Source organism: Helicobacter sp. TUL (assembly GCF_002287135.1).
Lineage (GTDB): Bacteria > Campylobacterota > Campylobacteria > Campylobacterales > Helicobacteraceae > Helicobacter_F.
In genome coordinates this window covers 1-57,671 of sequence record NZ_NESU01000011.1, presented here as the reverse complement: position 1 = coordinate 57,671, position 57,671 = coordinate 1, and the positions used below count along the sequence as shown (strand labels likewise).

Genomic DNA, 57,671 nt, shown 5'->3' with positions numbered 1-57,671 from the left:
ATCTAGCATTTCACACACAGATTGGAATCTCTCTGGGTGCCTTGGAGCAAGAATACATTGCGCGTCTGGATACTGCCTCTTAAAGTCCAAAAAACTTCGTATAATAATCTCTTCTTCGCCCTTATGTGTGCTAGCCCCAAGTATGATAAGCGGTGCGATTTTGTGATAAGCCTTGCTTACTTTTGGGAGATTAAGCATTTTTAGATTCCCAAACACGCTGACATTACGCGCACCGATAGCTTGCAAGCGTTTTTTATCTTTGTGACTTTGGGCAAGCACCACATCAATATTTTCAAAAATACCCTTATAAAATCCCTTGAGGCGTTCATAATTTTTGTGCGATTTATCCGAGATTCTGGCATTTAGCAAAAAAGTCTTAGCACGCCTAGATTTTGCGATAAAAAAAAGCATTTTCCATAATTCTGCTTCCATGACAACAAGGCTTTTTAGCTGTTTGAGCTTCCCGCGCCAAAGTGGCAAAAAAATCTCAAATGGTAAAAATTTCACGCACACTTGTGTAGGAAATTTAGACTTAAAAAGCTTGTTTGCTTCCGCATAGCCTGTGTGTGTAATGGTAGTAATCAATACAAGCGGTTGCTTAGAATCTTTCAATAAAGCCGTGATGATAGGTTCTAGCGATTTCACTTCTCCAAAAGAGCATGCATGAAACCAATATTGGGGTTTAAAAGGCAGCTTAAAATGCACACCAAAAAACCGCTGGGGTAATGAATCTTTGTGTTTTTTGCGCAACACACTAGCTACCAAAAGTGGCAAACACACAATATACACGATAATACAAAGCACCATATATACATATGGAAAATGAGCATAATATAGCGATTTTTTCACATTTTTCCTTGATAGTTATTTGCTAATGCGTCCAAAAACGCATTGTTTTCCGCCAAAAAGCACAGAAATGGCACTATTTTCACACACTATGCTTTGTGGTATCTCCCAAGATTGCGCACAAAGCTTGATGACCTTGTGCGTATCGCCCAAGACAGAATCTAGCCCATAATTTTTATATGCGTTATCACTCACAAACGCCTGAAGATTCTCTAATTTATCGTGATATGCAAACACACTTGCCAACATACTAAGCGCAATTGGCGCAGAAAAAATCCCACCCGGAGCCGATGCAGAATATTTCTTGCTTTGTAAATGTGGTGCAGAATCTGAACCAAAACTCACCTTTGGGTGAGCGCTTAAAGCACATGCAAGTAGCGAATCTCTATCTTTTGGTGTTTTTATCATGGGTTTGCAAAACAAATCTGGGTGCATAAGGTTCCCTAATACATCATCAAGGCTTAATAGCATATGGTGCAAGGTTATTGTGGCATATAGATTCTCATATCGCTCCAAACTCTCTAGCGATCGCCTATCGCTCATATGCTCGATGATGATTTTCAAACGCGGAAATGTGCGAGCAAGGAATTCATACACTTCCAAAAACTCAAATTCACGATCCATACAATATCCATTACTTTCACCATGAATAGATAACATAAAGCCCAAATCTTGCGCAATATGCAAAATCTCAAGTATCCGCTCACTGACAACCTCACGCACACCATTTTCACTGCCTGTAGTCGCTCCCCTTGGATAGAGCTTGAGGATTCTTATGCCTTGTGCGTAGGCGTGTGTCAATTCCTCTTTGTCTAGATTCTCATGCAAATACAATGTCATAAAAGGCACAAAATCTAAGTCCTTACTTAGTCGCATAATCTCATCGCGATATTGTAGCGCCAAAGCAGTAGTCATAATAGGAGGGTTTAGGTTTGGCATTACCACACCAAGGGCAAAATCCCTAGCGCTAAAAGGTAGCACAGATTCAAGCATTGCACCCTGTCGTAAATGCAAATGCATATCAAGGGGATTACTAAGTGTGATCTCTTGATATTCCCTAGATTGCAAAAAATCCCCAAAAAATCGTTCAAAAAATGCACTCATCACTCACTCCAACAGATTATTATTGGCATTGCGCAAGAAGTTCAAGCATTTTTTGTTTATACAACATCGCATACTCTTGTGAATCTGCCTCAAAGCGACTCACAAGCACTGGTGTTGTATTGCTTGCTCGCAAAAGTCCCCAACCATGTTCAAATACCACGCGCAAACCATCAATATCAATAATATCTAAAATCTTTGGAAAATCTGCTGGTGGGTGAGAAAGGCGTGTTGTTAGCTTGGCGATAAGAGAAAATTTTTGCTCTTCTGTGGTGGGAATCTTCTCTTCTGGAGTTGAAAACATCTTTGGTAAAGCCGCAATTTGAGATTCTATCTCTTGTGGTGTGGATTGTATGAACAATTCTAATGCCCTAAATGCCGAATAAATCGCATCATCATACCCAAAATAGCGCTCTTTAAAAAAGATATGTCCGCTCATTTCAGCAGCAAGATCAGCATTGAGCTCTTTAAGTTTTACTTTGAGGTTAGAGTGTCCAGTTTTATACATCACTGCCTTACCTATTTTATTGATTTCATCATACATTATGCTTGAACATTTTACCTCGCCTATGACGATAGGTTTGATACCGCGACTTGCCATTTCACGCGCAAAGAGTATGGCTAATTCATCGCCCTTATAGCTATAATTTGTGCTTAAAAGCGCCAATCTATCCGCATCGCCATCAAAGGCAATACCAATAGGGATTTGTTTTTGTGCCATAATGGCTTTAAGATCGTGCAAATTCTCTTCCTCGCTTGGATCTGGGTGATGATTAGGGAAAGTGCCATCTGGCTCAAAATACAACGCCTCATACTCAATATGCAAATTCTCTAATACTTGCTTAATCGCCACACCTGCCACGCCATTACCACAATCAATGGCAACCTTGTAAGGAAAATGCGCTAGATGAGCAAATTGCTCACTCAAAAACGTGATATAAGAATCTAGCGCTGGAAGCTTTTCACAAGATTTGGTAGAAGGTATATATGGGTGCGTATCAAGCTGTGCTATAAGTTCTTGCCCAAGCTCTTTAATCGCCTCACCATAAAATGGCGCATTTTGCAAGGTTATTTTAAAGCCATTGTATTGTAGGGGATTATGCGAACCTGTAATCATCACAGAATTTCTACACTGCACACCATTTATGGCGTTATATGTAGCAAAGTATGCCACAGGAGTAGGAATAAGCCCCAAATCATATACTGCAATATGGGCATTTTCAAAACCACTTTTTAGCCACCCAAAAAGAATAGGCGAATGTGTGCGCGCATCAATACCAATGCTCACACTGCTTTCTCCAAGCTTTTTAAGCCTCTCTCCCAAAAGCCTACCGATGTTAAAGACCACATCTTGTGTCAAATCTTTATCAAAAATACCGCGTATATCGTATTCTCTAAATATTTTCTCTCGTCCATTTGAACTCATAACTGCACTCCTTTATTGCACCAAAGAATTTTGCTAAAAATTTTACAAAAACTTTAGCAGAAATGCGATACAATTTGCAAAGTTTTGGCGTAGAATTTTTGAAACCACCTTAAAACAACTCAAATTCTAGATTTATAGTTACAAGGATGTATCATGCACTTTAATCGCGTATTGCAACATATCACCTCTTATGAAGCTGGAAAACCTATAGAATTAGTGGTGCGTGAATATGGCATAAAGCGTGAAGATATTATCAAGCTTGCAAGCAATGAAAATCCATATGGCACTTCCCCAAAAGTCCTACAATCCATACAACTTGAGGCTATGAGTCTCTACCCAGATGATTCGTATTATGAGCTAAAAGATGGCTTGGCTGCGCATTATGGCGTAGATTCTCAAAATATCGTTATCGGATCTGGGAGCGATCAAATTATTGAATTTTGTATCCACGCACTGCACAAAGAGGGATTAAAAATCTTACATGCGGGAGTAACTTTTGCAATGTATGGAATCTATGCCAAGCTTTATGGCGCAGAAGTCATCAAAACACCCGATAATGCTCACAATCTTGCACAATTTTTAGAATCCTACCAAACACATAAGCCAGATATTATCTTTTTGTGTGTGCCCAACAATCCGCTAGGAGAATGTCTAGAATCTAAGCAAATAGAGGATTTTCTCGCACAAATTAGTCCTGATACACTTGTAGTCATCGACGGAGCGTATCAAGAATATGCCGTCTACAAAGATAGCGCTAGAAGCATTAGCCCATCGCATTTTATTACCACATACCCAAATGTCATTTATCTAGGGACTTTTTCCAAAGCCTATGGATTGGGTGGTATGCGTGTAGGATATGGCATAGCACAAAAAGACATTATTACTGCATTGCACAAAGTGCGACCACCATTTAATATCACAACACTAAGTTTGCAAGCAGCAATCCAAGCCCTTAAAGATCAAGAGTTTATCCACTCTTGCATACAGAAAAATTTCGAGGAAATGGCGCGCTATGAAAAATTTGCAAAAGATCACGCCATTGAATATATCCCATCATATACGAATTTTATTACCTATCACAGCGACAAGATTCAAAGTAGCAAATGTTGCCAATGGCTTTTGGAGCGTGGAATTATCGTGCGCGATCTAGCTAGTTATGGACTTAATGCTTTTAGAATCACAATTGGCACAAAAGAACAAAATACGCGTGTGCTTACATTTATACAACAATACTTAGAGCAGTGACAAAAAATTAGGAGAATCGTTTGAATCTGCAGTTAATTTTAGAACAAGTTTCAAAAATACTTGGGCGCATTAACAAAAAGCAACGCATTATTATTCTTGCTACGATTGTCATTCTCATATCATTTGTGACCTATCTCGTGCTTTTTAGGGTAGATCCAAAAAATGAATATGAGGGCTACTCTGTGCTATTTAATGGTGTGGATCCTGCAGATAGTGCGCTTATTTTACAAAACCTCCAACAAAATAAGATTCCATATAAAATCCCCACGGATAATACAATCCTTATCCCTAGCGACAAAGTCTATGAGCAACGCATTAACCTCGCTTCTTTAGGAATCCCAAAACAAGGGAAAAAAATAGGATTTAGTGACTTTATCGAAAATCAGAATCTTGGTGATACAGACTTTAGGGAACAAACAAAATACCAACTTGCTGTAGAGGGCGAACTCACAAAAACTATCGAAAGTATTACGGCTATTGAAAGCGCGAGTGTCCTTATTGCCCCAGCGGAAAAGTCCGTATTTAGCAAACAAAATATTCCACCCACCGCATCGGTTAAAATTCAGCTAAGACAGGGTATGGATCTCACCCAAGCACAAACCATTGGTATCAAAAATCTCGTGGCTGCCGCGGTAACTAACCTCACACCAGATAGAGTAAAAATCATCAATCAAGATGGGGATTTACTCGGCGAACTCAATGAATTTAGCGAACCATCGGGCATGATAAAACTTGCCGAACAACAACGCAAATATCAAATGAATATTGAAAAAAATTACGAACACAAAATCATCGAAGCCCTTAAGGCTATTGTGGGTGATGAAAGTAGAGTCCGTGCACAAGTAAGTATGGAATTTGATTTTAGTCAAGTCAAGCAAACACAAGAACTTTTTGGCAACAATGTTGTTGCCGCACAACGAAATATCGAAGAGCACGAAAAAGGCATTCGTGAAGCTCCAATAGGTGGCGTCCCCGGTGTAGTAAGCAATATAGGACCTGTCCAAGGACTTGATGACAACAATATCTTGAATGAAAAACACAAAACCGATGAAGCCACAAACTATGTGGTAGATCGAACAGTGAGTGAAATCAAGGGACCCATTGGGACACTTAAACGCATAAGCACGGGTGTAGTCATCGATGGGACATATCGCGAAGTAACTGATGAAGATGGAAACAGGCGTTTAGAATATGTGCCACGAAGTGAGCGTGATTTAAAAGAAATAGAGGATATTGTTAAAGGTGTTATATCTTTTAATGAGGATAGAGGGGATTTTGTTAAGGTTTCAAACTTTGAACTAAATGCCGCTACAGCCAATTATCGACCCAAAGATTCTTGGGAAAGCTTCTCAGAAAATGTCGAAAAATACTTAGGTCCATTCTTACCTCTTATCAAATACTTTATTGTGGCTATTGTGCTCTTTATCTTTTACAAAAAGATCGTTACACCATTTGCCGAGCGTATGCTTGAAGTGCAAGAGGAAGAAGATGATGAGGTAGAATCTCTCTTGCGACTTGAAGATGATGATGATGAAGATCTCAATCGCTTTAGTGAGCTACGCAAACGCGTAGAAGATCAATTAGGTCTTGGTGGCGGATTTAACGAAGATGAAGTAAAATATGAAGTTATTTTAGAGCGTATGCGTAGTATCATTGCTGAAAAACCTGAGGAAGTCGCCTCACTTTTTCAAACACTCATCAAAGATGAAATAGAAATCAATAATGCTTCATAGAGTAAGGATATAATATGGCAATTAATCTCACACCGCGACAAAGAGCACAATATGATGAACTCTCTATGTCAGAAAAAATTGCAATTTTACTCATACAATTGGGTGATGAAATCACAAGCGATATATTTCGCCACCTCGATATAGATTCTATTACAGAAATTTCCAAGCAAATCGCACAGCTTGGCAATACCGACAAAAGTATAGGGGCAGCGATTTTAGAAGAGTTTTATGTTATTTTCCAATCTAACCAATACATCAATACTGGTGGTTTGGATTATGCAAGAGATTTGCTTATCAAGGCACTAGGACCAGAGGCTGCCAAGGCAATTTTAGACAAACTTGCCAAAACAATGCAATCTGCCAAAAACTTTGCATACCTTGCCAAAGTGCGTCCACAACAACTCGCAGATTTTATCATCAATGAACACCCACAAACAATCGCCCTCATTCTTGCACATATGGATCCAAGCTCTGCGGCAGAGACTTTGGGGTATTTTTCTGATGATTTACGCGCTGAAGTGGCTATTAGAATGGCAAACCTTGGAGATATTTCGCCAAATGTTGTCAAAAGGGTATCCGCAGTGCTTGAAAACAAACTAGAATCTCTCACAAGCTACAAAGTAGAAGTGGGTGGAACGCGTTCTGTGGCAGAAATGTTTAACAGGTTAGGACAAAAAGCAGCCAAAGCAACTATTGCACACATCGAACAAATTGATGAACAACTTGCCACAGAAATTAAAGAGATGATGTTTACATTTGAGGATATCAACAAACTCGATAATAACGCCATTAGAGAAATCCTAAAAATTGCCGACAAAAAAGATCTTACTCTTGCACTCAAATCAGCCAATGATGAACTCAAACAAAAATTTATGGCAAATATGAGTCAAAGGGCAAGTGAACAATTTATCGAGGAAATGCAATTCCTTGGGGCAGTTAAAGTGCGCGATGTAGAAAATGCTCAACGAAAAATTGTCGAAGTCGTGCAAACACTCTCTGAACAAGGTCTAATTCAATTAGGCGAACAGGATGATGTCATTGTTTAATCAAGAAAATATCATTGGCACACAAAGTGCGCATAACCATAAGATTAGTAAGTATGAGTTTAAATCCATCACGCAACATGATGATGTGACACCACAAGAAGTGGCACCAGCACCAGTCGTGCAAGAGGCTGCGCCCATAGAGCAACCACCAAAAATGCCAAGGTTAGAAAAAGAACTTGTGGATAGACTTTTGCAAAAAAGCGATGAATTATCTGATTCGTTAGCCAAATTACAATTGCAGTTTGAAAAAGCCCAAAGCCAAGCACAAGAACAACTCAATAACGCCAAAGATGAGGCATACAAAGAAGGCTATAATCAAGCAAAAGAAGAAATCAAAACAGAAATACAAGATGAGCTTAATGCACAAAAAAAAGTCTTGGTAGATTCTATCATCACCCTAGAAAATGCACTTAAAGATTCTCAAACTCATCTCCAAAACCTCGAGAAAGAACTAAGCGCTATAGCTGTGGATATCGCCAAAGAAGTCATTGTCAAAGAAGTAGAAGAAAATAGCCAAAAAGTCGCACTTGCCCTTGCCAAAGAACTTTTACACTCTATTATCGATGCTACGGATATTACACTCAAAGTCAATCCGCAAGATTATCTATATCTTAAAGAACAGCTAGAAAACACACAACCAGAAGGTATGCAAAAAATTACTATTCTCTCTGATGATGCACTAAAACCCGGTGGTGTCGTCATCATTAGTAATCAAGGCAATCTTGATGGAAGCATTATGACACGCTATAAAAATATGAAACAATCTATCCTAGAAAATATGAGAGAGCTATGAAGACAATCGCTATACCCTCTAAGGAAGTTGAGCAAACAGCCAAAACTTTGTTAGAACAAAAATCTATCCACACAATGAATCTTGATGAATTAGAAATCTTAACACAAGCAATCCGATCCAAAATCTTGCACACGGTGAGCAAAAATGGTGGGCATTTAAGCTCAACTTTGGGCGCAGTCGAACTTATCGTGGCAATGCATCATACCTTTGAGTGCAAAAGCAATCCTTTTATTTTTGATGTAAGCCACCAAGCCTATGCACACAAGCTTATCACGGGACGATGGGATGAGTTTGAGAGTTTGCGCACATTTGGAGGAATTAGCGGATTTTGCAATCCCACAGAATCTAGCGATGATTATTTCATAGCTGGACATAGCTCAACATCTATATCCCTTGCTGTAGGGGCTGCCAAAAGCTTTGCCCTCCAAAATACCTCTCGTATCCCAATTGCACTTATTGGTGATGGCGCACTTAGCGCAGGTCTCGCATATGAAGCACTAAATGAACTTGGCGCGCGAAAGTATCCTGTGATTATTATCCTTAATGACAATGAAATGAGTATCGCAAAACCTATAGGAGCGATTAGCAACTATCTTTCACAAGCCTTTGCGTCCCCTACCTATCGCTCCATACGAACCAAAATCAAAAAAGCACTCTCGGTAATGCCCGAATCTACCTCCTATCTCGCCAAAAGACTAGAAGAATCATTTAAACTTATCACGCCTGGCTTACTCTTTGAAGAATTAGGGCTAGATTACATAGGACCAATCGATGGGCATAATCTAGGGCTTATTATCTCTACTCTGCAAAAAGCCAAAGAGTTAGAAACGCCTGTGATTATCCATGCACAAACCACCAAGGGCAAGGGTTATGAAATTGCTGAAGGGCATTTTGAAAAATGGCATGGTGTAAGCCCTTTTGACATACAGACAGGTAAAAGCACCAAAGCCCCTAGCACTACCCCAACACCTACACAAACCTTTAGCGCTACACTTTTGCATGCTGCCAAAGACAATCCAAAAATCGTAGGAGTTACGGCAGCTATGCCCTCTGGCACTGGATTAGATGCGCTTATTGACTATGATCCAAATCGTTTTTGGGATGTGGCTATAGCCGAACAACACGCAGTTACTTCTATGGCGGCTATGGCAAAAGAGGGCTTTATTCCATTTGTTGCAATCTATTCTACTTTTTTGCAACGCGCGTTTGATCAAATCATTCATGATGTGAGCATTATGAGTATGCCTGTGCGTTTTGCGATTGATAGGGCTGGCATAGTAGGTGAAGATGGCGAAACACATCAAGGACTACTAGATATAGCATATTTGCGCGCTATCCCAAATATGATACTTTTTGCACCACGCGATAATACAAGCCTTTGCAAAGCTATAGAATTTGCCATTGCTTGTGATCATGCTCCAAGTGCATTTCGCTACCCACGCAATGCATTTATGCTTCCTGATAATGCATTTGCACAAAATGAATTTAGCTTAGGAAAAGCGGAGATTCTACAAAGCGGCAAAGAGATCTTACTTATTGGATATGGCAATGGTGTTGGTAGAGCGTGGCAATGCGCTAAGATCTTAGAAGACAATGGGCTTATGCCAACGCTCCTTGATTTACGATTTGTAAAGCCACTTGATACGCAGCTTCTTACACAGCTTCTTAGCACACACAAACATGCATTTGTGTTTAGTGATACATATTATCTAGGTGGTGTAGCAAGTGCCATTATAGAATCCCTTATACAAACCCCAACAAAAGAGCATGTGAGTAAAATTACAAGTTTTGAAGTGCGCGATATGTTTGTCTCTCATGGTAAAAGTGAAATAGTCGAACATTCTTTAGGATTAGATGCGCAAACACTTGCACAAACTATCCTAAATCACATAGCTTAGAGATTCTACTCTAAAGCTTGGGAACACATACAATTACGATTTAAAAAGCTTGAAAGATTTTGCAACAAAGAGTGTTGCGAGACTAACAACCAAGATTTTAAAAACTATCACACTTTGGGTATGCATAGATTCAAACTCTGGTGCTTGAGTATCTGTGGTATTCAAAATATAAGGCATATAATAGAGGTTAAAAAGTAAAATCATCATAATACTCACACCGGCACTCAACATAACCAAAACCCCAGAGGTTCGGAAAAGACGCGCTGCAAAAAGCTCAAAGACAAAAATGATCATGCCAACAATATAAAGCAATATTGACAGCTTTTGAAAAATAAGCCCCATCAAAATACCGCTTTGCTCCACACTAATAGGTATAGACAAAATCTCACCGGCTCGAAAGATTATGGGCGCACTCATCATACCACATGCAACCATTGCCCCCACGCACACCCCAAGCAACAACAAATATGCTGAATCTATACCGCGAAAAGCCATTTAGTCTTGCCCCTGACGCATAAAAGTCGGAATATCATAATGAACCTCTGTAATACCATCTCCTGAAACCCTACGAATTTCCCTAGATTGATGAGTAGGCGAAGCACTAGCAGAAGTCATTTTGAGATTCTCTACACTCTCTTGTGCCACAGATGCTTCTACTACCTCATCGGCAAAGCCTGTAGCAATAAATGTGATACGCACAAAATCATTTGAAAAACTTTCATTAGTATAGATTCCGCACTTATAGATTGTTTCATCGGTTTCATACTCGCCAATTCTATCAAGCACCTCTTCCATTTCTTCTCGAGGATAATCAGGGTGAATCTCCAAGCATACAAGAATCCCTTGTGCATTCGTTACATTGACATTCCCCATCATCTCTGAAGAAAGCGCGTTATTTAGAGCTTGATTGGCTGCATTAGCTCCTTGGGCTTCACCCATACCCATTACCGCGAGTCCTCTGCTTTTCATCACGGCTGATACATCAGAAAAGTCTATGTTGATATTACTCTCGCCATCACCTCCAAGAATAATATTTGCCAATCCTTTAACCGCATTAGCAAGCACACTATCAACTTTTGCCATAGCCTCTCTATTACCTATGCCGCCTTTTGAAGATATTCTATCATTGGGAATAATGATGATACAATCACTCTCTGCCTTAAGCTCTTTTTTACCTGCTTCTGCCACTTTTGCGCGCCTTTTACCCTCATATCTAAAAGGTGTAGTAGCTATGGATATAACCAAAGCCCCAGTTTCGCGCATAATCTTAGCAATCACAGGCGCTGCTCCCGTTCCTGTTCCACCACCCAAACCAGTAGCGATAAAGATAATATCATAATTTTTGAGTAATTCGCGTATCTCTTCTTCGCTTTCTACAGCTGCTTTTTTTCCTTGTTCGGGGTTTGTCCCAGCTCCCAAACCATTGGTAGTTTTTTTACCTAATTGAAGCTTAATGCGTGCCTTATTGTGTTTAAGATGTTGGGCATCTGTATTGGCGGCTATGAGTGTTACCTCTTGCTGTATGCCATGAGAAATGAGATAATTGATAGTGTTACAGCCTCCACCACCTACGCCAATGACAGCGATACTTCCTATCTGTCCATTTGTTATCACATCACTCCCAAGCTCTTGTATATCTAAAATATTACTCTCCATCACCATATCCTCATATTAAAATAACTGGCTTAACCATCTCCAAGCGCGCTGCAAGAGATTATCACCCCCAACTTTGACACCACTTCCCTCTACATCGGTATTTTGTGTTTTTTGTTTAGGTTGCATAGGCAAAACTTGTTTTTTAATCTGTAAGTCTTGCACATTCCCCTCTTGAAATCCACTTGATAAGCCTTGCATAGTAGGTTGCATACCATGACTTTTACGCATTTTTATTGTATTTTGCATTGTCAATTCGTAATTTGTAAAATACCCTGATGCATACAACACAAGTCCAACTGCTGTCGCCATTTCGGGATCTTTTAGAATCTCAAATCCCCCACTTACTCCAGTTGGAGTAGCTATTCTTACTGGTAGTGGGTGCATAACACATGCTTGGTGCAAATATTGCTCAAGGTTTTTGAGTTTTGTCATGCCACCAGTAAGCACCACACCACCACCAATCTGATCTCGCATACCACTATTTTCAATAATACCTGCTAATACATCAAGTGTTTCGCGCACTCTAGCTTCTGTGATCTTGTGTAATGTCGTAACAGGAATAGTTTTGTTCTCGGCATCTTTGGAAGAAATATTAAGCCCTCTTTGCGCATCGCCCTCTTGCACAATCATATCTACATATTCAACCTTGAGCTTTTCTGCTACCTCGCGTGAAATACCAAGCACTCTAGCAATATCTGAAGTGATATGTGCAGAACCTACAGGGAAATAGCTTCCATAGCACATTGACGCACCACTATAAATCATAAGATCACAAGTTTGTGCTCCAATATCAATACATACCGCTCCTTGTCTGCGTTCCTCTGGTGTAAGCACAGCTATAGAAGACGCATAAGAGCTAAGCACAATATCTTCTACCTCAACTTCACACTTTGTGAGAATCTTTTTAAGATTTTCTACAATAGATTTTTTTGCCATCACAATATATGCATGACATTCAAGGTTATCGGCATTCATAAAAAGTGGGTCTTCAATAGGCACTTTATAATCCCTAACCGAAAACTTATAAGGCAACACATGAATAGGCACATATTCTTTTTTTAAAGATGCATTATATACACAAGCTTGCATAAGGCGTTCAATATCACGAATCTGAATCTCGGCGCGTTCCGGAATATTTGCCACAGCACTTGAGGAAGTATATTCTACATGAGCTCCAGAAATAGAGACGATCGCTTTTTTGGCTTTGATTCCTGCCATATTTGTCGCATCTCTTATAGCTTGTCGTAAATTTAGGCTCACTTGCTCAATATTTGTAACAATGCCTTTTTGCACTCCTTGAGATTCACATGTGCTCCAACCTATCACACGAGGAGCATCACCGATAGTTTCTGCGATAAGCACATGAATCTTGCTTGAGCCAATGTCGATAGCTAATGTAATGTTATTAGGATTAAGATCTTCTTGCATATATGCTCCTCATTAATCAAGATCCATAAAAATTTTTGGTGGATAATGTTTATTAAGATACTCACCAAAAAGTATCATATACACTTGCTGCTTAAAGTATGCACTCATTGAATGTAATTCTGTGGCATTTGGTTTTTCAAGTTTTTGATCAGTGATTTTATACAAAAGCATCTTTTGTCCTAATGGAATAAATCCACTCTTAGATTCAGAGTGGAAAATCTGCCCTAATACTTCCATAAATTCCATTGCGTTAAGTCCAAGCTTAGAAATGCGCTCAATTTTATCTTGAGAAAAAGAATCTAAAGACCAAAACCCTATATCCACACCCTTAAAGGTTTCAAGCTGTTTTTTTGCACTCTCTTGTAAAAACTCTGCTTGTTTGTGCACCAAAAGTTCGGCTTTGGCTTCATCTCTTGCTTCTTCATATGTCTTTGGTTGTGCTGGAGTTTTGCTAAGAATCTTTATAATCACATAGCCATCATCTTGCTCAATAGGCTTTAGAGTTTGTCCTTGTGGAGAATCTTTGAGCGTTTTTATTGCTTGAGTATTTAAGATAACGCCTTGTGCTTGTATAAAATCCTCATTAACAAGCGCGATCTCTACAATCTCTCCTTTTAGCTCTCCATCTTTGAAAGGCGCATAGCTTCTACTTGCAGCTTTCCAAGCCTGATCTTTGCGCTCTAAATCTATGATTTCTTCTTGGATAGATTCAAAAGGCGGTATATTGCCATTTTCATCTGCAAACATTCCCTTGCTAGTCTCATAACGCTTTTGTATCTCTTCATCACTTGCAACCTGATCTTTAGCCAATACTTTGATATATTCAAGCTGAAATTTTTCTGGACTACGCCATTGTGCGCTGTGTTCCTCCCAATATGCTTTAATATCAGCATCACTCATAGTGAGTTTTGGAGCCTCAAGGATTTGTATTTCAAGTCTATCTTGTATTCCCATAGGAAGTGCCAAACTTAACTCCTCTGTCTTGGAGGTCGGATCTACCATAGACAAAAATCCATAAAATACCTTTTGGGCTAATATATCATTTTTGAGTTGTTCTTCGTAGTTATCAGTGCGCAATCCCATTGAACGCACGGCATTTTTATATACCTCATCATTAAAGGCACCATCTACCATAAACGCCTGTGTATGACGCAAAAGCTCAAATACCTCTTCATCACTCACCTGCAAACCCAAATCCTCGCCAAAAGCTCGTAATTGAGCTTGAGCGATAAGTTTTTGCAATGCCTGTATAGGCAATCCCATAGCCTTTGCGCGCACTTCATCAAAATCACCTTGGGATCGTTGCATCTGCTCATTATAGAGTGCTTGGTATTGTGTATAATACTCATTCATGCTAATCTTTATATCTCCAACCTGAGCGGCTTTATCAGCACTAAAGCTAAATCCGCCACCTCCCCACGAAATCGCACCAGCACCAATGAAAGCAATTGCGCTAATCCAAATTGTAATCACAAGCCATTTTTTATGTCTTTGCATCCATGTTATCATTACACAAAACCTTAGAATCTAAAAATATCAAAAAGTTTAAAGAGGCTAATTCTACCCTAAAGACGCTTTAAATTCGATTATATGACACATTTTCTTAACAAGAAATATTAAAAAAGCGTGTTTGGTTGAGGGAATTTCAAGAGTTCATATGTCTTATGTGTGGCAATCCTGCCCCGAGCTGTGCGTTCAAGATAGCCGTTTGCCAACAAATAGGGTTCAATCACATCTTCGATTGTCCCTTGATCTTCGCTAAGTGCCGCAGAAAGTGCGCTAAGACCCATTGGCTTTCCTCGATTTTCCGCCAAAAGTCCTAGATAGCGCAAATCCAAACTATCAAATCCCAAGTCATTCACGCCTAATTGTTCTAGTGCGTAATGCGTGCATGTGGCGCTAATACTTGCTTCTTGTGCCACTTGCGCATAATCTCGCACGCGTCGCAATAATCGTAACGCAATCCTTGGTGTGCCACGAGAACGCTTAGCAATCTCTTGACTTGCTGCAGAATCTATGCGTGTATTTAATTTATGACTTGCTATTTGCACGATTTTATCAAGCTCTTGCGTGGAATAAAACTCCATTCTAAAATTCATACCAAACCTATCACGCAGTGGGTTTGAAAGCATACCTGCGCGCGTTGTAGCACCAATAAGCGTAAATTTGGGTAAATCAATTTTAAGCGTTTGGGCAGCCGGTCCTGAACCGATGATGATATCAAGTCTAAAATCCTCCATAGCTGGGTAGAGAATCTCTTCTATTGCAGGGCTTAAGCGATGAATCTCATCAATAAACAAAATATCCCCATCGCTTAAGTTTGTCAAAATCGCCGCCAAATCGCCGGTTTTTTCTATCATAGGCGCAGCAGAAACCTTGATATTAGCACCCATTTGTTGGGCAATGATATGGCTTAGCGTAGTTTTTCCCAACCCTGGAGGTCCAAAAAACAAAATATGATCCAAACAATCATTACGCAATTTTGCTGCTTGGATAAAGACTTGCAAGTTTTTCTTGATATTTTCTTGTCCGATGTATTCTTCCCACGCACTAGGACGCAAACTTGTTTCATTATCTTCAAAATCTATACTTTGAACTTCTACAACGCGATCAATATTTACTTTTTCCATACTTTAGTAACTTTCCTCATCATTTGGAAATGCCTTTGAGCGCACATCATTGGCATAGTGCTTCATAGCTTGGCTTAAAAATTCTCTGCCATTTGCATAATAACGCACAAATTTGGGCTTAAATTCATTAAAAAATCCAAAAGCATCGCTCCACACGAGAATCTGCCCATCACATTCTACACCAGATCCTACCCCAATCACTGGCACATTGACTTGCTGTGTAATGGTGGCTGTAACTTCGCTTTTTACGCCCTCTAGCAAAATCCCAAATGCTCCCACACGCTCCAATTCTTTTGCAAGATCAATAAGCTCTCTTGCTTCTTTTTCATCTTTGCCCTTTATCTTGTATCCACCCTCACCGCGCACTGATTGTGGCTTTAATCCGATATGAGGCATAATCGCAAAGCCCTCTTTAACAAGAGATTCTATCATACCTAATTTATCTGCATTCACTTCAAGCTTTAGCGCATCACAACGCGTTTGTGTGTAAAATTTCAAGGCATTTTTTAGTGCCTCATCAGTGTTATAATAACTCCCAAAAGGCATATCTGCCACAATAAGCGCTCGCTTAGCTCCAGCACACACCGCTTGTGTGTGATAAATCATAGAATCTACACTAATGCCAAGCGTGTCGCTACTAGCATTAAAGCTCATATGCAAACTATCCCCCACCAAAATCATATCCGCATATTCATCAAAAATACCTGCCATTAGGGCATCATAAGCGGTAATAGCGACAATCTTTTGAGCATTTTTCTTGTAGTTTTTAAATGTTGAGAGTGTTATTTTTTGCATTGCTTCCTCCTTGGATTCGGACTTGTTTGAGTATATATAACAAAAAACAATATTCCTGCACCTACAAACATTATAATGCTAAGAATCTGTCCCATAGAAAGCCCCAAAGATCCATAATAACCCATTTGTGAATCTGCTTCTCTAAAAAACTCACACACAAAACGTGCCAACGCATAGCCCAATCCATACACCACGCTTAAATACCCGTCTTTGTTACAGAATCTAAAGGCAACAGCCATCAACACAAATACCACAATACCTTCCAAAAATGCCTCAAAAAGCTGACTAGGGTAGCGTAATTCTCCATTGACCAAAACACCCAAAAATGCCAATGCAGAATCTGAATCTATCACGCGCCCAAAAAGCTCGTGATTTAAAAAATTTCCAATTCTTCCAAGCACATAGGCTAGAGGTATCGAAAATGTCGCAAGATCGAGATAACGCAAAATGGGTTGTTGTTTGATCACGCAAAAAAGTATCGTGGCAAGCAAAAATCCAATAACACCGCCATGATAGCTAAATCCCGCAATCCCTACAAATTCGCCTTGTGCATTAAAAGGATTAAAAATCTGCCAAGGGTGCATAAGATAATACATACTATCACCATAAATAAACAAATACCCAATCCTAGCACCCAAAATCACACCAAGCTCTGCCCACAAAAAATAACTCTCTAAGTATTTAGATTCTATATTAAATCGTTTCTTAAAGCGTTTGAGTAAAAATGAAGCAATAAACAGCGCAAGAAGCAATGCCCCAACATAGCATAACCCATACCAATGCACCTTAAATCCAAAAATCTCAAATGCGATAGGATCAAAGTATGTGTAGAAAAGATTCCACGCACTCCACTCTCTCAACTCACTCCTCCTCTTTTATCTTGACACTAAACACATCAACCAAATCCAAATCCTCAAAAAATGCAAACATACGAAATGTATCAACAATCACTTCAATAGAAAATTTATCATAAATATGCAATTTACATAAATAGCCCAATACATAAGAATTAAGTGGGTGGGCTCGCACAAAATAGATTCTAAACACATCGCCTTGCAAGGCATATTTGCCCTCTTTGTCATTATTGCTAAAGGCTTGGATATAGTATTCTAGCTCTTGTTTGAAATCTAAAAAGGTGGTATATGTCTTGATTTTGCCTACGACTTTTAATGCTTGTATGCCATCTTGTAAGGCTATCTTTGAAATCTCCACCATCTGCTCCATATGATATTCTAAGACAAACTTTGTGCGAGATTCTAGCAAGAGATACTTTAGAGAATCTAAAAACAAGACGCATTCCCCTGCCATTTGCATATTTTGGTGATTTCTCAAAACTGCATAAATATTTTGGACTAAACAAAAAATCCACTTTTGTGGGCATAATCTTGCACACAATTTTGTGTCTAGCCAAAAATTTTGCATTGCGCAAATAGCGATATTTGGTAGATTCACTCAATTTATAATGATAAAAATTATGCTCTAAGATATTGCTTCCTACCTCAAAAATAGCAAGCAAAAACTCTTCTTGTTGTGTAGGCGTAAGAATGTATCTTGTATCATTGTCTATGTTGTTAGAATCTATACGCCACAAACGCTCCAATTTATCTTGCACACGCTCGATACCTGCAAAACTAGGCTTAAAGACAAGGTAGCAATGCAAAGAAAAATCTTATAGGATAAATTCTTTTGGCAATGGCGATATGATTTCATACTGCAATAAGCGTATTTTATGCGCGTGTAAAAGTAATCGCCGAGCCGATATGCCACCATACACACTATCACCCACAATCGGATGATTTATGGAGCTTAAATGCACGCGAATCTGATGTGTTCTACCAGTAGCAATCACAACTTCAAGCAATGTCTTTTTGCCAACTACACCCAAAGGCTTAATGTGTGTAAGGGCTTCTAAGCCATGTTTATCAATGCGAGATCGTGCAAAGCCTTTTTTTATCGTGCTTATGGGTTTATTAATACTAAGAGATTCTGGGATAATCCCACTCACCACCGCTCGATATTCTTTATACACCTCGCGTCGCTTAAAAGCTTCCTTGGCTTTTTTGCTAAATGCACTTGCTTCTTTGGTAAGCAAAATAACACCGCTTGTTTCTTTATCGAGTCTATGAAGCAACACCCACCCATCATCTTGATAATATGCTTGTAAATCATAAGATTCTATAAATGCGGGCTTATCAATAGCCAAAAGCTCATCATTCATAAAAAGCACTTGTGGTTTTGGAATCTCCATAATACTAAAGTGTGTATTTTGAGGTAACTCGGTGCGCGCAAGAGTAAGCTTTTTGCCATTGACAAGCACAAGCCCCTTATCAATCAGGGCTTTAGCTTGATTATGAGAAAGATTTTTTTGGGTAGCCAGAAGTTTATAAGCCTTTTGCATAAGAACTTCTACCAAACCCTCTCTACATTACGCTTGTATCTTGGCTAAAATCGCGTTAAATGTAGCGCTAGGACACATAACACTCTGTGCTTTGGCATCATCAAATTTATAATATCCGCCCAAATCTACAGAAACTCCCTGCGCATCAATAAACTCTTGATGAATCTTAGATTCATTTTGGTTGAGATCTTGTGCGATAGGAGCAAAAAATGCACTTAAATCTTTATCTTTTGTTTGTGCACCAAGTGCTTGTGCAAAATACAACGCAAGATAAAAATGGCTTGTGCGATTATCATCTTCTTTGACTTTGCGAGAAGGAGCTTTGTTATTATCAAGCCATTTTGCAATCGCTTCATCAAGGCAATCTGCTAGAATCTGCGCCTTGGTGTTACCAGTTTTTTGTGCAAAAAACTCAAGGCTTGCTTGCAATGCCAAAAATTCACCCAAGCTATCCCAACGCAAGTGATTTTCTTCTATAAGTTGGCTTACTTGTTTTGGTGCAGATCCACCAGCACCAGTTTCAAACATCGCACCACCTTTCAGCATAGGCACTACTGAAAGCATTTTGGCACTTGTGCCAAGCTCCAAAATTGGGAATAAATCCGTAAGGTAATCGCGCAATACATTACCTGTAATAGAAATTGCATCTTTTCCAGCTCTAATAAGCTCAAGGCTTTTAAGACAGGCTTGTTTTGGTGCTAAAATTTCTATATCTTTACCACACTCTTGCAAACGCGCCTTGACAAGGTTTATCATAATTTTATTGCTTGGGCGCTTTTCATCAAGCCAAAAGATTGCTTTAGAACCTGTAATGTCTGCTCTTTGTATGCCTAAATCAATCCAATTTAGCACCGCATCGTATTTAACTTGGTTGGCACGATAAATATCCCCTACTCGCACCTTATGTTCCAACAACACAGAATTTGTGCGTTCATCAACAATTCTAAATACCCCATTGCTTGGCGCAATAAAAGTCTTATCGTGTGATCCATATTCTTGGGCTTTTTTCGCCATAAGACCCACATTTGACACACTTCCTAACACTCTTGGATCAAGTGTGCCATTTTTGTGCAAGTCTTCTATCACTGCTTCATAAATTGTCGCATATGTTTTATCTGGAATACACGCATTTGTATCACATTCTTTGCCATCTTTATCCCAAAGTCTTGCACCATTTTTTAGCATTGCTGGCATAGAGGCATCAACAATCACATCGCTAGGGACATGAAGGTTTGTAATGCCCTTTTGTGAATCTACCATAGAAATAGGCGCTCTAGTAGCGAGAATCTCACGATATTTTTGCAAAATTGCATCTTTTTTGCTTGAAGATTCTATCTTGCTAAGTAATTCAGAAAGTCCGTTATTTGGATTCACGCCAAGCTTTTGAAACTCATCGCCAAACTCCGCAAAGAGATCTTTGAAATACACTTGCAACGCGTGTCCAAAAATCACAGGATCACTTACTTTCATCATCGTAGCTTTTAAGTGAAGAGAAAACAAAATATTCTCTTTTTTGGCATAATTTATTTGCTCTTCATAAAACTCTTCTAGCTTTTCTACATCCATAAATGTTGCATCTAAAATTTCATTTTGTTCCAATTTTAGAGCACTTTTTAACACCTGCATTTTGCCATTTTCATCGATAAATTCGATTTTTACACTTGTAGGCTCTGTGATAAGCACTGCTTGTTCATTAGCAAAAAAATCGCCCTCACCCATATAGGCAACTCGACTTTTGCTATTTTTATCAAATGGCACAACCTTATAAGGATTTTTCTTTGCGTATTCTTTGACAGCTTTTGTGCAGCGTCTATCAGAATTCCCTTGTCGCAAAACTGGATTCACTGCTGAACCCAACACTTTTTGATATGCTTGTTTGATGTCTTGCTCTTCTTGTGTCTTTGGTTCATCAGGGAAATTTGGCACATTATAGCCCTTTTCTTGAAGCTCTTTAATCGTAGCTTTAAGTTGGGGGATTGATGCAGAAATATTTGGGGTTTTTATCAAGTTTGCCTCTGCTTGATTCACAAGCTCACCAAGTGATGCCAACGCATCTGGGAGTCGTTGCTCTGGCTTGAGGCGATCTGGAAATTGTGCAAGCACGCGTGCAGAGAGAGAAATATCTGAAGTCTCTACATCGATACCTGCCTTACTCAAAAATGCCTTAACAATAGGCAAAAATGAATATGTCGCTAATGCTGGAGATTCGTCTGTGAGTGTATATGTGATTTTCATCGCAACCTTCCTTTCAAGAGTGAGATTAATGTTTTGCTAAAAACTTATAAAGTATAACAAAAACTAGACTAATTCGCACAGAGATTCATAAGATTTTTGCCCTCTAAGCATTGTGTGTGTTACTTTTTACACATCGCTTAGAATTTGGGCTTAGGCTTTCATAATGTCTTGCCCCAAAGGCAAGATAAGATACAGGCTAAGCTATCTTATTACAAGGTCGCCATATCGATGACATAGCGGAATTTTGCCTTGCCTGTTGTGAGATTTTCATATGCCTCATTGATTTGATTTGCTGCAATAATTTCTGTCTCTGGATAGATCTTGTGTTTTAGTGAAAAATCTAGCATTTCTTGAGTTTCTTTCATACCACCAATGAGTGAGCCATACACTTTTTTGTGTGCATTAAAAATAAGTCCTTGCGCTCCAATTTTTGGATCCACTTCAGAAGGTGGAAGCCCAACAATCCCCATTTCTCCGCCAAGCTTAAGGAGCTTGAGATATGCGGTAATGTCATAAGGTGTCGGAATAGTGGAAATAATAAGATCAAATCGTTCTGTAACAACCTTAGGATCTGTAGTGTCATATAGCTTTGTGGCACCGAGTTTGAGGGCATCTTGTTCTTTATTTTTGTTTCTTGCAAAAATAAATACTTCAGCACCCATTTGCTTAGCATATTTAAGCGCCATCATACCAAGACCACCAAACCCTGCTACAGCGACTTTATCTCCAGCCTTTACCTTGCTAAATTTCAGTGGCGCATAAGTAGTAATCCCTGCGCAAAGCAATGGTGCGACCTTTTCAAGTGGGGCATCTTGTGGCACCGTTACGGCAAACTTTTCACTTACTACAATGTTGTTAGAATATCCACCATAAGTAGGCTCATCATTATGGCAATAATCTTTGCAATCATAAGTAGCGACCATACCACGTTCGCAATACTGCTCGTTACTTGCCTTACACGCTTCGCATTCCCCACAAGAATTAACCATACAGCCAACCCCTGCATAATCTCCGACTTTAAATTTGCTTACCTTGCTACCAACTGCCACAACACGCCCTGCTATTTCGTGTCCTGGCACCATAGGATAGATTCCCTTATGCCATTCACTGCGTGCAGAGTGGATATCGCTATGACAGATTCCAGCATATAAAATCTCGATTAAAATGTCGCTTTCCCCCAAAGCGTGGCGAGAAAATTCAAAAGGCTTGAAAGTATCATCTTTGTGTTGCACCGCATAACCTTTGGCGGTGATTCTTTTGCCTTCTTTGATTTCATTGAGGTTTGAATCCAATAACATCTCATCTCCTTAGATAAAAAATAAAAATGTAATTATAAAAGATGAGAGTTACTCTAAGTCAAGAGAAAATTCTAGATTCTATGGCAATTAACGCACTTTATAGATATAAAAATGCAAAGGCAATCCGTATATGTTTTGACTTAGCATGACTTCGCCTTGAGCTCCCTTGCTATGCATAAATGCCTTGATAAAAGCCTTTATGCCAAGCCGTGGAATCTCATAACCAAAACACACTCTCTACAAAAATCCCATATGGAGGGTGTATTATCTTGTTACTGCCCCCCCCCCGAACTACATATTGCATTGCCACTCCTTACATATAAAGTATATTAAGATTCTATTCATAATCCCTTGGATTTCTTATTAAGCAATTATTCACCTATTGGTTGCTCATCTTCTTGCTTTTGTTTAGGGCATTTATTGGCATAAGCCACCTTGTCATTACCGACATTAACAATTTTCACCCCACTTGTATTGCGTCCAGCCTCGCGGATTGCTTCTGTATCAACTCTAATCATTTTGCCAGAGCTTGTAAGCACCATCAAATCCATATCTTCATCATTAACATTCACGACACTTACAAGCTTTCCAGTTTTTGGTGTGAGCTTCATCACAATCACACCCTTACCACCACGAGTTTGTAGCCTATATTCTCCAGCTATTGTTTGCTTACCGATACCCTGCTCACTCACGGTCAAAAGCTTATCATTGTCGTTATAAATCGTCGTAGCTCCCACGACAAAATCTTCATTAGCCTTAAACCTAATCCCCGTTACACCTCTACTCACGCGCCCAATCTCACGCACATCATCGACACAAAATCGAATACACATACCTTGATATGTAGCAATAAAAAGCTCCTTGACGCTAGGTGTGATGATATTTGCACTCACAAGCTCATCATTCTCATCAAGATTAATCGCCCTCACTCCTACACTACGCACATTTCCATATTCGCTTAGATTTGTGCGTTTGACAATACCATTTTTTGTAAAAAAGACAAGAGATTTATCCGCATTAAAATCTGTTGTTGTAATGGTTGCCATAATCTTTTCATCAGGTTGTATATTGACAAGATTAACCACTGCTTTACCAATGGCTGTTCTCCCTGCTTCTGGAATCTTATACACCTTGAGCCAATATAATTGTCCCTTGTTGGTAACAAACATAATCGTATCATGCGCATTTGCAATAAAAAAAGATTCTATAAAGTCATCATCGTGTGTATTTCCACTTATTTTGCCCTTGCCACCACGATTTTGTTTTTCATATGTTTTGAGTTGGACACGCTTGACATAGCCTCTATGACTCATAGTAACCACAACTTTTTCATTTGGGATTAAATCTTCTACATCTATGGCATCATAATCTTCTTCAATCTGTGTCTTGCGTGGTGTGCTAAATTTTTGCTTAATTTCTATAAGTTCTTCTTTAATAATCTCTTTTAATTTCTCTTCACTGCGCAAAATAGATTCTAAATTTGCGATCTCTTCTAAAAGCTGTGCGTATTCGCTTGCAATCTTATCGCGCTCTAATCCTGTGAGGCGTTGCAAACGCATTTCCAAAATAGCTTTGGCTTGCAATTCAGAAAGATTAAACTTCTCTACTAAAGCATTTTTTGCACTCTCTGTATCTGCACTCGCACGAATTGTCGCAATCACCTCATCAATATGATCAAGTGCAATTGTGAGACCCTCTAAAATATGAGCTCTAGCCTTGGCTTTTTCGAGCTCAAAAATACTACGACGAATAATGATTGTCTTGCGGTGCGCAATAAAAATCTCCAAAAGTTCTAAAAGCGTAAAAATTTTTGGCTCTTTGTTATGAATAGCAAGGAGAATAATCCCAAATGTGCTTTCCATTGTCGTAGATTTAAAAAGATGATTAAGCACAATCTCACTCATCGCTTCACGCTTAAGCTCAATCACAACACGGATTCCCTCTCTATCAGATTCATCGCGCACTTCCGAGATACCCTCGATCACTTTTTCTTTTGCAAGCTCGCTAATTTGCTCCACAAGCTTTGCCTTATTGACTTGATAGGGCACCTCATCAATAACAATCACTTCTTTTGTCTTGGTATGCTCAATATGCGTCTTGGCACGCACTTTTACGCGCCCACGACCTGTGCAATAAGCTTCTGTGATACCTTGTTTGCCATAGATTATCCCTCCTGTAGGGAAATCTGGTCCCTGCACGATAGATAAAAGATCTTGTATTTGGGCTTGAGGCGTATCCAAAAGATACAATAATGCATCAACAATCTCATCAAGTCTATGTGGAGGGATAGAAGTCGCCATACCCACGGCAATACCACTTGATCCATTCACGAGAAGATTTGGAATGCGTGTGGGTAAAATCGAGGGTTCAGTGAGCGTGTCATCATAATTGCCTACAAATTCCACCGTTTCTTTTTCTATATCGCGGAGCATTTCCTCACTTGCTGCTGTCATACGCGCTTCTGTATAACGCATTGCCGCCGCACTATCGCCATCAATAGAACCAAAATTTCCCTGCCCATCGACAAGCTCCAAACGCATAGAAAAATCTTGCGCCATTCGCACTAGCGCATCATATACCGCAAAATCCCCATGAGGATGATATTTACCAATCACATCACCCACAATCCTTGCGCTTTTTTTATAAGGCTTTCTGGAAGTAACGCCTAATTCGTGCATAGCATATAAGATTCTTCTATGCACTGGTTTTAAGCCATCTTTGGCATCAGGCAACGCACGCCCTACAATCACACTCATAGAATAATCAAGATAACTTTCCTTTATACTATCATCGATACGAATATCTGTGATATTTCCATGCTCTAGCAAATTTTCCATAATTCCAAACTCCAAATATAATTTTTAGGCATTGTATAGCAAAATGTCTAAAGAAAGTATTATTCCCTAAATCATTTTATAAGCTTGTTCTAAAAGCTCCTTAGCTCCATTTGTAATAAATTTCTGTGCCAAGTGCAAACCAAGATTTTTAGCACTAATAAGCGCAATCTCTGGATTAGAATCTAACACGCACATAAGTGTTGAATGGATACTCGCACTCCCATCTGGCAAACCCAAAATTGCTTCTAACACTAGTTGTGTAGATTCTTTACGTGCATGCACACCTATAGGCACTTGACAACCACCATCTAATGCACGGATAAACTCTCGCTCCGCACTACAACAAATTGCACTCTCTTGATCTTGTAATTGTTGTGCGTATCGCACCACATTGACATTTTTACTCGCACACTCTATGCCAAGCGCCCCTTGCCCCATTGCTGGTATCATAAATGTCAAAGGCTTTATATAAGTGATGTGCTTGGTATCTATCTCCAAACGCTCCAAAGCCGCTTTTGCCAAAATAATCGCATCAAATGCACCATCTTTTAATTTTTGTAGGCGTGTTTGCACATTGCCTCGCAAAGAAAGCGTGTCCAAATCCCTACGCAATAACTTTAATTGCATCGATCTTCGCAAGGAAGTTGTCCCAACTCTTGCATTTTGCGGTAAATCAGCAATACCTGCATATCGCATACTCAAAAAACAATCCTCAAAACTAGCTCTTTTGGTAATTGCTGCAAGCTCTAGCCCACTCTCTAGCTCCACAGGCACATCTTTGAGACTATGCACCGCTATATCAATAGATCCCTCAAGCAACATCTCCTCAAGCTCTTTGGTAAAAAGCCCCTTGCCACCGATTTTTGCTAATGGCACATCAAGAATCTTATCGCCCTTGGTTTTGATGATTTTGAGTTCAGATTCTACTCCATGCTCAAGCAATAATCGCTTTTTGATATGCTCTGCTTGCCATAAGGCTAATGCACTACCCCTCGTTCCAATGATGAGTTTATTTGGCATTCTAGCTCCTTATTATGAGTTTGCATTGAGGATCACATCTAATGCCTGTGTCGCCTCAATAATCTGTTTTTGTCGTCCTTCACGCTTGATAAGCTCTACCTTGCCTTCACCAAGAGTTTTACCAACAATCAGCGCTTGATAAAACCCTATAAGTTCAAAATCTTTCATCTTAAAACCAAAGCGTTCATCTCGGTCATCAAGCACGACATCAACACCACGATCTTTAAGTTTTTTATAAAGCTCTAATGCATAAGACATTTGATTATTATCTTTAATATTTGAAACAATAATCACAATATCAAAGATTCTCACACCTTCTCCCCACACACAACCAAACTCATCGCTTTTTTGCTCCAAAATTGCCGGAAGCAAACGCGTAACACCAATCCCATAGCAACCCATAATCAGATTACGAGCTTTTCCCATATGATCTAAAAATGTTGCATTCATAGATGCAGAATATTTCTCACCAAGCTTAAAAATATGCCCAATCTCTATGCCTTTAGCATACTGCAATCCACATCCACAATGCGGACATTCATCGCCTTCTTTTACTTTGATGATATCTGCATAATGTGCATTTTGCAATTCATCAAGCTCATTAAGGGTAACTCCTACTATATGGTAATCCTTTTTGTTCGCTCCGACAATCATATCCTTAGCCTCTCGCAAACTCTCATCAAGTATATAACGCACACCATTAAGCCCCATAGGTCCTATGAATCCTGCCTGAAGACCTACAGATTCTAAGAGTGCTTGTGGCGCATCTTCTAACCCACTATAGTGCGCTACACCAAGTGCATTTAGTGCCTTTAGTGCCTTTGTCTCCTCACACTCATCATCTCCACGCACAAAAAATACCACCACTTCACTTTTATCATCTTGTGTCGTGGCTTTGTCATCTGCACTGCTAGATTCCCTTAAGGCTTTTTTGACTACAGCTTTTATAGTAAAAAATGGGTGAATCTTAAAAAAATCACATAAAGATTCTATTGTCTTAGTATCTGGTGTTAAAAACTCACAAAATGTTGCCTTTGGCGCTTGAGCACCATATTTTCCTTCATCATTTGGTGTTTGCCTACTCTTGCGCTTAGCGGCTTCAAGATTTGCACCATACTCGCAATTTTTGCACACAACAAGCGTATCTTCACCGCAATTTGCCAATACCATAAATTCCTTGCTACCACTACCGCCAATAGCGCCACTATCTGCCTCTACGACTTTATATTCTAACCCCAATCGCTCACAAATACGCCTATATGCTTGTTCAACCTCTCTAAATTCTCTATCCAAATCTTCATAACTACTATGAAAACTATAGCCATCTTTCATAACAAATTCTCGTGCGCGCATAAGCCCAAATCTCGGTCTAGCCTCATCACGAAACTTTGTGTGAATCTGATACATATGCAAAGGTAGTTGCTTATAACTTTTAATAAAAGATCGTGCGATGTGCGTTACCATTTCTTCGTGTGTAGGTCCTAGCACAAACTCATTATCTTTTCTATCTTGCAAACGCAAAAGTTCTTTGCCATATTGATTATAGCGCCCACTTTCTTGCCATAATTCCGCAGGTGTAACAAACCCCATAAGAATCTCTTGAGCACCGATTTTATCCATTTCTTCTTTGACAACAGCCCGAATCGCATCAAGCATTTTTTTACCCAATGGTAAAAAATTATAAATCCCACTACCCACTTGCTGAATATACCCAGCCCTAAGCAAAAGCTGATGACTAACTAAAATGGCGTCTTTTGGTATCTCTTTGAGTGTGGGGGCAAAAATCTGTGAAAATCGCATATTGGCTCCTTAGGATTGCTTTGTGTTTTTAGATTCTGTGAAATATTCTTCACATGTGTATTTATTGAGCATTACAATTTCATCATTGATGTCAAAAATACTCTTTACTGCCTCGATGATAGGATCAGAATTGATACTTTCTCCAGCTTCTTTTATGCGTATGGTGGGTTTATGCAAGAATGTATTAAACGCATTATGTAGAATTTTTTCGACATTTTGGCGATACTCACTAGGCAAAAAGCCTTTTTTAATCGCCTTATCAAGTTCTTTGAGGCTAGAATCTTTGGCTAATGAGCGCATATGTTTTATGATAGGATCTACACTCAAAGTCTGTAGCCACTTAAAAAACTCCTGCGTGTATTGCTCAACAATCTCATAAGCATCTTTTGCATTTTCTTGGCGTTGCTGCTTGTTTTTGGTGACAATCTCTTGCAAATCATCAACCCTATAAATCTCTAGATTCTCTATTTGCACTTCTTCTATATCCCTTGGCACCGCTAGGTCAAACCATATGCGCTTATGTGTGCTTGGGCGTATCATTTCTGTGCTAATCACACTATGAGGCGCACCTGTAGCACTCACTAGCACATCTGCACGATCTAGCACTTCTTGGAGTTGGCTAAAGGGCTTAATTTCTACTTTGCACGCAAATTCTTGTGCAAAATTTTCCACCACACTTTGAGCATTTTGCAAACTACGATTTATAAGCGTAATCTTTGTGTCATATTTTGCAAGGTGCTTTAAAGCAAGAATCGCCATTTCACCAGCACCCAACACTACTACTTCTTTAGAATCTAAACTTTCACCATATTGTGAAAATTTAGCTACAAGCATATGAATCGCCGCTCCAGCTACAGATGTATGACTAGAGGAAATATCCACGCTATTGCGCACTCTCGCGGCACATTTAAACGCATAGTGCATAAGGCGCGTTATGTCTTTGGCACAACACAAATTCTCATAGGCAAATCTATAGGCATCTTTGAGTTGCCCTGTAATTTGTGTCTCTCCCACCACAAGACTATCAAGACTTGAAGCCACGCTAAAGGTATGATAAATGGCATATTGATTAAGGCGTATGTCCGCGCATTCTCTAAGTGTCGCAATAGGAATGTGTTTATAAGACTCTAGATTCTCCAAAATATACTCACGCGCCACTTTGGTATCTAGCACACTCGCATATATTTCCACACGATTGCAAGTAGAAAGCAACATCGCCTCTTTAATCGCCTCGCACTCACAAAGTTTGCGTAAAAATGTGAGCTTTTCTTCATCGCCAAACGCCAATTTTTCTCGCAATGTCAAATCCATATGTTTATGCGAAAAACTTATAACAAGGTATTGCGTCTCTCGTTGTTCTTGCATCAAAACTCTCTTTCTATCATATTGTTTACAACCTCTTGAAGATGTGCATTGTTTTCACCCTGTATGGAATCTAATGCGCAAAAGGCATATTCTCGTGCCTTAGTGATACTATCTTGTATACAGTCATACATATAAAGATGTTCGCGTAGCCACGCTATGCTATCTTGGGAAAGTGGTGTGCAAAAAAGCGCCAATAACTCTTGTCTTTGTGCTTCATTTGCGCGTTCATAGAGATATATATAAGGAAGTGTGGTTTTACCCTCATTAAAATCACTCATTGCAGGTTTGCCCAAAACCTCTGAATCTTGTGTAATATCAAGCACATCATCAATAATCTGAAATGCAATACCAAGGTTATTGCCATACGCTCTATATTTTTGTGAATCTAATCCAGCCAATAACGCCCCACATTCCGCACTTGTAGCAATAAGCGCGGCAGTTTTTAGCTCACACATTTGCAAATATCGTGTCATATTGGTATTAAAGCTTTGTGCCATAAAAACATCTTCAATCTCCCCAATAGCAAGCCTACACACAGAATCTGATACACTTTTTGCAATCGCATTCTCATACGCACTAAGTTCAAAAAATGCCTTTGCATACAACACATCGCCAAGCATAATGGCATTTTTATTTCCAAAAAGTGCATTAAGCGATGGGGATTTACGCCGCATATTGGCATTATCAATAACATCATCATGCAAAAGCGACGCACTTTGGATAAGCTCGATAATTGCACATAACCTAAGCGCTTTTTCGTGTATGCCACTCACTGCCAAAAGAAGCTTAGATCGCAACATCTTGCCCTGACTTGTTTTGCCAAAAAGTTCGCTTATAATCTCATTGCGACAATCTGTGATATACTCTTGTATATATCTTAGAATCTGTGATCTTGCCATATCAAAATCTTGCATTTCTCCCCTTTATAGATTTTCTTCGGCTATGCTCGCACCATTACCTTCTATATAAAGGTGCAATAAAGCCTTTTTGTCCGAAAAATCCTTAAAAAAAATATGTAATTTTGGGCTTTGCTCGGCATTCCCCAAATCTAGCACAAAATCACTGCGCTGATAATCGCGATACAAAATCACTTGATAACGGAAACTATCATACGCAATATGCATTACTAATCCATAATTTTTATACAAAGTCCAACGCATACTGAATGGTTTTTGGGTTTGCTCTAAAACAATCTTGGCGCGATAATTCTGCTCTTTGGCAAGTGTTAGGTCTCTGTGCCACATCCACAAAGGCTGGGCAGCCTCCAAATAAGACATTATTAACGCGACAAGCAACCATCGCATTACTCGTGATTTCCCAAAATATTACCCATAGATTCAATAGCCAAAGAATCTACAAGATCGCGCACCTCTTGCTTTTGCTCTTCATCGAGTGAGAGGGAGAATTTTTGCACATCTACACTTGCTACGCCTTTAGATTCTAAAAACAACTCATACAAACTAATCACACCCAATAAACGCTCCAATTCCATTTCTACAAGCGTAGGTGATGCGTTGCGAATAATTTCATGCCATTTTTGCAGGGGTGACTTCCCAAACATCTCTAAATCATCTAGCTCCATAAACACACTCCTTAAATAAAACTCAAAATTATAGCAAAACATTGTTTTTTCTTAACTTATCTATGCTCAAAGTCTGTAATCTTGCAAGGATTAAGATGAAAAATAGATGACTCCTATACCCCTTAATATCTCCATGCAATGATACTTTTTATAAATCTTGTGCTAAAGAATATCCAGAGATTACTAAGCCTAAAAGCTTAAATATTGTAGGACATTCACTAGGTGGTTGTTTGGCTCAACTCCTCAACTTTTTTCTTGTCACTGCAGAATCTGCTAGCATCATTAGCACTTTATACTTATAATGTCTCCTTAGAATCCAGGAGTGTTGCTTGATGAAAATTTACCTTAAAATTCTGTATATTGGGTGGCTAGGTTTTTGTCTTTTAGTTTTTGTTATGTATCTAGGAGTGGCTTATCAACCACACTTTTTTTGGGGGCTTTTTGGGAGCATGGTATTAGCCATTACGCCTTACTTATGTTTTTTATGTATCTTTAAAATCCCTGTTGATTTTGAGATATATTGCAATAAAAATAACCAAAATATCAATGATTTTAAATTATTTTTTAAAAAATATGCGTTACATTTTCTTATTCCAATAATGGCACTTATGATATTTATAGTTTTTAATAATAGTATTATATCATCGGTATTGCTTTGTGGTTTGCCGTTTTTTGTGGTTGTATGCTGTTTGGATAAAAAAATTTATTATGTTTTATATAGCAAAATTTTGGAGATAATTATGGACACGATTAAAACACAAATCAACAACCTAAAAGATTACGCCGAACTAATCCAAGCAAGTTATTTTAACTTTGAATTTATTGAAAAGTTAAAATAATGCAGATTCTAAAAACACTCTATATTTGTTGGATTGTGTTTTGGACTTTAGCTGGATTTTTAGCTCTATGTATTGGACACGGAAATAATTACATAGAATTTGTGTTGGTATATTTTTCTATCTTTGCTTTTCCATACTTAATATATTGGATATGTATATATTCAAAAAAAATATTCAAGCATTCACGCTCCACTTTTAATAATATACTTATTTTGTTATTGCTTATATTTATTAGCATTCCGCTATTGTTGATTATTTCAAAAAACTTAGATATTATATAACTTGAAATTTGAGAGCTTAAAATGAAAGAAACAATCAACAACCTAAAAGACTATGCCGAACTCGCTCAAGCGAGTTATTTTCACCTTGAGTTTATTGATAATAGAAATATATTTGAGTTAGATTCAAATAATGAAAAAATATCAGATATTTTTTACCCTAGAAAGTATAAAGAAACAAAAATAACCTTACTCCATAGCATTAGTCAAAAATATAACACTGCTTCAGGTTTTAGTGCTACTTTATTCTATGATAAAGAAAAAGATAGGTTTGTAGCGGGGTTTAGGGGGACTGAATGCAGTTTCTAAAAATACTCTACATTTGTTGGGTTGTGTTTTGGGCTTTTGGGTGTATTTTGGGTGGAGTTATGGGGCATAATGCCACTTTTGGAGGAATGTTATATGTGTTTTTATTGTTGATTTTTTTACCCTTATTGCCATATTTTCTATATTTACTGCATAATAAAATAATACAAGCTAAAAATGCTTTAAATCGATTATTTTTTTATCTAACTTTTTTTCTTTGTATTTGCATTTATTGTTTTGTATTATTTGAATTTCATAGCAATAATTTTTTGTTTTATGTGGGAATCATTATCGTGTATGCTATAATTTTTGTAGTTATTCGCAGGAGCAAAAGAAGCAAAAATGAAACAAGCACTAAATAACCTCAAAGATTACGCCGAATTAGCTCAAGCTCCCTATTTTTATTTTGATTTATTTAAAGATTCTCAAGGTATCCCTAGAAAGATTTATGAGCTAGATTCTAATAGCAATAAAATAAAAGACGAAAGTTACCCTAGAGGCTATAAAGAAATGGAAGTTACTTTAGAACATATAGTAAGTCAGAAATATTGCAATCAAGAAGTCTTGGTGAATTTACAACAAGGTGATGATATTTTTACCAAAATGAGAAATGACGCTAATGAAGCTTTTAATTTTGATAAACTCAATGGTGAGTTTAGTGAGATTCAAGCTAAGAATTTTGCTAAGAGATATGAGATTAGATTCCACCAACCAAATACGGCTTCAGGCTTTAGTGCTACTTTGTTTTATGATACACACAAAGATAGATTCATAGTGGGATTCAGAGGGACGGAATGCAGATTCTAAAAACACTTTATATTTGTTGGGTTGTATTTTGGGCATTTGGGTGTATTTTGGGTGGAGCTATGGCACATAATGGAACTTTTATAGAAGCATTATTTGGATTTATTGTATTGTGTATTTTCCCATTATTGCCATACTTTTCTTGTCTAGTAAGCAACAAGATACTTCAATCTAAAGATAAATTTATTTCTGGATTTTTATGTCTGATTGTATTTTTTTTTGTCGCACTTTATTATTTTTTATTCTTTTTTTTCTTAAAGAATGGAATCTATTATTTTTTTAATAGCCACAATTATATTTATGGCAGTTTTTGTGGTAACATGCAAAAGAACAAGCAAAGGAAATCAAAAATGAAGCAATACATCAATAATTTAAAAGACTATGCAGAATTGGCTCAAGCCTCATATTTTTATTTTGATTTATTTAAAGATTCTCAAGGTATCCCTAGAAATATTTATGAATTAGATTCTAATGGCAATAAAATAAAAGACGAAAGTTACCCTAGAGGCTATAAAGAAATGGAAGTTACTTTAGAACATATAGTAAGCCAAAAGCATAAAGAACAAGAAGTCTTGGTGAATCTACAACAGGGTGATGATATTTTTACAAAAATGAGAAATGACGCTAATGAAGCTTTTAATTTTGATAAACTCAATGGTGAGTTTGGGGAGATTCAAGCTAAGAATTTTGCTAAGAGATATGAGGTTATATTTCATCAACCTAACACATTGACAGGATTCTCTGCTACCTTGTTTAGCGATAAAATGAAAAATAGATTCATAGTGGGATTCAGAGGGACGGAATGCAGATTCTAAAAATACTCTACATTTGTTGGATTGTGTTTTTGAGTATTGGTATAATAATATTTATACCAACTATTCATAATCTTAATTTTCATTCATTTTGTGCAATAATTTTACAGCTCATAGGTATGTTTTATCTCCCGCCAATGCTACTATTTAATCTTTATCATATTCTGATATTACGAAAAAAAGACTTTGTAATAAAAACTTTGTGGATTTTATCATATTATCCAATAGCATTTTTAGTATTTTTTATTTTAATGAGGTAAGAATTCCATATGAAACAACAAATCAACAACTTAAAAAACTATACTGAACTAGCCCAAGTTGCCATGGATATTTTCATTTGGTAGATAAAACCCATAAACATAATGATAAAGATGAAAAGAGACTAAATGAATTTAAAGATAATTTTAAAAAATATAAGCCAAATAAAAACCAAAGAAATATCACCTACGCAGATATACTCGACATTGCTTATAAATACTACCTTGATGATAATAGCAAACCCAAAGATGGCTTCTTTGATGATAGGTTATTTGATGGCGACTTCTCCCCACTCCAAGCCAAAAGATTCTTTTCTCGATATGATTTACTCATTCATCAACCAAATACCGAACCTGGATTCTCTGCTACTTTATTTGGAGAAAAAGAAACCAAAAGAATACAGAATCTAAAGGAGTTATATAATGAAAAAATTTCTAAACTTTATAATATTATCTAGTGTTGCTTTGTTGTTTAATGGTTGTATTAGTGGTTGGGGGTGGCTTGTGCCTTATTCTTTTCAGCCTAGCTATCATAAGTTTAAGAAAATGTGTAAGTTAAATAAATGAATTGCCATTGCAAGAACGCTATACAAAAGCTATGGAATTTCTCAATAATGATACAAGCAAATTGCATACATATAAATTTATGAATAAAACAGAGGGGTCATTTCCTAGATTTAAATTTTCTGACAGATTAACAATGGATATATATGTTACATTTAAAGATGATAAGCCAAAAGAATTTGTTCTAGATAATGTAGAGGAAGTCTATTTTTCGGTAAAATGGAAGAGTTATAGAGCTATATTGGAGCGAGAATCAGTGGCTTCTTATAATTTTATGTGGAATAAAGAAAATATTAAAGTATGTGGAGATGTTTTTTAATGCAAAACAAAAAACTTATCAATAAAATGAAAAATGCTGCTGAACTTGCTTGGGCAGCTTATGGATATTATCATTTGGCAACAACCAGCAAAAATCAGTCATTTATAGAATTAAAAAAGGAAAATAGCCAGATAGATTCTGACGAAAATTTTATTGAAAAAGAAATTACTCTTATTGATATTATGGATAGCACCTATAAGAATTATGAAGCACATTGTTTCAATCCACCACAAACAAAGAAAAAGGAGAAAATAGGCAAATTAGATGGCGATATGACTCCCACACAAGCAAAAAGATTCTTTGAACGCTATGATATATTAATTCATCAACCAAATACAGAATCAGGATTCTCTGCTACACTCTTTGGAGAAAAAAGAAAGCAAACTAATACAGAATCTAAAGAAAAAAGCTATACAAATCAATACGGCTATGTGAATTATATCCTAGCTATTCGTGGTACAGAATTTAAAGAAAGTATAAAATGAAAAAGACTCTTACACCTAAAGAGATTATCCTAAGTCTTATTGTGTTATTTGGAATCTATCTCATAGGAATCCCACTTTACTATACTCCTTATGAGTTGCAACCGAGTTATTGGGAATTTAGAAAGTTATGTGAGTTAAATATGCTTCCAAATAACGAGGAAAAGTATAATAAGATTCTAAGCTACTTTGATAAGAAGCTAGGCGATAGAGATGACTTTCCGCATACTAAGGAGTATTCAAGGAGGATAAAGCTACGCCTACTTATATACCACGATGAATATTACAAAGGGCAAAACATAACTTCTTTTGCTGAACAACTCAAGATAAATAATAAAGCAATGACTACGCCTAAAGAAAAATATAAGTTAGATTTTGATAAATTAGAGTCCATTATGTTGTGGGCAGAATGGGATACAAGGCGAATCAATCTTTATGGCAATGAGGGAAGTATGAAAATTACTTGGGATTTTAAAAATCCTGTATCTTGTGGCAATCTTTACAGGTAATTATGTTCAGAAAAGAAAATAACAAATCTATTACGTGCGAGGATTTAAAAAATGACAAATAAACAACAAGTGCAAAAATTAAGAGATTATGCAGAATTGGCTATGGCTGCTTATGGATATTTTCACCTAGAAACAAGCGAGAATAATCCAACATTTATTAATGTGAAAGACAACGAAGAACAAGAAATTCAAAAAGAAATTTCGCTTACTGACATTCTTGATATAACTTATAAAGATTACGAAGTTTATATACCAAGTCGTTTGCCTACTTTAAAACCTGATGAGCTAGGCACCCTCAAAGGCGACATGACTCCCACTCAAGTAAAAAACTTTTTTGAAAAATATGATTTACTAGATTTCTATCCTAAATTTGACACAAAAAAACAATAAACAGCAAAAGGGTTTCCACGCTTGTTTATTCCAAGATAAAGAATCTAAAGAATATACTTTAGCCATACGAGGGAGCTTTGATTCTACTGATTACACAACAGACTTTGTGAATCTCCTTAAAGATTCTACTAACCCTTAAAACTTTTTAAAAACCTATAAACCTTACAAAATACCTAAGACGATTAATCTACACGCAATCTATAAGGGAAAACCCCTACAGATTATTTAAGCGTGATACAACTGCCATTTGGTGTGCTTGTAAGCCTTCAGTTTTTGCAAGTGTGGCACACGATTGCCCAAGCTCACGCATCGCGTCTTTGCTAAAATAAATAATAGAGCTTTTTTTCATAAAATGCTCCACTCCAAGTGGGGAGAAAAATCGCGCACTACCTCCAGTAGGAAGGGTATGATTAGGACCAGCGAGATAATCCCCAATAGGTTCACTTGCATATTCACCCAAAAAGATTGCTCCAGCATTTTTAATACGAGGAATAAGACTAAAAGGATCAGGCGTCAGAATCTCCAAGTGTTCGGGTGCGATTTTATTCATCAAAGCCACACTTTCATCAAGGCTAGATGTGTGGATAAACACGCTACGATTTTGTATGCTAGCTTGTGCTATATCCTTGCGTGAAAGCGTAGGTATGATACGCTCAATATGTGCGATACTCTCAACAATAAGCTCCCTATCATCGCTAATGAGAATAGAGCTTGCAAGTTCATCGTGCTCAGCTTGTGAGAGTAAATCCCATGCAATATATTCAGTATTTGCCCCACTTTGTGCGATGATACCAATCTCACTAGGTCCGGCTATCATATCTATATTGACATCGCCAAAAACCATTTTTTTAGCTGTAGCGACATAAATATTGCCCGGTCCAGTAATGACATCAACTTTTTGAAAATCGCCTCCTCCATATGCCATAAGTCCAATGGCACTCGCTCCACCAACTTTGTAAGATTCTCTAATCCCGCATAAATGCAAGGTTGCCAAAAGTAACTCATTTGGTTGATTATGCGGTGTAGGTGTGCAAACAACAATTTCTTCCACTCCAGCCACAATCGCAGGGATAGCATTCATTAAAAGCGAACTAGGATAAGCAGCCTTGCCACCAGGTATATACAGCCCTGCACGTTGCATAGGAGTAATTTTTTGTCCTAACATGGAGCCATTAGATTCTGTATGTATCCAAGTTTTCTCTTTTTGTTTGCTATGAAAATCAAAAATGCGATCATATGCTATGTGCAGAGAATCTTTAAGATCTTTATCAAGATTATCATAAGCCTTTTTGCAATCCCCAGAATCTATACGCACTTGCGCAAAATCGCTTGGTTGCCACATATCAAAAGTGGCAATATGTCGCAAAATAGCAGCCTCTCCCTCATTTTTTATTTCACATAGGAGGTTTTGCACACTTTGGCTCACATGTGTCATATCCATTGCACCACGCTTTAAAATCTCAGAAAATTTGTGTGAAAAATCTTTACTACGCGTGTCTAATATCTCTATCATTTGCTACATTTCCTTATATAATAATTGTAAGTTTTGATTATAACAAAACATTACTTGCTTTTGGGTCAATATACTTTGCTATAATCCTCCCAAAACACAAAAGGAATATACATGACACTCTATGACTGCTCCAAAAACATACCTTATAAAGTCGTAGCGCTCCACACCACAGACAAAATACTCAAAGATCGGCTTATTGCTATGGGCATTTGTCCAGATAGCACAATCACACTCCACCACACAACACTTACCAAGGCAACGCTATGCGTAATGGTAAATAGCACACAAATTGCACTAAGAGCACAAGAAGCTAAGGAAATTGAAGTTTCTCCATTATTATGACGTAATCACGATAACACTACCACTTAAAAAACATATGGCTACAAGCCATAGTTTTCTTAAGCATCCTTTAAGGGGGGGGGTATAATTCTTCTTATAACAGGCTAAATATTACCTTAAAGGAAATGTCATGACACATGCTTCACTTAATGGCTTTAACATTACGGAATCTTTTTATTACGAAAATGGTTTTTATATCACTGCAGACACAAAGAGATTTGGAAAGTTTTTTGCGCATTATGAATTGTATAAAAAAATTCTCTCCTTACCTGGAGTAGCTATAGAATGTGGGATTTTTAAGGGTAATTCTCTTTTTAGATTCGCACATTTTCGAGAAATTTTGGAAATGCAAGACTCTCGCAAACTCATAGGATTTGATATGTTTGATGAATTTCCACAAACAGATTTTGAAGCAGATAAAATATTCAGGGAGGCATTTATACAAGAAGCGGGAAAGGGTATTACAGAAGAAGAACTCTGCAAGGTTCTAGACTTTAAAAAAAATTCGTAATTATGAACTTATCAAAGGCGATATCACTCGGACTGTACCACAATATTGCATATCTAATCCACAATTAAAAATCGCATTTCTCCACATAGATACAGACATTTACGAACCAGCTGTAAGTATTTTGGAACATTTTTGGGAAAAAATGGTAAGAGGCGGTGTAGTTGTCTTTGATGATTATGGGGTATTTCCGGGTGAAACCAAAGCTGTTGATGATTTTTTCATTCAAAAGATATACAGATACAAAATTACCTATTTGCCATACACCAAGCTTTGTCATTAAGCCATAATACAAACTCTTTAGATAGCATAAATTAATCACTACAGAGATTTGTTCCTATAAAATTTCTCTCTAATTCCTTGCAGCACTCTAGCACACTAAAGCTTCCTGCTGCTGGATCGCACACTAAATCCCCTATATTGGTGCAAGATTCTATAAGGTTTTTTTGCAAGGTTTTTGGTTTGCTATGAGGATGTGCTTTTAGCTCGTTTTGTGGAATCTTTTCGCTACACACATCGCGGATATTATGGAGTTTCCAAGTCCCCTTTGCTTTAATAGGTTTTTTTTGCACGATAAGTAGATATTCGCTTTGTTTTCTTGTGCGGTAGCCCATACCCATTTTCATTTTATCCCAAGTGATAAGATCCACAATCTCTAAAGATGTAGAATCTAGCCAAGGTCTCACGCCCTCACACAGGTGAAATTTATCAATCCATAGCATAAGATAACAACTAGGCTTTAAAACTCGGCTAATTTCTTGGATAAAATGTATAATCGTTGATTCAGACATTTGCACCAAGACACTACGCCCCTTCTGTCGCTCACCCTCATTGCCATAGCGCATTTTATCTAGCACACCACGATATTGTGGATCAAAAAAACATAAATCAATACTACAATCCCCCAAACTTTGGAGTAATTCTAAACCATCAATGGTGAGTTTGGTGTTTATTAGATCCAACATTGTCAAATACTTAAAGCAAAGTTTTTTTGTAGAATGCCAAATCCTTGATTTTAGATTCTATGCTTTCTGTATAATGTTCTAGTTCTTTTTTTCTTTTAACAGAAATTCCTATAAACTCGCTTTCTTGCTCTATGCCAACAAATTTTCTATTTAAAAGATTTGCTGCAATTCCTGTAGTGCTAGAACCTGAAAAAGGATCGCAAATGAGAGAATTTTCATTGCTTGACATAAGCAGTAATCGAACCAACAATGCTAAGGGTTTTTGAGTAGGATGTTTTCCACAACTTTTTTCCCAAGGAGCAATGGCTGGAAAGCTCCATACATCACGCATTTGCTTACCACCATTTAAGGCTTTTAAAAACTCATAATTAAAGGTATGCTTATATTTATGGCTTTTTCTTGCCCATATGATTTGCTCAGTAGAATGCGTTAGATAACGACAGCTAAAGTTTGGTGGAGGGTTAGTTTTTTGCCAAGTGATAATATTTAAAATCTTGAAATCAAGCTTTTGTAGTGCTCTCCCAAGTGAAAAAATATTATGATAGGTTCCACTTATCATAATACTGCCCGTAGATTTTAAGGCAATTTTTGCATTAGCAATCCATTTCATATTAAAATTATCAATGTCTTCAATTTCGTTACCCCTATCCCATTCCCCCTTATTCACGCTTACAATTTTGCCATTTTGGATGCTCAAACCATCATTTGACAGGAAGTATGGGGGATCAGCAAAAATTAAATCAAATTTTTCTTTCATCTGCGGCAAAAGCTCATTGCAATCACCTTGATAAAGGCTAAAGCTAGAATCTATGCTTGTAAAAATGGGTTTTAACGTGCGAAATTCAGCAGTCATTTTATGCCCTTAAGAATCCATAGGAATTGGCAAGCCAAAAACTTGTAAGGGAATATATTCAAAGTAATACCTACAATTCACACTAATAATATAATCCAACACATCTCTATATTCTGGTTTTTGGAACCAATTACTTAATAAATATACATACTCCACTTCCATATTAAGGCTAGATAAAAGTTTTTGATACTGTTTTTTCTTAAAGTCGCAAGTTTGTAATTTTTCATCAACAGAACCTGCGACCTGCTGAAATTTACATTCAATAACAAAAAATGTGTTATTGATAATAACATAGATGCTATCATCTGGCAAAAGCCTTTTAGAAATAATCTTTTTCCAATCTACTTGACGTTTTTCTAAAAACTTATAAAATTCATTTTTTTTAAAAATTTGTGCTACTAATTCATCGCAATAATATACTTGTCTATCAGAATCAATCCTGTATCCATTCTGCCTGGACAAAAAGGTAGCCAAATCTACCTTTCCTTCAAAAATTAATCCTGTTTTTGTATTTGAACCACCAATGCCATTTGCTATCATAAAATCCTCCTGCGATGATTTACCCAAACACCCTTTTAAAGATAAAATCCACATTTTTTGTATAGTAGGCAAACTCAAAGCAATCGCGGATAATCTGCTCTCCATTGCCACCATTCTTGCTAAGAAGTCCCACAAGTTCAGAATCTGCCAAAAGATATTGCAAATAAAGCGATTCGCCCTTTGCATTAAGCGCAGGTTGTCCCTCTTGCAAACTTTGCCATACTTTCATCGCATTTCTTTGCACGATCTTATAAGCATCTTCGCGACTTACACCGCATTTTGGAAGCTCTAGCAAGATTCTTTGAGAAAAAACTAAGCCACCTGTGAGATTAAGATTTTTTAGCATATTTTTAGGATACACGACAAGCTTATCAATCAAACCTGTAAGGCGCGCAAGCATAAAATCCGTCGTAATAAAACCATCAGGCAAAATAAATCGCTCCACACTTGAGTGGCTAATATCTCGCTCGTGCCACAATGCGACATTTTCCATAGCCGGTAGTGCAAAACTGCGTATCACGCGACAAAGCCCTGTGATATTTTCAGATAAAACAGGGTTGCGTTTGTGTGGCATTGCACTACTTCCTTTTTGTCCTTGGCTAAAATACTCCTCTGCCTCATACACTTCGGTGCGTTGCAAATGTCTAATTTCAACAGCAATTTTTTCACAACTACTTGCTAAAAGCGCCAAATCAGTCATAAGCCGTGCATATCGATCTCTTTGGATAACTTGATTACTTGCTGGAGCAGCCTTTAGCCCTAGATTTGCACATACAAGCTCTTCAAGTTCTATAGGAGTGTGGGCGAGATTCCCCATTGCACCGCTTATCTTGCCTACGCTAATCACCTCCAGGGTAGATTCTAAACTCTGCAAGTGTCGCCCTATCTCATCATACCATATCGCACACACTAAGCCAAAAGTGATAGGTTCGCCATGAATCCCGTGACTTCGCCCCACCATAAGCGTATCTTTGTGTTCATAAGCGCGTTTTTTTATCACTTCACGCAATGCCTTCACATCTTCAATGATGATCTTTAGCGAATCGCGCATTTGCAAAGCCACAGCGGTATCAATCGTATCACTAGAGGTGATTCCATAATGAAACCATCGTGATTCTTCACCTAGAGATTCTGCAACACTTGTAGTAAAAGCAATAAGATCGTGCTTAGTAACGGCTTCTATCTCATCAATTCTTGCGATATCAAACTTCGCATTCTCACAAATTTTCTTACAATCGCAATCAGGAATAAGTCCTAATGTATTCCACCCCTTAACCAATGCCTTTTCTACCTCTAGCCACGCGGAATACTTCGCATTCATATCCCAAAGCTTTTTCATCTCTTCTCTTGCGTATCGCTCTACCATAGCTCCAACCTCATAAACTAAATTTGTCTAAGCAAGTAAATACATAATCCTAACACAAAGCCCCTTAAAAACCATAGCAAAATAGAATCTAAAGTTTGCATAAAGTATAATTCAAGCATATATTTTGTTATTTTAGTTTATTAAGGTATGTGATGCGTATAGCTCTTTTGCAAGTCTCAAAAATAGAATCTCCTCTGTATTTACAATCCTATCTCCAAAATTGTGCCAAGCAAAATGTAGAAATAGTGGTTTTACCAGAATACACATTTGAGCCATTTTTTCGCCATTTGCAATCCCTGCCCTCACCACAACTCATCGCAAGTCATAATGTCAGCATATTGCGACAACTTGTAGTGTTTGCCAAGGAATATAACTTAGAAATTATCGCGCCTATTGTCGTGGATTTATATACCCTCAAGCTCTCAGGCAATCGCCTTTCAAATACATTTTATAAAACAATCGCGCTTATAGATTCACAAGGCTATACATTTTATGTCCAACAACGCCTCATAGATTATCCACATTGGAATGAGCACGCATTTTTTGCCAACAAACACTACAAAAAGCCAAAATTACCCCTCACCATAGAAAGAAAAGGCTTAAAAATCGGTGTCTTATCAGGGTTTGAATTGCATTTTGATGAAATTTTTATCGCTATGAAAGCCCAACCCTATGATGTGCTTATCGTGCCTTGTGCAAATACCTTTGACACACTCACAAGGTGGCGCTCATTATGCAAAATGCGTGCATTTCTTAATTCTTGTGCAATCTTGCGAGTAAATCGCGTAGGGACAGAATATGTCGATAAGACAAGTTGGAATTTTTATGGTGATAGCCTCTATGTCAATGCCTATGGACAAATCGAAGATAGTTTGCAAGATTATGAGGGGTTGATGATTGTCTCACTCCATACAGAATCTATCCAAAAAGCACGAGAAATGTGGCATTTTCATAAACCATTTGCACAGACATAAGCGCAACATGTTATGAAAAAGGAGTTTTTAAACAATGATTATCCACACATATGAATGCCTAGAATCCACACAAACTTTTCTCTTGCAAGGACTAAAATCTGGGACTTTACAAGCCCCTATTTGCATAAACGCACATAGGCAAACACACGGCATAGGCTCAAGAGGCAATACTTGGGAAGAACAACCAAGGGCGATATATTTTTCTTTTGCACTGCCTTTAAGTGCGTTGCCACAAGATCTCAAAATAGAATCTGCATCTATATATTTTGGGTTTTTATGCAAAGAAACACTCAAAAGTTTTGGCTCAAAAGTTTGGCTAAAATGGCCCAATGATCTCTACATAGGACATCAAAAAATCGGTGGTGTATTATGTAACAAATGGCAAGAGTATCTTATCTGTGGCATAGGCATTAATCTATATACCAAAGGCAATAATAGCGCTCCATACGCGACACTAGAGCCAGAAATCAGCGCACGCATAGAGACTATGGATTTTTTACAAAGATATTTTATAAGCGTTGAAAAAAAAATATCTTGGAAGCAAATTTTTAGATTCTATGCGTTAGAATTTCAAAACAATTTTGACTTTGACTTCCATCATAATGGTAAAAAAGTGTCCTTCAAAGAGGCAAAATTGTTGGAAGATGGCGCGATCTGTGTAGATTCACAAATCGTGTATAGTTGTAGATAACACTAAATAAATGGAGTTAGAGAATGTGTGAGGTTATAACCGTTGCAAATCAAAAAGGAGGGGTTGGCAAAACGACGACTGCTGTGAATCTTGCGGCGTCACTGGCTATATCCGAAAAACGAGTTTTATTGATAGATTGCGATCCACAGGGCAATGCAACAACAACATTTAACATTAGACGCACAGATATACAAACAGATATTTATCAGGTTTTGTGTGGGTGCAATACACTCTCTGATGCGATTATTGATTTGCAAGAGATTCCTTTTTTATCGCTCGTGCCTTCAAGCATTGCACTTGCTGGATTTGAAAAAGATTTTTACAACAAAAAAAGTGGGCAAATGATTTTGCGCAATAAGCTTGAAGAAATAAGACATAATTATGATTTTATTATTGTAGATTCTCCACCTGCACTTGGTGCGCTTACCGTGAATGCACTTGTTGCTTCAGATTCTGTTATTGTGCCTATACAATGCGAGTTTTACGCATTAGAGGGCTTAGCACAATTGCTTAACACCGTGAAAGTCATTAGGGATACAAGCAACCCTAATCTAAATATCAGAGGCTTTTTGCCCACAATGTATTCTAGCCAACACAATCTCTCGCGACAAGTTTTTGATGATTTGGCATTGCATTTTCAAAAACACCTTTTTAAAAGTGAAGGAGGAGAATATATTGTAGTGCCTAGAAGCGTGCGATTAGCAGAATCTCCAAGTTATGGGAAACCAATTTTGCTGTATGACGCAAAATCTAGCGGAAGCGTTGCGTATCAAAACCTTGCTGAACTTATCTTAGAAGGCGCGTAATGGCAAAAAAACCTAGAGGTTTAGGACGCGGATTAGACGCTATTTTTGGCGAAGTATCCCAAGCCTATGAAAACAATATAGGCAATTCTGATGCTGCGGTGCTTGAGCTAAGCGTGGAAGTCATCAAGCCAAATCCCTATCAACCAAGAAAATACTTTGAAGAAAATGCCCTGCAAGAACTTGCAGATTCTATCAAAGAGCATGGGTTATTGCAGCCTATTGTCGTATGTGAAGATGATAATGGAGAATATGTCTTGCTTGCTGGAGAGCGTAGGTTGCGTGCTAGCAAATTGGCAGGATTGCCAAATATTAAGGCTATCGTTGCTGATATAGACATTCACAAAATGCGAGAACTAGCGCTCATAGAAAATATTCAACGCGCAGATTTAAATCCTATCGAATTAGCCTATTCTTATCAAGAACTTATTGATGAATACAATATCACACACGAGGAACTTTCTCAAAGGATAAAAAAATCTCGCGCACAAATCACAAACACCCTAAGATTGCTAAGCCTTGAAACATTTGTGCAAGAAGCGCTCATAGAGGGCAAAATTTCACAAGGGCATGCCAAAATTTTAGTGACACTCTTGCCACAAGAACAAAAGTTGGCTTTAGATTCTATCATGGGACAAAAGCTTAATGTGCGCGATACCGAAGCATTAATAAAAACTATCAAAAATCAAAACACGCCAAGTCATACTCCCTCCAAAAAAACACAGATTTCAAGTGAGCTTGATACAGAACTTTTGGAGCAAGCGCGGAGTATTTTGCGCAAAAAGGGTTACAAAACAAGTGTCAAAAACAATCAAATTTGTATAGAATTTTCTCAAGATGTAGAAATTAAGGCATTTATTGAAAAAATTTCTCACTAAATTAAAAAGTTTAAGAAAAATCATAACTTAAATTGTTAAAATACTTGCAAAACCCTATGAGTTTTACAAGTGGGATTATCTATCACACACCAGATAGAATACATTACTAAGGAGTGTCCTAAATGGAAATATCAGTAAATAGCAATCTGATGATTTTAGTATTTTGCTGTTTTGTGCTTTTACTTTTCTTTCTTAATCAATGGTTGTATAAGCCACTTCTCGCATTTATGAATAAGCGTGATGAAATGATTAAAAAAGACTTGCAGAACACACAGGGTAATCTACAAGAAATTACAAAAATCCAAGATGAAATAAACACAATTATAGGGAATGCCCAAAAAGAAGCAAAAGAAATCATCGAGCAAGCAACAGCTAGAGAGAAAAAGCTCATGGAAGAAAAACTAGCTGAAAAAAAAGCCGAGTTAGATTCTAAATTACTAGCTTTTAGAGAAGATTTAGTCAGACAACAAAAAGAACTCAAAGATGATTTAGGCACACATATTGATGAATTTAAACAAAGCATACGCAAAAAGCTTGAGCAAGCATAAAAGAGGAGGAAAAATGAGATATATACTATGTATTGCTTTGGTAGTGATATTACCAAACTTCGCATATGCTTCCGGAGGATTTGAGCAAAGCGATTTTATACCTAGGCTTATAAACTTTGCGTTGTTTATAGCGGTTTTGTGGTATTTTACATTTGCGCGTATTAAGGCTATTTTTACCAATCGTAAGGCACATATAGCTTCCCAACTCCAAGAAATACAAAACAAGCTTCATAAAACACAAAAAGAAAAAGATGAGGCTTTAAAAAAGCTTGAAGAAAGCAAGAAAAAGGCGCAAGAAATCATCGATGTTGCCAAAAAAGAGGTAGCCATCATTTCGCAACGCTTTGCACAGCAAACACAGGCACAGATTCAGTCCCTTATGCAATCAGCACAAACAAATATGGAATTTGAGCAAACAAAGGCTATGCGAGAAGTTGTAGAATCTATGTTGAGCGATATAATTCATGCAAAAGATATGCAGCTTGAGAATAAAGATTATATCCACATCATTACAAAAAGGATTGCTTCATGATAGATTTGGTGGCTAAAAAATATACAAAGGCTATTTTGGACGCATTTTCAGCCAAAGAAATAGAAGACATTGTTGCAATCTTTTCTACCTTTAGCAAGGTTATTGAAGACAAGGCGATATGTAGCTTTCTCTACTCGCCATTTGTTGATAAGGCAAAAAAAGAGAAGCTACTTTTGGAAAGTTTGCGTGTTGATGGAGAAAAATTTGAGAATCTTATTAAGGTTTTGGTTCGTTCAGATAGAATCTCTGCTATACCAGAGATTGCAAAAACACTTGAAAAAAAGATTCTCGCAGACACAAAACACTATGTGGCAGTGCTTAAAATTAAAGAAGAAGTAGATTCTGCGACATTACAAAACATTGCTAAAAGCTTTTCGACAAAACTTAATGTCAATCTTGATGTGCGCCAAGAAAAAACGAGCATTGATGGCATTAGACTAAGCGTAGAAGATCTAGGCATTGAAATCTCTTTTTCCAAAGAGAGGTTTTTTGCTGATTTGACAAATCATATTCTCAAAGCAATTTAATCTAAGACAAGGAGTAGAACGTGGTAGCAAAACTAAAGTCAGAAGAAGTTAGCTCAATCATCAAAGAGCGTATAGAAAACTTTAATATCAGTGTTGATATTAGCGAAACTGGTAAGGTCATTTCCTATGCTGATGGTGTAGCAAAAGTCTATGGGCTTAATAATGTTATGTATTATGAAATGGTTGAGTTTGAAACAGGCGATATAGGCATTGCAATGAGCCTTGAAGAGGCAAGTGTTGGTGTTGTTGTCATTGGTGGTGGCAAAGATATCAAAGAAGGTATCTCTGTTAAAAGACTAAAAAAACTTATGAAGGTGCCTGTTGGAGATAGTGTCGTAGGACGTGTTATCAACACTCTAGGTGAAGCTATTGATGGCAAGGGCGCTATCGAAGCTAGTGAGTTCCGCTTTGTTGAAGAAAAAGCGCCTGGCATTATGGCTAGAAAATCTGTGCATGAGCCACTACAAACTGGAATTAAAGCAATTGATGCACTTGTGCCAATCGGTCGTGGGCAAAGAGAGCTTATCATTGGCGATAGACAAACAGGTAAAACAACAGTGGCTATAGATTCTATCATTAACCAAAAAGGACAAGATGTTATATGTATTTATGTAGCTATTGGTCAAAAAGAGTCTACTGTGGCACAGGTTGTGAGAAAATTAGAAGAACATGGAGCTATGGAATACACAATTGTTGTCAATGCTCCTGCTTCATCTTCTGCTGCTATGCAATTCCTTGCTCCATATACAGGCGTTACCATTGGTGAATATTTTAGAGACAATGGGCGTCATGCACTCATCATTTATGATGATTTGAGTAAACATGCTGTGGCATATCGTGAGATGTCTCTAATCCTTAGAAGACCACCAGGGCGTGAAGCATTCCCAGGAGATGTATTCTATCTCCACTCACGACTCCTTGAGCGTGCCGCAAAACTTAGTGATGATTTGGGTGCTGGTTCTTTGACAGCTTTGCCTATTATTGAAACATTGGCAGGAGATATTTCAGCATATATTCCAACAAATGTTATTTCTATTACGGATGGACAAATATTCCTAGAAACAGATTTGTTCAATTCTGGTGTGCGTCCTGCGATCAACGTGGGCTTGTCAGTTTCTCGTGTTGGTGGTGCTGCTCAGATTAAAGCTACAAAACAAGTTTCAGGAACACTTAGACTTGACTTGGCACAATTTAGAGAGCTACAAGCATTCTCTCAATTTGCTTCCGATCTTGATGAAGTCAGTCGCAAACAGCTTGAAAGAGGTCAAAGAATGGTTGAAGTTCTTAAACAACCTCCATATTCACCGCTTGCTATTGAGAAGCAAATTGTGCTTATCTATGCAGGAGCAAAGGGCTTCCTTGATGATATTCCAGCAAATAAAGTATCAGATTTTGAAGCAGATTTCTATCCATTCTTAGAGGCAAAATTCCCAAAAATCTTGGAAGATATTCGTGCGAAAAAAGCTTTGGATAAAGATACAGAGGAAGAGTTAAACAACGCAATCAAAGAGTTTAAAATAAGCTTTTCTGCATAAGCGAACATAAGGAGTAGTTGATGGGCGGCAATCTTAAAGACATTAGACGTAAGATTACAAGTGTCAAAAACACGCAAAAAACAACGCGTGCTATGAAACTTGTTTCAACTTCTAAGCTCAAAAAAACAGAGGAGTTGGCGAGACGTTCCAGGACATACGCACACAAACTTAATGAGATGTTTGATGAAATTGTTCGCAAGATTCTTATCAAGGGTATGGAGAATATCAATAGTAAATATTTCTTGGGTTCTAAGCCAAGAGAAATTAAAAAAATTGATATTGTCTTTATTACAGCTGATAAAGGCTTGTGTGGCGGTTTCAATCAAGCAACAATAAAAGAAGTTATGCGCCTTATGAAGCACTATAAAGAACAAAATATCAAGGTGCGTTTGCGTGGTATTGGTAAAAAAGGAATTTCATTTTTTACCTTTAATGATGTCGAAGTGCTTGATAAAGTTGTAGGATTGAGTGCTATGCCAACATACGAGGGGGCTGCGCAGTTTATCCAAAATGTTGCAAAGGATTTTTTTGATGGTCTCACCGATGAAGTCATCATTGTCCATAATGGATTTAAAAACATGATTTCACAAGTGTTGCAGACACAGGCTTTGCTTCCATTGACAATCAATATAGACACGCAAAAAGCTCTTGAAGAGCACGATACAATGAGTATAGAATCTGAAGAAACTGAAGATATACTACTCGATCAACTCGCGCAAAAGTATGTAGAATACAATATGTATTACGCACTGATAGATTCTTTGGCAGCAGAGCATAGCGCAAGGGTGCAAGCTATGGATGCAGCCACAAGCAATGCGGGTGATTTGGTAAAAAGTCTTAGTATTGCTTACAACAAAGCGCGTCAAGAGTCTATTACAACCGAGCTTGTTGAAATTAATGCCGGCGTTGAGGCAATGAAATAAACTTAAAGAGGAGAGAATATGCAAGGTAAGATTATACAGGTTATGGGACCAGTTGTTGATATAGAATTTGATTCGTATTTACCATTCATCAATGAAGCCGTAGATGTAGAATTTGATGTAGAAGGTAAAAAGAATAAGCTTGTGTTAGAAGTAGTAGGGCATTTGGGCGATAATCGTGTCCGCACAATTGCTATGGATATGACAGAAGGTTTAGTAAGGGGCGAGAGCGTTAAAGCTCGAGGCAAGATGATTGAAGTGCCAGTAGGTGAAGCTGTATTGGGTAGAATCTTTAATGTAACAGGTGATGTGATAGATGGTGGAGAACCACTTAATACAGACCTTAGATGGCCTATCCACAGAGATGCTCCAACTTTTGATAACCAAAGCACTAAAACTGAAATGTTTGAAACAGGTATCAAAGTCGTGGATTTACTTGCGCCTTATTCTAAAGGTGGTAAAGTCGGATTATTTGGTGGTGCTGGTGTGGGTAAAACCGTGGTTATTATGGAGCTTATCCACAATGTTGCTTATAAACATAGCGGTTATTCTGTATTTGCTGGTGTTGGAGAGAGAACAAGAGAAGGAAATGACCTCTATAACGAAATGCAAGAAGGTGGCGTGCTAGACAAAGTGGCATTATGCTATGGACAAATGAATGAACCACCTGGGGCAAGAAACAGAATCGCATTTACCGGACTTACTATGGCTGAATACTTTAGAGATGAAAAAGGCTTAGATGTGCTTATGTTTATTGATAACATCTTTAGATATGCACAATCTGGTGCTGAAATGTCTGCGCTCTTGGGACGCATTCCATCAGCGGTGGGTTATCAACCAACACTTGCAAGCGAAATGGGTAAACTTCAAGAACGCATTACATCAACCAAAAAAGGTTCTATTACCTCTGTGCAAGCAGTATATGTGCCAGCTGATGACTTGACAGACCCAGCTCCTGCCTCTGTGTTTGCGCACCTTGATGCTACCACAGTGCTTAACAGAAAGCTCACAGAAAAAGGTATTTATCCGGCTGTTGATCCACTAGATTCAACTTCTAGAATCCTTGATCCACAAGTAGTAGGAGAAACACACTACAAAATCGCGACAGGTGTGCAACAAATTTTGCAAAAATACAAAGACTTGCAAGATATTATTGCAATTTTGGGAATGGATGAGCTTTCTGAAGAAGATAAGCAAACGGTGGATAGAGCAAGAAAAATTGAAAAATTCCTTTCTCAACCATTTTTCGTTGCCGAAATATTTACAGGAAGTCCTGGTAAATATGTAACCCTAGAAGAAACACTAGAAGGCTTTAAAGGTATTTTGTCAGGAAAATATGATCATATTCCAGAGAATGCTTTCTATATGGTAGGCAATATCCAAGAAGCACTAGAAAAGGCAGAAAAACTTAAGGCAAACGCATAACATAAGGAGGCTTTAAATGGAAACTTTAATGTTAAGTATCGTAACCCCTTATGGCAAAATATACGATGGGGCTGTAGAATCTGTCGTAATGCCTGGTAGTGAAGGAGAATTTGGAGTATATCCGGGACATTGCAACTTGCTTTCATCACTCAAAACTGGTGTTATCGAGATTTGCAAATCTAGTGGAGATTTAGAGCTTGTAGCTATCAATTGGGGATATGCCGAAGTCTCACCACATAAAGTTGATGTAATAGCTGATGGCGCTGTATCTATCAATGGCAGCGATGAAGATCAAGTAGCCACAGCTATCGAGAATGCTAGAAAACTCCTAGAAGAAGCGAGCAACGATCATGTTGCAATTTCTTCTGTTGTTTCTCGCATAGAGGCTGCTGCACGCATAAAATTTTAGGCTTATCAATGCTCTTTAGTATTAAGCCTAATGAATTTGTGAAACTTACATGAATACTTTTTTAGTCTTTATTGCGCAAAGTCATCCAGTTACGATTGTGGTATTTGGGTGGCTTAGCCTTTATTTCTTGATAACACTTTGGATCTATCTTTATAAAACACTTACTCTTGGTGATTGGCTTTCTAGGGAAAAGCATAATGTTGCACTTCTTTCCACAAGTCCTGTTAGTCTCCCAAAAAACACCATTTTAAATGATTTATTGCTTAGTCGCAATGCCATAGATTCGGATCTCTTGCAAGCTTGGAAAACTAAGGCTTTGCAAAAAGCAACAAGAGGACTTGTGTTTTTAAGTATTGTCTCATCTACTGCCCCTTTTATAGGACTTTTTGGGACTGTGGTAGAGATTCTTGAAGCCTTTTCTCATCTAGGTGGGGGCAATGTATCTTTTGACATCATAGCACCCGTAATTTCCAAAGCCTTAGTAGCTACTGCCTGTGGAATCTTGACAGCTATTCCGGCGTATTCATTTTATCTCCTCCTAAAACGCAAATCCTACAACATAGGAGTTTGTATCCAAATGCAAATCAACCTCATGCTAAGCTCCCAAAGAAGTAATCTATGAGAGAGGAAGAGCTCGATCTAGAGGATAAGCCAGAGCTTAATATCACACCACTTGTTGATGTGATGCTTGTCCTTTTGGCTATCTTAATGATAGGCATACCAACCATTACCTACCAAGAAGATATTACCCTACCTCGCGGATCAAAAAGCAAAAAACTTGCTCAAGATTCTATCCTAGAAATACGCGTAAGCTTAGATAGAAAAGTGTATGTTCGCGATGATGTCTATGATCTTGCAACATTTGGAGAAAATTTTGTGCTAAAAAGCGCACATTTTGACAAAAATATCCCTGTTTTCATACGCGCTGATAAATCTTTGCTGTATGATGATGTTATCTATGTTCTAAAATCCCTCAAAGAATCTGGATTTCTAAAGGTTTCGCTCATCACAGGTGCCTAAATGCGTTTTAATGTTATAATGTTTGTGGCAAGTGGAATAATTGCATTTTGTCTATATGCCTTGCTTCTGCTAGTGTTTGTGGGAGCTTTTCATACACAACCAACCAAATACACAACACTTCAAGAATCTGCAATTACAATCCAAACTATTGACATACAAGCATATCTTGATCTTACACCAAAGCAAGAGCCCAAAGCCCCCACCACCAATCCACTTGAAGGCAGTGGGATAAAGGATATGTTTGCACAAATTGATGCCAACTCTTTTGCAAAATCACAAGAAATAGCTGATGATCGAGAAAAATATGCCCAAAATGCAAAAAAACTAAACGAGCTTGCGCAACAAAGTAAGGATTTGCAACAACAACTCCACGATCTTAACACCACGATTACCATTCAAAATGAAAGCACACAACAAGATGATGGCAAATACGATGAATGGTTTGCAAATATTAGCAAAATTTTACTTGCGCATTGGGATAAGCGCTCACGCTTCCTTGCACGAGATTTAGAGGGTATTGTAGTCTTTGAAATTAATGCACAAGGCAAAATGCACTACATGGTCAAACGCTACACCCTTGATAACGCATTTGATGAGGCACTCGATGCTACGCTTAAGGAGTTAGAAACCTATCCATTCCCTCCTCCAAAACAATCAAAAAGTTTTAGCGTAAGCTTTGGAAGCCTAAAAAGCAAAACCCGCTAAACACAAAAATACACCAAGGCATAACCGCCAACCATCAGCAATATCGCCAACACAAAGGCTAACCCAAACGCCTTACCCCCAGAATCTACAAATTTTTTAAAGTCAATTTGTAAGCCAAGTGCGCTCATCGCCATTACAAGAAAAAATGTAGAGCTTAACTCACCGCTAGTAACAAGCCATTGTGGCAATGTAAAAAGAGAATTGATAATGACCACCCCCAAAAAGCCAAAGGCAAACCACGGAATATGTAAGTTGCGTTTTGATCCACTTGGCGTAGTAGAAAATAGTAATGGCAATATAAGAAGCACAGGTATTAGCAAGAGAACGCGTATCATCTTTATAATCACAGCGATTTTTTCAGCCTCAGGTGAGATTCCGCTCCCTGCACCTACAACATTTGCTACTTCATGCAATGTCGCACCAACATATACACCCCACTGAATCTCACTAAGTCCAAGCGTAGAAATCGCATACACAATAGGATACAAAAACATAGAAATAAGCCCAAAAACTACCACGCTTCCTACTGCGATAATGCCTTTATAGGGTTGAGATTTTATGCTAGATTCTAAAGCAAGGACAGCGGCAGCACCACATATTGCGCTACCTCCACTCACAAGAAGTGCAAGCTCTCTATCAAGCTTAAATACCTTGATACCAATGAATGTCCCAATTACCAAGATTCCAACTACAACACTTACACTAATAAGCGTTCCGGATAATCCCACACTCATAATGCCATCAAAGCTCACACGGAATCCATACAAAATAATTCCTAAGCGTAAAAGCTTTTTGGCACTAAAGACTACACCTGTATCACAAGAACTTTTAGAATGATGATACAAAGATGAGGCAAGGATACCCAAAAGCACACCAATAATCAAAGGTGAGATATGATAACGCACCATAAATTCACACGAAGCAATATACATACTGCTCAAAGAAATAAGCAATACCAATACAAAACCATTAATAAGATTATAAAATGTCCGCATACAAATCCTTTTTGAAAAATTAATGCAAGGGAGGTTGCATTTTTTTAATAGTCCTAATCGTGCTTAATCCATAAATATAATTTGCTGCCACAATCAGTTCTTTTGCTACGCTATGACTAAATGCCAAATCATTGAGCAATGATGTCCCCTCTGCGGTGCTAATGGATTTCTGATAAATAAGAGATTGGATGACAACAAATGCTTCCTTATCTTGTCGTTTAAAAAACTTTTTTGTTGCTTTAGCGTTATTTTCACATCACTCAATTTTTCTTTTGGAGCATGCTTAATGTAATCAATAAAACGCAAAAGATTTGCTAAATCCAATCGTATTTCATCATACACTTCTTGTAGAGCTACATTTGAACCCAAGGCATTTTTACGCATATTTTTTTGCAAAAAACTAATATTTTTTGTTGCCTCGGCTATCTTGCGTGAAGCGATTTGTAATGCCACAATGCGTTTAATATATTCTGGATCTTGCACAAAGGTTTGCAACTTGGTAGAAAAGTCCATAATGGCATTAAAAAGTGATTTTATTTGTGTGTTATAAAATTCTGATACATCAAACTCACGCCTAAACCATTCACGCTTTGCAAGTAATTCTTTAATAGGTGTATCAGATCGAATATCGGTGCGTGAAAATCCGGTGGTATGTGCAATAATAGCAAAAGCATTATCATAGAGGTGTTTTACCTCATTTTCTAATGCATGAATGGCTGTGTCTTTATAGGGTAATAAAGCATCGCTAATAAAAAGTGGCGCGGTATCTTGCGTGCCGTGTCCTTTAATCAAAGTAGTAAGAAATTCTGCAATACGAGGAATAAACATAATAAATAGCACCACCCCAAAGAAATTAAAAAGCGTGTGCCACACTGCAAGACGCAAGATAGAATCTGCACCCAATCCGATAATATCTGAAATAGCATTATTAATCTGCACAAAATAAGAGAAAAAGACTGCTACAATCAGCACCATAACAAAATTAAATATGCAATTTGCTACCGCCAATCTCTTGCCATTGATATTGGTGCTAAAAGAAGCCACAAGCGCAGTTACCACACCACCTGCACTCGTGCCAAGTGTAGCAGCAAGCGCATCTGTATAGCCGATTTGAGATTGTGTATAAGCAGTGATAATGATAGCAAGTGTAGCATGTGAGCTTTGAATTACTGCTGTTATTAATGCACCGATGAAAATAAAACCTACGATGGCTCTATATCCCTCAAGTTTATATTGAGAGAAATCCATCACATCTTTAAATCCCTCAAAACCTAACTTGATATAAAACACTCCAAGAAAGAAAAATCCAAGCCCAGCAAGGATTTTACCCACACCTTTATAAGAACTAGATTTTTGAAAATTAAACAATAATCCACCCACAATAAGTGGTAGCGCCAAAGAAGAAATATTAATGGAAGAAGCCCCAGCAATCAACCACGAACCCGTAGTGTTGCCTAGATTTGCTCCAAAAATCACACCAATGCCTTGAACCAAACTAATAAGCCCTGCGCTCACAAATGATATAGAAAGCACGGAAACAAGGCTAGAGCTCTGCATAAGTGTTGTTACAATCGTGCCAAAAATGATACTTCGCAATGATGTTTTGGTCGAGTTTGTTAAGGTTTTTTCCAAAACACTCCCAGAAAACACCTTAAAACCATCACTTAAAAAAAGCATACCAAAAAGCAAAATCGCCACACCTGCGCAAAGTTTGCCCAACTGCTCATTAACAGCTAACCCATAAATAACACCAAGTATGGCAATTGTAAGAGAATAATGCCTAATGATCGTATAAAAGCGTAACACATCTCATCCTTTATCTTGGTGCAAAAAACCCAAAAAATTACTATCTTTTATAGAATCTAAGGGTTGTTTATTACATACCAAAAAGACTATTTAAGCCCCCATTATTAAGTCCGCCCCTATCAAGCATAAGTGAATAATTCGTGCAAGCACCTTGTATCCCATATTCACACGCAAGCCCAAAAAGCTCTATAGCTCTTGCTTTATTTTGCTTTACACCAAAACCACCATCATACAAAACCCCAAGATTATTGCAGCTTTGCATATACCCACCATCACACGCCGTGGTAAAATATTTGGCTGCATAAAAATAGCTTTGTGCTGCACCCTCTTGACCTGTAGCATAGAGATAGCCTAGATTCCCACACGCTACAATATCCCCTTGCTCACACGCCACATAATTCATCTCAACGATACCCATTTTATCTTTTGTCATACCATACACATTATATGTATTTGTCATCAAACCAAGATTATAACAACCTAAATCATTTCCAAACGTGCATGCTGCACGATATGCTTCCATAGCTTTAGCGTAATCTTTATTTGTCCCTACACCATTAGCATACATCCAACCCAAATTTGTGCATGCCAACCCATCTCCACCTGCACAAGCAATTGCATATAATTCGTGAGCTTGTGCCTTATCTTGCTTCACTCCTTCACCATTATCATAGGCAAGAGCGAGATTCGCACAGGCTACATTATCTCCACCAGCACAAGCTTGAGCATAAAACTTCACAGCCGTATCTGGTTCAGGCACTCCTGTAGTCATACCATACATATAAATAAGTCCACTCCCAAAACATCCAGCGGCATTTCCACCTCTACAAGCCTGTGTAAAAAGTTCCAAAGCCTTGCCATAATCTCCCATTTTTGCAAATGCCATAGCGGAGTTTAATGACGCATTAGCATTTTGCATCATGGCAGTAAAATCATCATAGGGCATACTTGCAGTATTTTGAGAATCTGTGTTGATAGGATCTGTATTTTGGACTACATTATTAGAAGGGGAAGATTCCTGCTTGATAGTCGCATCTGTAGAGTTTTCTGGCTCTGCATACGCGATACCAAACACACATATAATACATATAATCATTTTTTTCATAGCCCACTCCTTTGCATAATAT

The 57,671-nt window shown here is 37.9% G+C and carries 63 protein-coding genes (1 of these 63 running past the window's edge); 33 read left to right on the top strand and 30 right to left on the bottom strand.

Going from position 1 to position 57,671, the window contains the following annotated elements; all coding sequences use genetic code 11:
• The 3 genes in view from waaA to B9T66_RS06200 are tightly spaced (at most 19 nt apart) and all read right to left on the bottom strand, a layout consistent with a single transcriptional unit that may run on beyond the window.
• Positions 1–849 carry the 5' portion of a lipid IV(A) 3-deoxy-D-manno-octulosonic acid transferase gene (waaA, locus tag B9T66_RS06210; RefSeq protein WP_257874635.1) on the bottom strand. The gene continues 366 nt to the left of window position 1, outside the view, so 849 of the gene's 1,215 nt are visible here — the first part of the coding sequence; it begins with the start codon at positions 847–849; its stop codon lies off the left edge, out of view.
• A 15-nt stretch (positions 850–864) separates the two neighbouring features.
• Positions 865–1,950 carry a dihydroorotase gene (gene pyrC, locus B9T66_RS06205; protein ID WP_095628119.1) on the bottom strand — a complete coding sequence of 362 codons (1,086 nt, stop codon included), beginning with the start codon at positions 1,948–1,950 and terminating at the stop codon, positions 865–867.
• 19 nt (positions 1,951–1,969) lie between these two features.
• The gene (locus B9T66_RS06200) at positions 1,970–3,373 is read right to left on the bottom strand and encodes a phosphomannomutase/phosphoglucomutase (RefSeq protein WP_095628118.1); all 1,404 of its coding nucleotides are present in this window, start codon (positions 3,371–3,373) and stop codon (positions 1,970–1,972) included.
• 153 nt (positions 3,374–3,526) lie between these two features.
• Here B9T66_RS06200 and hisC point away from each other — a divergent pair, with 153 nt between their 5' ends.
• The 5 genes from hisC to dxs are packed head-to-tail and all read left to right on the top strand — an operon-like array spanning position 3,527 to position 10,088.
• Positions 3,527–4,618: a histidinol-phosphate transaminase gene (hisC, locus tag B9T66_RS06195; RefSeq protein ID WP_095628117.1), complete on the top strand. Its 1,092-nt coding sequence runs from the start codon at positions 3,527–3,529 to the stop codon at positions 4,616–4,618.
• A 20-nt stretch (positions 4,619–4,638) separates the two neighbouring features.
• Positions 4,639–6,351 (top strand): flagellar basal-body MS-ring/collar protein FliF, encoded by a 1,713-nt coding sequence (gene fliF / locus B9T66_RS06190; protein ID WP_095628116.1) that lies wholly within the window; start codon positions 4,639–4,641, stop codon positions 6,349–6,351.
• A gap of 14 nt (positions 6,352–6,365) precedes the next feature.
• Complete coding sequence (fliG, locus tag B9T66_RS06185; RefSeq protein WP_095628115.1) at positions 6,366–7,397, top strand: flagellar motor switch protein FliG; 1,032 nt, start codon at positions 6,366–6,368, stop codon at positions 7,395–7,397.
• A complete protein-coding gene (gene fliH, locus B9T66_RS06180; RefSeq protein ID WP_257874634.1) occupies positions 7,381–8,190 on the top strand; it encodes a flagellar assembly protein FliH in 810 nt (269 codons plus the stop codon). Before fliG ends, fliH begins: the two co-directional genes overlap by 17 nt.
• Complete coding sequence (gene dxs / locus B9T66_RS06175) at positions 8,187–10,088, top strand: 1-deoxy-D-xylulose-5-phosphate synthase (protein ID WP_095628114.1); 1,902 nt, start codon at positions 8,187–8,189, stop codon at positions 10,086–10,088. The genes fliH and dxs overlap by 4 nt, the downstream gene beginning before the upstream one ends.
• 33 nt (positions 10,089–10,121) lie before the next feature.
• Here dxs and B9T66_RS06170 read toward each other — a convergent pair whose 3' ends face one another.
• The 8 genes from B9T66_RS06170 to B9T66_RS06135 form a co-directional block, all read right to left on the bottom strand.
• The gene (locus B9T66_RS06170; RefSeq protein WP_095628113.1) at positions 10,122–10,583 is read right to left on the bottom strand and encodes a DUF4149 domain-containing protein; all 462 of its coding nucleotides are present in this window, start codon (positions 10,581–10,583) and stop codon (positions 10,122–10,124) included.
• Positions 10,584–11,744, bottom strand: coding sequence for a cell division protein FtsZ (gene ftsZ, locus B9T66_RS06165; protein ID WP_180763352.1), 1,161 nt, complete (start codon positions 11,742–11,744; stop codon positions 10,584–10,586).
• 15 nt (positions 11,745–11,759) lie between these two features.
• Positions 11,760–13,172, bottom strand: a complete 1,413-nt coding sequence (gene ftsA, locus B9T66_RS06160; protein ID WP_095628111.1) for a cell division protein FtsA — start codon at positions 13,170–13,172, stop codon at positions 11,760–11,762.
• A 12-nt stretch (positions 13,173–13,184) separates the two neighbouring features.
• Positions 13,185–14,681, bottom strand: coding sequence for a peptidylprolyl isomerase (locus B9T66_RS06155; protein ID WP_095628110.1), 1,497 nt, complete (start codon positions 14,679–14,681; stop codon positions 13,185–13,187).
• Between the two features lie 107 nt (positions 14,682–14,788).
• Positions 14,789–15,802 (bottom strand): Holliday junction branch migration DNA helicase RuvB, encoded by a 1,014-nt coding sequence (gene ruvB, locus B9T66_RS06150; protein WP_219350219.1) that lies wholly within the window; start codon positions 15,800–15,802, stop codon positions 14,789–14,791.
• Between the two features lie 3 nt (positions 15,803–15,805).
• Positions 15,806–16,597 carry a 3-methyl-2-oxobutanoate hydroxymethyltransferase gene (gene panB, locus B9T66_RS06145; RefSeq protein WP_095628109.1) on the bottom strand — a complete coding sequence of 264 codons (792 nt, stop codon included), beginning with the start codon at positions 16,595–16,597 and terminating at the stop codon, positions 15,806–15,808.
• Positions 16,585–17,457, bottom strand: coding sequence for a prolipoprotein diacylglyceryl transferase (gene lgt, locus B9T66_RS06140; protein WP_095628108.1), 873 nt, complete (start codon positions 17,455–17,457; stop codon positions 16,585–16,587). Before lgt ends, panB begins: the two co-directional genes overlap by 13 nt.
• A gap of 1 nt (position 17,458) precedes the next feature.
• Positions 17,459–17,809: a hypothetical protein gene (locus tag B9T66_RS06135; RefSeq protein ID WP_257874633.1), complete on the bottom strand. Its 351-nt coding sequence runs from the start codon at positions 17,807–17,809 to the stop codon at positions 17,459–17,461.
• Between B9T66_RS06135 and B9T66_RS08775 the strand changes: the two genes are divergently transcribed.
• The gene (locus tag B9T66_RS08775) at positions 17,797–18,030 is read left to right on the top strand and encodes a hypothetical protein (RefSeq protein ID WP_143429107.1); all 234 of its coding nucleotides are present in this window, start codon (positions 17,797–17,799) and stop codon (positions 18,028–18,030) included. The genes B9T66_RS06135 and B9T66_RS08775 overlap by 13 nt on opposite strands.
• Before the next feature lie 236 nt (positions 18,031–18,266).
• On the opposite strand, the gene B9T66_RS06130 is transcribed toward B9T66_RS08775, so the two are convergent.
• The 11 genes from B9T66_RS06130 to B9T66_RS06085 form a co-directional block, all read right to left on the bottom strand.
• Positions 18,267–18,995: an RluA family pseudouridine synthase gene (locus B9T66_RS06130; RefSeq protein ID WP_095628107.1), complete on the bottom strand. Its 729-nt coding sequence runs from the start codon at positions 18,993–18,995 to the stop codon at positions 18,267–18,269.
• Between the two features lie 27 nt (positions 18,996–19,022).
• Complete coding sequence (locus B9T66_RS06125; protein WP_095628106.1) at positions 19,023–21,230, bottom strand: NADP-dependent isocitrate dehydrogenase; 2,208 nt, start codon at positions 21,228–21,230, stop codon at positions 19,023–19,025.
• A gap of 209 nt (positions 21,231–21,439) precedes the next feature.
• Entirely contained in the window at positions 21,440–22,522 is a 1,083-nt protein-coding gene (locus tag B9T66_RS06120; protein ID WP_374220129.1) for an NAD(P)-dependent alcohol dehydrogenase, read from the bottom strand.
• Between the two features lie 93 nt (positions 22,523–22,615).
• A complete protein-coding gene (locus tag B9T66_RS08870; protein WP_180763351.1) occupies positions 22,616–22,762 on the bottom strand; it encodes a hypothetical protein in 147 nt (48 codons plus the stop codon).
• Positions 22,763–22,899: 137 nt separating this feature from the next.
• Complete coding sequence (gyrA, locus tag B9T66_RS06115; protein ID WP_095628104.1) at positions 22,900–25,365, bottom strand: DNA topoisomerase (ATP-hydrolyzing) subunit A; 2,466 nt, start codon at positions 25,363–25,365, stop codon at positions 22,900–22,902.
• A 66-nt stretch (positions 25,366–25,431) separates the two neighbouring features.
• Positions 25,432–26,385, bottom strand: coding sequence for a hydroxymethylbilane synthase (gene hemC, locus B9T66_RS06110; protein WP_095628103.1), 954 nt, complete (start codon positions 26,383–26,385; stop codon positions 25,432–25,434).
• 12 nt (positions 26,386–26,397) lie between these two features.
• Positions 26,398–28,185, bottom strand: a complete 1,788-nt coding sequence (locus tag B9T66_RS06105; protein WP_095628102.1) for a proline--tRNA ligase — start codon at positions 28,183–28,185, stop codon at positions 26,398–26,400.
• Between the two features lie 9 nt (positions 28,186–28,194).
• Positions 28,195–29,550: a glutamyl-tRNA reductase gene (gene hemA, locus B9T66_RS06100; RefSeq protein WP_095628101.1), complete on the bottom strand. Its 1,356-nt coding sequence runs from the start codon at positions 29,548–29,550 to the stop codon at positions 28,195–28,197.
• Positions 29,550–30,464 carry a polyprenyl synthetase family protein gene (locus B9T66_RS06095; RefSeq protein ID WP_257874632.1) on the bottom strand — a complete coding sequence of 305 codons (915 nt, stop codon included), beginning with the start codon at positions 30,462–30,464 and terminating at the stop codon, positions 29,550–29,552. Before B9T66_RS06095 ends, hemA begins: the two co-directional genes overlap by 1 nt.
• Positions 30,465–30,473: 9 nt before the next feature.
• Positions 30,474–30,854 carry a hypothetical protein gene (locus B9T66_RS06090; RefSeq protein ID WP_095628100.1) on the bottom strand — a complete coding sequence of 127 codons (381 nt, stop codon included), beginning with the start codon at positions 30,852–30,854 and terminating at the stop codon, positions 30,474–30,476.
• The gene (locus B9T66_RS06085; RefSeq protein ID WP_257874631.1) at positions 30,854–31,132 is read right to left on the bottom strand and encodes a DUF2018 family protein; all 279 of its coding nucleotides are present in this window, start codon (positions 31,130–31,132) and stop codon (positions 30,854–30,856) included. The genes B9T66_RS06090 and B9T66_RS06085 overlap by 1 nt, the downstream gene beginning before the upstream one ends.
• A gap of 125 nt (positions 31,133–31,257) precedes the next feature.
• On the opposite strand from B9T66_RS06085, the gene B9T66_RS09335 reads away from it, so the two are divergent.
• From B9T66_RS09335 to B9T66_RS06025, 10 genes are all read left to right on the top strand, one after another.
• On the top strand, positions 31,258–31,434 hold the full coding sequence (locus tag B9T66_RS09335) for a lipase family protein (RefSeq protein ID WP_143429108.1): 177 nt from the start codon (positions 31,258–31,260) through the stop codon (positions 31,432–31,434).
• Positions 31,435–31,464: 30 nt separating this feature from the next.
• Positions 31,465–31,971 (top strand): hypothetical protein, encoded by a 507-nt coding sequence (locus tag B9T66_RS06080; RefSeq protein ID WP_095628099.1) that lies wholly within the window; start codon positions 31,465–31,467, stop codon positions 31,969–31,971.
• Positions 31,972–32,273: 302 nt separating this feature from the next.
• Positions 32,274–32,558, top strand: coding sequence for a hypothetical protein (locus B9T66_RS06070; protein WP_095628097.1), 285 nt, complete (start codon positions 32,274–32,276; stop codon positions 32,556–32,558).
• Positions 32,559–32,897: 339 nt separating this feature from the next.
• A complete protein-coding gene (locus B9T66_RS06060) occupies positions 32,898–33,362 on the top strand; it encodes a hypothetical protein (RefSeq protein WP_095628095.1) in 465 nt (154 codons plus the stop codon).
• Positions 33,363–33,709: 347 nt separating this feature from the next.
• Positions 33,710–34,174, top strand: coding sequence for a hypothetical protein (locus B9T66_RS06055; protein WP_095628125.1), 465 nt, complete (start codon positions 33,710–33,712; stop codon positions 34,172–34,174).
• Positions 34,175–34,508: 334 nt separating this feature from the next.
• On the top strand, positions 34,509–34,886 hold the full coding sequence (locus B9T66_RS06045; protein WP_180763350.1) for a hypothetical protein: 378 nt from the start codon (positions 34,509–34,511) through the stop codon (positions 34,884–34,886).
• 116 nt (positions 34,887–35,002) lie between these two features.
• On the top strand, positions 35,003–35,311 hold the full coding sequence (locus B9T66_RS06040; protein WP_095628093.1) for a hypothetical protein: 309 nt from the start codon (positions 35,003–35,005) through the stop codon (positions 35,309–35,311).
• The gene (locus tag B9T66_RS06035) at positions 35,311–35,796 is read left to right on the top strand and encodes a hypothetical protein (protein WP_095628092.1); all 486 of its coding nucleotides are present in this window, start codon (positions 35,311–35,313) and stop codon (positions 35,794–35,796) included. Before B9T66_RS06040 ends, B9T66_RS06035 begins: the two co-directional genes overlap by 1 nt.
• The gene (locus B9T66_RS06030; RefSeq protein WP_095628091.1) at positions 35,793–36,302 is read left to right on the top strand and encodes a hypothetical protein; all 510 of its coding nucleotides are present in this window, start codon (positions 35,793–35,795) and stop codon (positions 36,300–36,302) included. The genes B9T66_RS06035 and B9T66_RS06030 overlap by 4 nt, the downstream gene beginning before the upstream one ends.
• 51 nt (positions 36,303–36,353) lie before the next feature.
• A complete protein-coding gene (locus B9T66_RS06025; RefSeq protein ID WP_143429106.1) occupies positions 36,354–36,692 on the top strand; it encodes a hypothetical protein in 339 nt (112 codons plus the stop codon).
• A 214-nt stretch (positions 36,693–36,906) separates the two neighbouring features.
• On the opposite strand, the gene hisD is transcribed toward B9T66_RS06025, so the two are convergent.
• Complete coding sequence (hisD, locus tag B9T66_RS06020; protein ID WP_180763354.1) at positions 36,907–38,202, bottom strand: histidinol dehydrogenase; 1,296 nt, start codon at positions 38,200–38,202, stop codon at positions 36,907–36,909.
• A gap of 114 nt (positions 38,203–38,316) precedes the next feature.
• Between hisD and B9T66_RS06015 the strand changes: the two genes are divergently transcribed.
• From B9T66_RS06015 to B9T66_RS09180, 3 genes are all read left to right on the top strand, one after another.
• Complete coding sequence (locus tag B9T66_RS06015) at positions 38,317–38,547, top strand: FeoA family protein (RefSeq protein ID WP_095628089.1); 231 nt, start codon at positions 38,317–38,319, stop codon at positions 38,545–38,547.
• 127 nt (positions 38,548–38,674) lie between these two features.
• Positions 38,675–39,055 carry a hypothetical protein gene (locus B9T66_RS09185; RefSeq protein ID WP_257874630.1) on the top strand — a complete coding sequence of 127 codons (381 nt, stop codon included), beginning with the start codon at positions 38,675–38,677 and terminating at the stop codon, positions 39,053–39,055.
• On the top strand, positions 39,048–39,335 hold the full coding sequence (locus B9T66_RS09180) for a TylF/MycF/NovP-related O-methyltransferase (protein WP_308201225.1): 288 nt from the start codon (positions 39,048–39,050) through the stop codon (positions 39,333–39,335). Before B9T66_RS09185 ends, B9T66_RS09180 begins: the two co-directional genes overlap by 8 nt.
• 31 nt (positions 39,336–39,366) lie before the next feature.
• Here B9T66_RS09180 and B9T66_RS06005 read toward each other — a convergent pair whose 3' ends face one another.
• Genes B9T66_RS06005 through purB form a run of 4 tightly spaced genes read right to left on the bottom strand, consistent with a single transcriptional unit; the run spans position 39,367 to position 42,776 of the window.
• A complete protein-coding gene (locus B9T66_RS06005) occupies positions 39,367–40,017 on the bottom strand; it encodes a DNA-methyltransferase (protein ID WP_095628124.1) in 651 nt (216 codons plus the stop codon).
• Positions 40,018–40,027: 10 nt separating this feature from the next.
• A complete protein-coding gene (locus tag B9T66_RS06000) occupies positions 40,028–40,870 on the bottom strand; it encodes a DNA-methyltransferase (protein WP_095628088.1) in 843 nt (280 codons plus the stop codon).
• Positions 40,871–40,879: 9 nt separating this feature from the next.
• Positions 40,880–41,410: a PD-(D/E)XK nuclease superfamily protein gene (locus B9T66_RS05995; protein ID WP_095628087.1), complete on the bottom strand. Its 531-nt coding sequence runs from the start codon at positions 41,408–41,410 to the stop codon at positions 40,880–40,882.
• Positions 41,411–41,429: 19 nt separating this feature from the next.
• Positions 41,430–42,776 (bottom strand): adenylosuccinate lyase, encoded by a 1,347-nt coding sequence (purB, locus tag B9T66_RS05990; protein WP_095628086.1) that lies wholly within the window; start codon positions 42,774–42,776, stop codon positions 41,430–41,432.
• 152 nt (positions 42,777–42,928) lie between these two features.
• On the opposite strand from purB, the gene B9T66_RS05985 reads away from it, so the two are divergent.
• The 14 genes from B9T66_RS05985 (at position 42,929) to B9T66_RS05920 (ending at position 53,743) form a co-directional block, all read left to right on the top strand.
• Positions 42,929–43,750 (top strand): carbon-nitrogen hydrolase family protein, encoded by an 822-nt coding sequence (locus B9T66_RS05985; protein WP_095628085.1) that lies wholly within the window; start codon positions 42,929–42,931, stop codon positions 43,748–43,750.
• A 34-nt stretch (positions 43,751–43,784) separates the two neighbouring features.
• Complete coding sequence (locus tag B9T66_RS05980) at positions 43,785–44,441, top strand: biotin--[acetyl-CoA-carboxylase] ligase (protein ID WP_095628084.1); 657 nt, start codon at positions 43,785–43,787, stop codon at positions 44,439–44,441.
• Positions 44,442–44,464: 23 nt separating this feature from the next.
• A complete protein-coding gene (locus B9T66_RS05975; protein WP_095628083.1) occupies positions 44,465–45,247 on the top strand; it encodes a ParA family protein in 783 nt (260 codons plus the stop codon).
• Positions 45,247–46,122: a ParB/RepB/Spo0J family partition protein gene (locus B9T66_RS05970; RefSeq protein WP_095628082.1), complete on the top strand. Its 876-nt coding sequence runs from the start codon at positions 45,247–45,249 to the stop codon at positions 46,120–46,122. The genes B9T66_RS05975 and B9T66_RS05970 overlap by 1 nt, the downstream gene beginning before the upstream one ends.
• 122 nt (positions 46,123–46,244) lie before the next feature.
• Positions 46,245–46,670, top strand: coding sequence for a F0F1 ATP synthase subunit B family protein (locus tag B9T66_RS05965; protein WP_095628081.1), 426 nt, complete (start codon positions 46,245–46,247; stop codon positions 46,668–46,670).
• Positions 46,671–46,683: 13 nt separating this feature from the next.
• Entirely contained in the window at positions 46,684–47,202 is a 519-nt protein-coding gene (locus tag B9T66_RS05960; protein WP_180763349.1) for a F0F1 ATP synthase subunit B, read from the top strand.
• A complete protein-coding gene (locus B9T66_RS05955; protein WP_095628079.1) occupies positions 47,199–47,729 on the top strand; it encodes a F0F1 ATP synthase subunit delta in 531 nt (176 codons plus the stop codon). Before B9T66_RS05960 ends, B9T66_RS05955 begins: the two co-directional genes overlap by 4 nt.
• 20 nt (positions 47,730–47,749) lie before the next feature.
• Positions 47,750–49,264, top strand: a complete 1,515-nt coding sequence (gene atpA / locus B9T66_RS05950) for a F0F1 ATP synthase subunit alpha (protein WP_095628078.1) — start codon at positions 47,750–47,752, stop codon at positions 49,262–49,264.
• A gap of 20 nt (positions 49,265–49,284) precedes the next feature.
• Complete coding sequence (gene atpG / locus B9T66_RS05945) at positions 49,285–50,187, top strand: ATP synthase F1 subunit gamma (protein WP_095628077.1); 903 nt, start codon at positions 49,285–49,287, stop codon at positions 50,185–50,187.
• An 18-nt stretch (positions 50,188–50,205) separates the two neighbouring features.
• The gene (atpD, locus tag B9T66_RS05940) at positions 50,206–51,609 is read left to right on the top strand and encodes a F0F1 ATP synthase subunit beta (RefSeq protein WP_095628076.1); all 1,404 of its coding nucleotides are present in this window, start codon (positions 50,206–50,208) and stop codon (positions 51,607–51,609) included.
• A 16-nt stretch (positions 51,610–51,625) separates the two neighbouring features.
• Positions 51,626–52,018 carry an ATP synthase F1 subunit epsilon gene (gene atpC / locus B9T66_RS05935; RefSeq protein WP_095628075.1) on the top strand — a complete coding sequence of 131 codons (393 nt, stop codon included), beginning with the start codon at positions 51,626–51,628 and terminating at the stop codon, positions 52,016–52,018.
• A gap of 49 nt (positions 52,019–52,067) precedes the next feature.
• The gene (locus B9T66_RS05930) at positions 52,068–52,640 is read left to right on the top strand and encodes a MotA/TolQ/ExbB proton channel family protein (protein ID WP_095628074.1); all 573 of its coding nucleotides are present in this window, start codon (positions 52,068–52,070) and stop codon (positions 52,638–52,640) included.
• Complete coding sequence (locus tag B9T66_RS05925) at positions 52,637–53,038, top strand: ExbD/TolR family protein (protein ID WP_095628073.1); 402 nt, start codon at positions 52,637–52,639, stop codon at positions 53,036–53,038. The genes B9T66_RS05930 and B9T66_RS05925 overlap by 4 nt, the downstream gene beginning before the upstream one ends.
• A complete protein-coding gene (locus B9T66_RS05920) occupies positions 53,039–53,743 on the top strand; it encodes a TonB C-terminal domain-containing protein (RefSeq protein ID WP_095628072.1) in 705 nt (234 codons plus the stop codon).
• Here the strand turns inward: B9T66_RS05920 and B9T66_RS05915 are convergent.
• The 3 genes from B9T66_RS05915 to B9T66_RS05905 form a co-directional block, all read right to left on the bottom strand.
• On the bottom strand, positions 53,740–54,738 hold the full coding sequence (locus B9T66_RS05915) for a YeiH family protein (protein WP_095628071.1): 999 nt from the start codon (positions 54,736–54,738) through the stop codon (positions 53,740–53,742). The genes B9T66_RS05920 and B9T66_RS05915 overlap by 4 nt on opposite strands.
• A gap of 105 nt (positions 54,739–54,843) precedes the next feature.
• On the bottom strand, positions 54,844–56,544 hold the full coding sequence (locus tag B9T66_RS05910; RefSeq protein ID WP_257874629.1) for a Na/Pi cotransporter family protein: 1,701 nt from the start codon (positions 56,542–56,544) through the stop codon (positions 54,844–54,846).
• A gap of 70 nt (positions 56,545–56,614) precedes the next feature.
• On the bottom strand, positions 56,615–57,649 hold the full coding sequence (locus B9T66_RS05905; RefSeq protein ID WP_095628123.1) for a tetratricopeptide repeat protein: 1,035 nt from the start codon (positions 57,647–57,649) through the stop codon (positions 56,615–56,617).
• Positions 57,650–57,671: the final 22 nt, after the last annotated feature.

What these genes read in the sequence shown, in the direction of transcription:
- pyrC (WP_095628119.1), bottom strand. Translation starts at nt 1,950, where the DNA reads ATGAGTGCATTTTTTGAACGATTTTTTGGGGATTTTTTGCAATCTAGG.
- B9T66_RS06200 (WP_095628118.1), bottom strand. Translation starts at nt 3,373, where the DNA reads ATGAGTTCAAATGGACGAGAGAAAATATTTAGAGAATACGATATACGC.
- hisC (WP_095628117.1), top strand. Translation starts at nt 3,527, where the DNA reads ATGCACTTTAATCGCGTATTGCAACATATCACCTCTTATGAAGCTGGA.
- fliG (WP_095628115.1), top strand. Translation starts at nt 6,366, where the DNA reads ATGGCAATTAATCTCACACCGCGACAAAGAGCACAATATGATGAACTC.
- fliH (WP_257874634.1), top strand. Translation starts at nt 7,381, where the DNA reads ATGATGTCATTGTTTAATCAAGAAAATATCATTGGCACACAAAGTGCG.
- dxs (WP_095628114.1), top strand. Translation starts at nt 8,187, where the DNA reads ATGAAGACAATCGCTATACCCTCTAAGGAAGTTGAGCAAACAGCCAAA.
- B9T66_RS06170 (WP_095628113.1), bottom strand. Translation starts at nt 10,583, where the DNA reads ATGGCTTTTCGCGGTATAGATTCAGCATATTTGTTGTTGCTTGGGGTG.
- ftsZ (WP_180763352.1), bottom strand. Translation starts at nt 11,744, where the DNA reads ATGGAGAGTAATATTTTAGATATACAAGAGCTTGGGAGTGATGTGATA.
- ftsA (WP_095628111.1), bottom strand. Translation starts at nt 13,172, where the DNA reads ATGCAAGAAGATCTTAATCCTAATAACATTACATTAGCTATCGACATT.
- B9T66_RS06155 (WP_095628110.1), bottom strand. Translation starts at nt 14,681, where the DNA reads ATGATAACATGGATGCAAAGACATAAAAAATGGCTTGTGATTACAATT.
- ruvB (WP_219350219.1), bottom strand. Translation starts at nt 15,802, where the DNA reads ATGGAAAAAGTAAATATTGATCGCGTTGTAGAAGTTCAAAGTATAGAT.
- panB (WP_095628109.1), bottom strand. Translation starts at nt 16,597, where the DNA reads ATGCAAAAAATAACACTCTCAACATTTAAAAACTACAAGAAAAATGCT.
- B9T66_RS06130 (WP_095628107.1), bottom strand. Translation starts at nt 18,995, where the DNA reads ATGCAAAAGGCTTATAAACTTCTGGCTACCCAAAAAAATCTTTCTCAT.
- B9T66_RS06125 (WP_095628106.1), bottom strand. Translation starts at nt 21,230, where the DNA reads ATGAAAATCACATATACACTCACAGACGAATCTCCAGCATTAGCGACA.
- gyrA (WP_095628104.1), bottom strand. Translation starts at nt 25,365, where the DNA reads ATGGAAAATTTGCTAGAGCATGGAAATATCACAGATATTCGTATCGAT.
- hemC (WP_095628103.1), bottom strand. Translation starts at nt 26,385, where the DNA reads ATGCCAAATAAACTCATCATTGGAACGAGGGGTAGTGCATTAGCCTTA.
- B9T66_RS06105 (WP_095628102.1), bottom strand. Translation starts at nt 28,185, where the DNA reads ATGCGATTTTCACAGATTTTTGCCCCCACACTCAAAGAGATACCAAAA.
- hemA (WP_095628101.1), bottom strand. Translation starts at nt 29,550, where the DNA reads ATGCAAGAACAACGAGAGACGCAATACCTTGTTATAAGTTTTTCGCAT.
- B9T66_RS06095 (WP_257874632.1), bottom strand. Translation starts at nt 30,464, where the DNA reads ATGCAAGATTTTGATATGGCAAGATCACAGATTCTAAGATATATACAA.
- B9T66_RS06090 (WP_095628100.1), bottom strand. Translation starts at nt 30,854, where the DNA reads ATGCGATGGTTGCTTGTCGCGTTAATAATGTCTTATTTGGAGGCTGCC.
- B9T66_RS06085 (WP_257874631.1), bottom strand. Translation starts at nt 31,132, where the DNA reads ATGGAGCTAGATGATTTAGAGATGTTTGGGAAGTCACCCCTGCAAAAA.
- B9T66_RS06080 (WP_095628099.1), top strand. Translation starts at nt 31,465, where the DNA reads ATGAAAATTTACCTTAAAATTCTGTATATTGGGTGGCTAGGTTTTTGT.
- B9T66_RS06070 (WP_095628097.1), top strand. Translation starts at nt 32,274, where the DNA reads ATGAAAGAAACAATCAACAACCTAAAAGACTATGCCGAACTCGCTCAA.
- B9T66_RS06060 (WP_095628095.1), top strand. Translation starts at nt 32,898, where the DNA reads ATGAAACAAGCACTAAATAACCTCAAAGATTACGCCGAATTAGCTCAA.
- B9T66_RS06055 (WP_095628125.1), top strand. Translation starts at nt 33,710, where the DNA reads ATGAAGCAATACATCAATAATTTAAAAGACTATGCAGAATTGGCTCAA.
- B9T66_RS06035 (WP_095628092.1), top strand. Translation starts at nt 35,311, where the DNA reads ATGCAAAACAAAAAACTTATCAATAAAATGAAAAATGCTGCTGAACTT.
- B9T66_RS06030 (WP_095628091.1), top strand. Translation starts at nt 35,793, where the DNA reads ATGAAAAAGACTCTTACACCTAAAGAGATTATCCTAAGTCTTATTGTG.
- B9T66_RS06025 (WP_143429106.1), top strand. Translation starts at nt 36,354, where the DNA reads ATGACAAATAAACAACAAGTGCAAAAATTAAGAGATTATGCAGAATTG.
- B9T66_RS06015 (WP_095628089.1), top strand. Translation starts at nt 38,317, where the DNA reads ATGACACTCTATGACTGCTCCAAAAACATACCTTATAAAGTCGTAGCG.
- B9T66_RS09185 (WP_257874630.1), top strand. Translation starts at nt 38,675, where the DNA reads ATGACACATGCTTCACTTAATGGCTTTAACATTACGGAATCTTTTTAT.
- B9T66_RS06005 (WP_095628124.1), bottom strand. Translation starts at nt 40,017, where the DNA reads ATGTTGGATCTAATAAACACCAAACTCACCATTGATGGTTTAGAATTA.
- B9T66_RS06000 (WP_095628088.1), bottom strand. Translation starts at nt 40,870, where the DNA reads ATGACTGCTGAATTTCGCACGTTAAAACCCATTTTTACAAGCATAGAT.
- B9T66_RS05995 (WP_095628087.1), bottom strand. Translation starts at nt 41,410, where the DNA reads ATGATAGCAAATGGCATTGGTGGTTCAAATACAAAAACAGGATTAATT.
- purB (WP_095628086.1), bottom strand. Translation starts at nt 42,776, where the DNA reads ATGGTAGAGCGATACGCAAGAGAAGAGATGAAAAAGCTTTGGGATATG.
- B9T66_RS05985 (WP_095628085.1), top strand. Translation starts at nt 42,929, where the DNA reads ATGCGTATAGCTCTTTTGCAAGTCTCAAAAATAGAATCTCCTCTGTAT.
- B9T66_RS05980 (WP_095628084.1), top strand. Translation starts at nt 43,785, where the DNA reads ATGATTATCCACACATATGAATGCCTAGAATCCACACAAACTTTTCTC.
- B9T66_RS05975 (WP_095628083.1), top strand. Translation starts at nt 44,465, where the DNA reads ATGTGTGAGGTTATAACCGTTGCAAATCAAAAAGGAGGGGTTGGCAAA.
- B9T66_RS05970 (WP_095628082.1), top strand. Translation starts at nt 45,247, where the DNA reads ATGGCAAAAAAACCTAGAGGTTTAGGACGCGGATTAGACGCTATTTTT.
- B9T66_RS05965 (WP_095628081.1), top strand. Translation starts at nt 46,245, where the DNA reads ATGGAAATATCAGTAAATAGCAATCTGATGATTTTAGTATTTTGCTGT.
- B9T66_RS05960 (WP_180763349.1), top strand. Translation starts at nt 46,684, where the DNA reads ATGAGATATATACTATGTATTGCTTTGGTAGTGATATTACCAAACTTC.
- B9T66_RS05955 (WP_095628079.1), top strand. Translation starts at nt 47,199, where the DNA reads ATGATAGATTTGGTGGCTAAAAAATATACAAAGGCTATTTTGGACGCA.
- atpG (WP_095628077.1), top strand. Translation starts at nt 49,285, where the DNA reads ATGGGCGGCAATCTTAAAGACATTAGACGTAAGATTACAAGTGTCAAA.
- atpD (WP_095628076.1), top strand. Translation starts at nt 50,206, where the DNA reads ATGCAAGGTAAGATTATACAGGTTATGGGACCAGTTGTTGATATAGAA.
- atpC (WP_095628075.1), top strand. Translation starts at nt 51,626, where the DNA reads ATGGAAACTTTAATGTTAAGTATCGTAACCCCTTATGGCAAAATATAC.
- B9T66_RS05930 (WP_095628074.1), top strand. Translation starts at nt 52,068, where the DNA reads ATGAATACTTTTTTAGTCTTTATTGCGCAAAGTCATCCAGTTACGATT.
- B9T66_RS05925 (WP_095628073.1), top strand. Translation starts at nt 52,637, where the DNA reads ATGAGAGAGGAAGAGCTCGATCTAGAGGATAAGCCAGAGCTTAATATC.
- B9T66_RS05920 (WP_095628072.1), top strand. Translation starts at nt 53,039, where the DNA reads ATGCGTTTTAATGTTATAATGTTTGTGGCAAGTGGAATAATTGCATTT.
- B9T66_RS05915 (WP_095628071.1), bottom strand. Translation starts at nt 54,738, where the DNA reads ATGCGGACATTTTATAATCTTATTAATGGTTTTGTATTGGTATTGCTT.
- B9T66_RS05905 (WP_095628123.1), bottom strand. Translation starts at nt 57,649, where the DNA reads ATGAAAAAAATGATTATATGTATTATATGTGTGTTTGGTATCGCGTAT.